This window comes from Pseudomonas sp. FSL R10-0056, from assembly GCF_009600105.1.
GTDB lineage: Bacteria > Pseudomonadota > Gammaproteobacteria > Pseudomonadales > Pseudomonadaceae > Aquipseudomonas > Aquipseudomonas bubulae.
On the sequence record NZ_WIWL01000011.1, the window covers coordinates 1 to 55,825 of the forward strand.

The following is a 55,825-nucleotide window of genomic DNA, read 5'->3' on the forward strand; positions in this document are numbered from 1 at the left end:
TGGCTCCACGACCTGGACTCGAACCAGGGACCCAATGATTAACAGTCATTTGCTCTACCAACTGAGCTATCGCGGAACTACATATTTCAATTTGTAACGTTGTTGCCTTACTGCTTAGCAACACTCTTCGAGTTCTTCGCATCGCTGCGTTGGCGTCTCTGAGGTCGGCTATTCTACAAGCTTTAAAAGCCTTGTCAACCCTTATTTTTCGTTAGAAGACAATTACTTAGCTCTTCCAGCGGGCTTCTCGGTTTGGGCCAAGTCGCTATTACGGGTTGCTTGCTGCGGGGCGCATATTACAAGCGTTTTCCTTACAGATCAACACCCTAGAAAAAAAAGGCCTCGCAAAGCGAGGCCTCTGTTAAAACACCGCTTTCAAACCTTATGCGAAGACGATTTCGTCGTCCTTCACGCTGGCTGTCACGGTGGTGCCAGGCAAGAACTGACCGGACAGGATCAGTTGTGCCAGCGGGTTTTCGATCCAGCGCTGGATCGCACGTTTCAGAGGGCGTGCGCCATAAACCGGGTCGTAACCAACCGCAATCAGCTTGTCCAGAGCATCCTGGTTCAGCTCAAGGCTCAAGTCACGCTCAGCCAGACGACTGCGCAGACGACCCAACTGGATTTCGGCGATGCCAGCAATCTGATCACGGGCCAGAGGCTCGAAGATCACCACTTCGTCGATCCGGTTCACGAACTCCGGACGGAAGTGGGTGCTGACCGCATCCATCACCGCTGCACGCTGTGCCTCGCGATCGCCCACCAGCTCCTGGATCTGTGCAGAGCCCAGGTTGGAGGTCATCACGATCACCGTGTTGCGGAAGTCCACGGTACGGCCGTGGCTGTCAGTCAGGCGACCGTCTTCCAGCACTTGCAGCAACACGTTGAACACGTCCGGGTGAGCCTTCTCGACTTCATCCAGCAGGATCACCGAGTAAGGCTTGCGCCGTACCGCTTCGGTCAGATAACCGCCTTCTTCGTAGCCCACATAGCCTGGTGGTGCACCGATCAGTCGAGCCACGGAATGTTTCTCCATGAACTCGGACATATCGATCCGCACCATCGCCTCTTCAGTATCAAAGAGGAACTCGGCCAGCGCCTTGCACAACTCGGTTTTACCCACACCGGTCGGGCCGAGGAACATGAACGAGCCGCTAGGACGGTTCGGGTCACTCAGGCCGGCACGGGAACGCCGCACGGCGTTGGACACAGCCACTACGGCCTCGTCCTGGCCAATCACGCGCTCATGCAACAGGCTTTCCATTTTCATCAGCTTGTCGCGTTCGCCTTCGAGCATCTTGGAGACCGGGATACCCGTCCACTTCGATACCACTTCCGCGATTTCCTCTTCAGTCACTTTGCTGCGCAACAACTGGTTTTCAGTTTTGCCGCTGTGCTCGTCGACCATCTGCAGGCTGCGTTCCAGATCAGGGATGATCCCGTACTGCAACTCGGCCATGCGGTTGAGGTTGCCGCTGCGGCGGGCCACTTCAAGCTCCTGGCGCGCCTGCTCGATTTTCTGCTGGATCTGGGCAGAACCCTGCACTTCGGCTTTTTCCGAGGTCCAGATCTCTTCGAGGTCCGAATATTCGCGCTCGTGACGCTCGATTTCTTCCTGCAATTTCTCGAGGCGTTTTTTCGCGGCCTCGTCTTCTTCTTTCTTCAACGCCTGGGCTTCAACCTTCAGTTGAATCAAGCGACGTTCAAGACGGTCCAGTACCTCAGGCTTGGAGTCGATCTCCATGCGGATACGGCTGGCAGCCTCGTCCATCAGGTCAATCGCCTTGTCCGGCAACTGCCGGTCGGTGATGTAACGATGGCTGAGTTTGACCGCCGCAATGATCGCACCGTCGGTAATCGCTACCTTGTGGTGAACTTCATAACGCTCTTTGAGGCCACGCAGGATCGCAATGGTGTCTTCTTCGCTCGGCTCGTCCACCAGTACTTTCTGGAAGCGGCGCTCAAGTGCTGCGTCCTTCTCGATGTATTGGCGGTACTCGTTGAGCGTGGTCGCACCCACGCAGTGCAACTCACCGCGAGCCAGTGCAGGCTTGAGCATATTGCCCGCATCCATGGCACCCTCGCCTTTACCGGCGCCAACCATGACATGCAATTCGTCGATAAACAGGATGACTTGCCCTTCCTGCTTCGACAGCTCGTTAAGCACTGCTTTCAGGCGCTCCTCGAACTCACCGCGGAACTTGGCACCGGCAATCAGCGCACCGATGTCCAGGGACAGCAGACGTTTGCCCTTGAGGCCGTCAGGCACTTCGCCATTGATGATCCGTTGTGCCAGACCTTCGGCAATCGCGGTTTTACCCACGCCAGGCTCACCGATCAGTACCGGGTTGTTCTTGGTACGGCGCTGCAAGACCTGAATGGTGCGACGAATTTCATCGTCACGACCGATCACCGGGTCGAGCTTGCCCTCTTCGGCGCGCTTGGTCAGGTCAATGGTGTACTTGTCCAGCGCCTGGCGTGACTCTTCAACGTTCGGGTCATTGACCGCTTCGCCGCCACGCAGGTTGTTGATGGCATTTTCCAGGGCTTTCTTGCTCACGCCCTGACCCAGCAACAACTTGCCCAGCTTGCTGTTGTCGTCCATCGCCGCCAGCAATACAACTTCGCTGGTGATGTACTGGTCGCCTTTTTGCTGCGCCAGACGATCCGCCTGGTTCAACAGACGTGCCAAATCCTGCGACATGTTTACGTCGCCAGTCGGATTCTGAATTTTTGGCAGCTGATCGAGCTCTTTGGTCAGCTCTTTACGCAGGCTGTTTACATCGAAACCGACTTGCATCAGCAACGGCTTGATCGAACCGCCCTGCTGTTCCAGCAATGCCTGCATCAAGTGCGCAGGCTCGATGGCCGGATGATCGAGGCCAACGGCCAATGACTGAGCATCGGACAACGCCAATTGCAACTTGCTGGTTAATCTATCTATACGCATTCGTCACCTTCCTTATGAGCAGGCCGGAGGGATGGAAACTCCTGAATGAAGAAACCTGCCAGATACCATAGTAGATGCGGGCGATTACGAGAGTTTCAAGCGTTTGGAAAATGACGCAGATCAGCTGGACGGTCTTTCGATCCAAACCAGTGATGCGAAGCGGCCAGTATTGGGACTGCGCCGATAGGAGAAGAAACGCGGGTCGGTCACGGTGCAAAAACCCCCGCCGTACACAGCCGTGATACCGAAGCGGGCCAGACGCAAACGCGCCAGCTCATAGATATCGGCCATAAAACGCCCGGCATTGATGCTGGGCACAAAGGCGGCTTCGGCCTGGGGCATGTCTTTTACAAAGACCTCCCGCACCTCGGCCCCGACCTCAAATGCCTTGGGGCCAATGGCCGGCCCCAGCCACACAAGCAGCTCCTGTGGCGCAACATTGAGGCTTAGTGCGGCGGCTTCAAGCACCCCGGCCGCCAGCCCGCGCCAACCGGCATGGGCTGCCGCAACACGAGTGCCAGCACGATCGCAGAACAATGCAGGCAAACAATCCGCCGTCATTGCCGTACAGGCAATACCGGGGGTGGCCGTCCAGCTGGCATCGGCCTCAACAATCAGTTCGGGATTGGCAGGTGCGACCACAACCCCGTGAACCTGGCTAAGCCAGGCGGGCTGTACGTCAAAAATATGGGTAAGGCGATGGCGGTTATGCGCAACGGCAACAGGGTCGTCGCCTACATGGTCGCCCAGGTTGAAGCTGTCGAACGGCGCCACACTGACGCCGCCCGCACGGGTGGTCACACAGGCCCGGATGCCTGCCGGCGCTGGCCAGTCAGGAATCAGGAAGGTGTTCACCCGATAAATGCCTCACGGTCTTGCTTGAGCAACGTCAACAGCCAGACAAAGTCGTCAGGCAGTGCTGATTCCCAGCTCATGCGCTTACCGGTCGTCGGATGATCCAGCTCGAGGAAACGGGCATGGAGCGCCTGACGCGGGAAGTTTTTCAGGGACTCGACCATCGTCACGCTGGCAGACGGCGGAATACGGAAGCGACCGCCGTAAGCAGGGTCTCCGACCAACGGGAAGTTGATATGAGACATATGCACACGAATCTGGTGCGTACGACCGGTTTCCAGCTTTACCCGCACATGGGTGTGGGAACGGAAACGCTCAAGCACACGGTAATGACTGACCGCCTGCTTGCCGCCTTCCATTACCGCCATGCGCTGACGCTGCTGGCCGTGACGGCCGATAGGCGCGTCGATCTTGCCCCCGGCGGTCACGACACCGATTACGATGCACTCATAGATACGACTGACACTGCGGCTCTGCAACTGTGTAACCAGTTGTGTCTGCGCCTGAATGGTCTTGGCGACCACCATCAGACCGGTGGTGTCCTTGTCCAGGCGATGCACGATCCCCGCACGCGGCACATTGATAATGTCCGGTACGTGATGCAGCAAGGCATTGAGCAAAGTACCACTGGCATGCCCCGCAGCCGGGTGCACCACAAGGCCCGCAGGCTTGTTGATGACCAGGATGTCATCGTCTTCGTAGACGATATCCAGGGGGATGTCTTCAGCGATCCACTCACCCTGGGCTTCCTGCTCTGCAGTCAGCTCCAGGATGGCACCGCCGTGTACGATGTCACGGGGGCGTATGACGGCTCCGTCCACAGTAAGGCGGCCGTCTTTGATCCAGGCGGAAAGGCGCGAGCGCGAGTGCTCAGCGAATAATTGTGCGGCGACTTGATCGAGGCGTTGGCCACCCAGTTCGGACGGCACCTCTTCGCGAAGTTGAATTTTCTCGGACATGCTCATCAGGACCGCGCCAAGCCTTTGGTTTCGGCTGCGCGCTTGTGGTTAAATACGGCGTCTTTTGCCCCGAGGCTTTTCACGGGGCACTCATCATAACAGGACGGACCCGCCCAAGACAGCGGCCGTCATAGGGACGCAAGCCGCCATGCAAGTGAGACACCTGCTGCTGATCGCCATCCTCGCACTGACCGCCGCTTGCTCGTCGACTAAAGAAGTCGTTGACGAAAACCTCAGCGAAGTGGAGCTGTACCAGCAGGCACAGGCCGACCTGGACAACCACAGCTATACCAGTGCTACCGCCAAACTCAAGGCCCTTGAGTCACGCTACCCGTTCGGTCGCTACGCCGACCAGGCCCAGCTTGAACTTATTTACGCCTACTACAAGAACTCCGAGCCCGAAGCGGCCAAGTCGGCTGCCGAACGGTTTATCCGCCTGCATCCACAGCATCCGAACGTTGACTACGCCTACTACCTCAAGGGCCTGACCTCCTTTGACCAGGACGTTGGCCTGCTGGCGCGCTTCCTGCCGCTGGACATGAGCAAGCGTGACCCGGGCGCTGCACGCGACTCCTACAACGAGTTCGCCCAGCTCACCAGCCGCTTCCCCAACAGCCGCTACGCACCCGACGCCAAGCAGCGCATGATCTACCTGCGCAACCTGTTGGCAGCGTATGAAATCCACGTAGCCGATTACTACCTGACTCGTCAGGCTTATGTAGCCGCTGCCAACCGTGGCCGCTATGTGGTCGAAAACTTCCAGGAAACTCCTTCGGTCGGCGACGGCCTGGCGGTAATGGTTGAGTCCTACCAGCGCATGCATCTCGACCAGCTGGCCAACACCAGCCTTGAAGTGCTCAAGACCAACTACCCGGACCACCCGAGCCTGGTAGACGGCCAGTTTGTGCCGCAGGTTTCCGAGTCGGACAACCGTTCATGGCTGAGCAAGGCCACATTGGGCCTGATCGAATCCAGCACACCGCTGCCACCGGGTGAAACCCGTGCAAACATGGATATCCAGAAGCAGTACCAGGATGCCAAGGATGCAATCCCGGCAGAACTGAAGCCAAAGGATGCCGATGGCGACATCATCGAAGAACCGCAAGCTGAAGGTAAAAGCCGCTCCTGGTTCAGCTACATGACCCTGGGCCTGTTCGACTGATCGTTCAGCACATAAAAAAAGAGCTCTTCGGAGCTCTTTTTTTATGTTTGATTTACCGCTGTGCGCCTGCCAGGTCCTTGGCTAAACTGGTGCATCTTTTCTCGAATAGCGAATTACCATGCTTCGTTTACTGATCTGGGCAGCGCTGATTGCTGCAGGCGTTTGGCTGTGGCGCAAATACAAGACCGGTATGGCCGCGACCAAAAAACCGGTCGACCCGAGCGCTCAGCCAATGGTGCGCTGCGCCCACTGTGGCGTACACCTGCCCCGTGACCGCGCCCTGAGCCAGCAACAAGAGTGGTATTGCACCCAGCAGCATCTGGAGCAAGGGCCAAAACCAAGGGGTTAAGCCACCTGTGATCGCTGCCGCAGGCTACGACAGGAAAACGGCAACTGTGGGAGCGAGCCTGCTCGCGAAGGTCGTTCGCGAGCAGGCTCGCTCCCACAATAGGGCTTGATCTACAACAGAGTATCGACAGAAATCCCTCTGTGTTTGTAGCCGCTTAAATCCGCCCCTCTGGCGCATAAGGCGTCGGGTCGATAATCGGCTCACGCCCCAGCAGCAAGTCCGCGAATAATTGGCAGGACGCCGGTGCCAATACCAGACCGTTGCGATAGTGCCCGCAGTTGAGCCACAGACCATCAAAACCTGACACCCGCCCAATATACGGAATGCCCTCGGGCGAACCTGGCCGCAGCCCGGCCCAGTGCCCCACCACTTCAGCATCGGCCAGGGCCGGGATCAATTCGACTGCCGAGGCCTTGAGGCTCTCAAGGGCCGTAAGGGTCGGGGTTTTATCAAAGCCTTCATGCTCCAGCGTGCTACCGATCAGGATATGACCGTCGCGGCGGGGAATGGCATAACGCCCTTTTGCCAGCACCATGCACGACAAAAAGTCAGATGCGCATTTGTACAGGATCATCTGCCCCTTGACCGGCTCCACAGGCAACTCCAGCCCCAGCCCGCTCAACAACTCACCGCTCCAGGCCCCGGCCGACAACACCACCTCGTCGCCGCGAATCTCACCCCGGGCCGTATTGACCCCGCAAACTCTTTCGCCTTCGCGAACAAAGCCGAGCACCTCGCACTGCTCATGCACAGTGACATTCGGCATCGCCTGCAGTGCAGCCTTCAGCGATTTCACCAACCGCGGATTCCGCACATTGGCCACATTAGCCATATAAATTGCGTGTGCATAACCACCGCCCAGCACGGGCACGGCATCATGGACTGCCGACATATCGACCGCCCCCAGAGGTCGCCCTTCGCGCCCGGCCCACTCCAGCGCCTGAGCCTCATCATCCAGGTCCAGCCAGTACAGCCCGGTGGTGTGTACTTCAGGATCAATACCCGTCGAAGCAAACAGACGCTCGGCCAATTGCGGATAAAAGTCCTGAGACCAGTGCGCCAGGGCCGTTACAGCACAGTTATAGCGCCACGGATAAAGCGGCGAAACAATACCGCCGCCGGCCCAGGAGGACTCCTGGCCCGCCCCGCCACGCTCCAGCACAATCACCTGCTCTACATCAGCCGCCAGATTAAACGCAGTCAGCAGGCCTATGACACCGCCCCCGACAATCACCACCCGTTGCTGCCTAGCCATCTGTTAATCCAGCCCGTCATTCAAAATCAATCGTTAGCGCCCCCAACACTGCTGCATTGTCAGGCCAGGGGCGGCCTGGGTTATCGTTGCCATACCGGTGTGAGCCAGCGTAAAGCTCCCGCACGAATCCCCCGCCATTGCCGAACCTTGTTTGGGCGTCGCCTTCAGCCAGTAGCCGTGGTCGACGAGATCGGCACTGATGTCGTAGTGCTGATTGCCTGAACTAAGGTCTTTCATACCGCTATATACCGCGTTCTTTGTGTAAAAGCGCTCAAGACTTTGGGCTTGCTCCGTCAACAGGACAACAACTTGAGAGCGGTAAGCCCGCTTTACATAATCGCCGTACAACGGATAAACGAATGCGCCAAGGATACCGGTGATAACCACGACGATCATCAGTTCGATCAGGGTAAAACCTGCTACATACCTGTACATTTCGTGCGTCCTATTGCAGCTGTCGCCACATGACCCGGTGAAAACCCCTGGCAACACGCTCTTGCGAAGCGTTATCCGGCCCTTGATAACGCGCATAAATACTCTCCAGTACGGTGCGCGACTGCCCGTGCCAGCCAATACCGGTAACTCGATACAAACGGGTAGTGGTGGTCACTGGCAAATGGGCTGGCGTAATGCTTGGCCCAAGGTTCTGAACACCATACAGCCCGTTCGCAACGCTTATCCAACGTACCCCGGAGGCCGGATCGATGCCTGGCACAGCCTGAGTACGCACCTCTGGGGGCGGGTTACAGCTTGCTGGCGAAGTGCAAGGCATTACCCTGCCCCATTGGATCTGAAGCCAGGCCTCCCCGCTGCCAAGCGCCGCTTCTGCGGCCTGAAATGAGTGGTTGGCATGTTGAACGCCTGCAGACATTTTTTCCTGAAGGGTCGCACTGATCAATGCAGCCATCCCGATCAGGCTCAGCAACAGCATGAAAACCAGGCTGACCAGCAGTGCCATGCCGCGCTGACAAATCAATGGCAAAGGCATGATGCGCGCCCTAAGCCAGCCGGTTACGCAAAGCGACTTCCAACTGATAGACCTGGTCCTTGACCCGCCCGGCGCGGTCTCGCAATGTCAGGCCGATACGGATGCTGCGCAGACTGGAACCTTTGACCAGACGACTCTCATAACGCAGCACGGAGTGCGAACCTGCCGTCCCGGCCACGCCAAAACTCACGTCTAAGGCAGCCACATTATCGAGCAGGACCGCTTTATTGGGCCCGATCTTTAACTGCCCGTGCTCATGACGGTAAAACAATTCACGCACGGGAAATGCCGTTTCACCGGGAGCCAAAAACGACCTTGCCCCGGGATAGGCCCGGGCGAAACTTGTGCAGTCCGAGACCACAGTCCAGTCAGGCTTGGCAGCCTGAAGCGCCACGTCCGAACTGATCATGCGCAACACCCCCCTCTGCCAGGAGACCGGTGTTTTAAAAACAGAGGGCGCATCAACAATACGATCGACTGACAGGCAGCCAAACATGCCCGCCATGCGAATCTCCCGAGCCAGTTTACTCAGCACATAACGCGCATCCTCCTGCAGCCTTGCCGACGACCGCTGGCTTAAGTAAGCCTCGCGGCTGCTTGAGAAAATCTGCGTCATGCCCAGCACTACCAGCATTCCCAGCGCCAGAGCCACCATCAGCTCGATCAGGCCAAAACCTGAACGGGGATTGCTCATGATGACCCGGCCCCGGCATGACCGCTCGACAAGGGGTGGACGACCTCCGCGCGCATCTGATCCAGCCTGCTGTAGGCAATAAAACTGTCCTGGGTGCTTATCAGCGCGCTTGCCGTATGTTTCAAGGCATTGAGTTGCATAGCAGCAGAGCCCATCAGGCTGATAAACAGAATCAACAGCGCGATAAGCACTTCGATCAAGCTCATCCCGTCTTGTCGACTTTTAACTAATCGAGGCATCCGAATCGTCCATATCAGAGGGTTCGACGGCACGCCCTGTGCCGCCCAGACAAAAGCCTAGCCTCCCCCGCTGCTCTGCACGGCAGGACGAAGCCAAGCAAACCAGCCGGATTTTTCGCCTGACTTCGTAAGCTGTTAACGGTGAGAAAACATGATGAAACCATTGCCGTGAACCTGTAGTGCCAGAGTTCGCTATACAGAGAAAACACACTTGAACCGTCCAGGGAGGACGCTATGCATCAACGTGGCATGAGTCTGATCCAGCTGCTACTGACGCTGACGATCGTGGCGCTTACGGCCCGTTTTGCCAGCCCGGCCTATAGCGCCCTTGTCGAGCATCATCAGCGTCAGATCACTGCCGAACAACTGGCCAGCAGCCTGCGCAATGCACGCGCACAAGCACTGCTACGCCAACAATTTGTGGTGGTTTATCCGTACGAAGAAGATTGGAGCCGAGGCTGGAGGACGATTCTGGACTTGAGCGGCCAAGGCCATCTGGACAAGGGCAACCCGGTGCTGGTCGAGTCACAGGGCAGTGGGCGCATACCAATTGCGGGCAATACACCGGTTAAACGGTATGTGCGCTTCAACCCGCTGGGCGAGCCACAACTGATTGGAGGCGCCTTTCAAGCCGGGACACTGCATGTTTGTCAGGCAAGGACTGCACAGAGCCACTATCAAGTGGTGCTGGCCAAGAGCGGGCGCATCAGCCTGCGCAGCGATAAAACTGCACAGGCCTTATGCAGGCACGCTTAGGTAATGGCGCGAACGCGCAACTCTTTGGGCATGGAGAACGTAACATTCTCTTCACGGCCGGCCAGCTCGTCGGCACCGGTTGCGCCCCAGGCATGCAGCTGTTGAATCACGCCACGTACCAGTACCTCTGGGGCCGATGCACCGGCGGTGATACCGATGCTGTTTACGCCGTCGAACCAGCTTTTTTGCAGGTCTTCAGCACCGTCGATCAGGTAGGCGGGGGTCTGCATACGCTCCGCCAGTTCGCGCAGGCGGTTGGAGTTGGAGCTGTTCGGGCTGCCAACTACCAACACGACATCGCACTCATCAGCCAGTTGCTTGACCGCATCCTGACGGTTTTGCGTGGCATAGCAGATATCGTCCTTGCGCGGTCCGCCAATGGCCGGGAAGCGCGAACGCAGGGCGTCGATCACACGACTGGTGTCGTCCATCGACAAGGTTGTCTGGGTTACAAAGGCCAGTTTTTCCGGGTCTTTGACCTGCAGGTTCGCAACATCCTTTTCATCTTCGACCAGGTAGATCGCGCCACCATTACTGGCGTCGTACTGGCCCATGGTGCCTTCGACTTCCGGATGACCGGCATGACCAATCAAAATGCACTCACGGCCATCACGGCTATAGCGCGCGACCTCAATATGCACCTTTGTCACCAGCGGGCAGGTCGCGTCGAACACCTTGAGACCACGCCCGGCAGCCTCTGTACGCACGGCCTGGGAAACGCCGTGGGCACTGAATATCACAATGACGTCGTCCGGCACCTGATCCAGCTCTTCGACGAAAATAGCGCCACGGGAACGCAGGTCTTCAACGACAAATTTGTTGTGCACCACTTCGTGGCGAACATAGATAGGCGGACCGAAAACTTCCAGAGCACGATTGACGATTTCAATCGCACGGTCCACCCCGGCGCAGAAGCCACGGGGGTTGGCGAGTTTGATATGCATGCTGGGCCTCGTGGGACGCGCAGAAAAATAATGCCAATCAGGCCCGGCCGCAGCCGGGCACTGGATTACAGCGCTTGAACGTCTTTGATTTCCACGTCGAAGGTCAGGGTTTTGCCTGCCAGCGGATGGTTGAAATCAATGGTGACTTGCTCGTCATCGAACTCTTTGACCACACCCGGAAGCTCGGTGTTGGCCGCATCATTGAAGATCACCAGCAAACCTTGCGACAACTCCATGTCCTTGAACTGCGAACGCGGAATGATCTGCACGTTTTGCGGGTTAGGCTGGCCAAAGGCGTTTTCCGGAAGAATCTCCAGTGTGCGCTTGTCACCCGCCTTGAAACCGAACAACGCCGCTTCAAACCCTGGCAGCAAGCTGCCATCACCCACCTTGAAAGTGGCCGGGGATTTGTCGAAGGTGCTGTCAACGGTGTCGCCATTTTCCAGACGCAAAGCAAAATGCAGAGTGACCTGCGTGTTCTGACCAATACGCTGCTCAGTCATGAGCGGGTTCCTCGGGCTTTTTACTTTTGAACATATCCAGTGCCAGCATCACGGCACCTACGCAAATCGCACTGTCGGCGAAGTTGAACGCAGGGAAGTACCAGCGATTTTGCCAATGCACCAGAATGAAATCGACCACATGACCGTAGACAATACGGTCATACAGGTTACCCAGTGCGCCGCCCAGAATCAGGGCAAGGGCAATGGCCAACCAGGTGTCATTGCGCCCCAGACGCTTGAGCCAGACCACCAGCACGGCACTGACCACGACCGCGATCAGGGCAAACAGCCAGCGCTGCCAGCCGGCACTGTCCGCCAGGAAGCTGAAGGCCGCACCGGTGTTGTAAGCCAGGGTCCAGCTGAACAGGTCGGGAATCACCACAATCTGCTGGTACATCTGCAGCGAATTGTCGAAGTAGACCTTGCTGGTCAGGTCAATGACCAGGACCAGCACAGTCAACCAGAGCCAGCCCAGGCGCCCGAAGCGCCCGGTAGTGCTGGTATTAGGCATAGTGACGTACCTCACCAGCGCCGCTGATATTGTCTACACAACGACCGCAGATTTCAGGGTGCTCGGAGTTAACGCCGACGTCTTCACGGCAGTGCCAGCAACGGGCGCACTTGGCATGGGCCGACTTGACCACCTTGAGTTTGAGGCCAGCCACTTCGGTAACCACGGCATCTGCTGGAGCCTGCGCAAAAGGCGCAACGCTGGCAGTGGAGGTGATCAACACGAAACGCAGCTCGTTGCTCAACTTGGACAAATCAGCAGCCAGCTGATCTTCGGCGAACAGGGTCACTTCTGCTTGCAAGTTACCGCCAATGGCCTTGGCTGCGCGCAAGTTTTCCATTTCCTTGTTGACCGCAACCTTGACCGCCATGATTCGCTCCCAGTAGGCGCGATCCAGTTCGGTGCCTTCCGGCAGTTCAGTCAGGCCTTCGTACCAGGTGTTGAGCATCACCGATTCGTTGCGCTCGCCCGGCAGGTACTGCCACAACTCATCAGCGGTGAACGCCAGGATCGGAGCGATCCAGCGCACCAGCGCTTCAGAGATGTGGAACAGCGCGGTCTGGCACGAACGGCGAGCCTTGCTGTTGGCGCCGGTGGTGTACTGGCGGTCCTTGATGATGTCGAGATAGAAACCGCCCAGCTCCTGAACGCAGAAGTTGTGCACCTTGGAGTACACGTTCCAGAAACGGTATTCGCCGTAATGCAGCTCCAGCTCACGTTGCAGCAGCAACGCACGATCCACCGCCCAACGGTCCAGTGCCAGCATTTCTTCGGCAGGCAGGATGTCGGTGGCTGGATTGAAACCGGTCAGGTTCGACAGCAGGAAGCGTGCGGTATTGCGGATACGTCGGTAGGCGTCCGCACTGCGCTGCAGGATCTGGTCGGAAACCGCGATTTCGCCCGAGTAGTCGGTCGAGGCAACCCACAGACGCATGATGTCGGCGCCCAGGGTGTCGTTGACCTTTTGCGGTGCAATCACGTTGCCCAGCGACTTGGACATCTTGCGGCCCGCTTCGTCCACGGTAAAACCGTGGGTCAGCAGCTCGCGGTACGGCGCGTGGTTGTCGATGGCGCAACCCGTCAGCAACGACGAGTGGAACCAGCCACGGTGCTGGTCGGAGCCTTCAAGGTAGAGATCAGCGCGTGGGCCGGTTTCATGACCCATCGGGTGCGAACCGCGAAGGACATGCCAGTGCGTGGTGCCCGAATCGAACCAGACGTCGAGGGTATCGCTGATCTTGTCGTACAGCGGCGCTTCGTCGCCCAGCAGCTCGGCAGCATCCAGCTTGAACCACGCCTCGATGCCTTCGACTTCAACGCGCTTGGCCACTTCTTCCATCATTTCGACGGTGCGCGGGTGCAGCTCGCCGCTTTCCTTGTTCAGGAAAAACGGGATCGGCACGCCCCAGTTGCGTTGACGCGAGATGCACCAGTCCGGGCGGTTGGCGATCATCGAGTGCAGGCGCGCCTGACCCCAGGCCGGAACGAACTGGGTGTCTTCGATCGCTTGCAGCGCACGGGTGCGCAAGGTATCGCCATCAGTCGGCTGCTTGTCCATACCGATAAACCACTGGGCGGTGGCACGGTAGATCAGCGGCGTCTTGTGGCGCCAGCAGTGCATATAGCTGTGGCTGATGGTCTCGGTGAACATCAACGAACCGACTTCGATCAGCTTGTCGATGATGTTCTGGTTGGCCTTCCAGATGAACTGGCCACCGAAGAACTCCAGCGACGGCACGTAAACGCCATTGCTTTGCACCGGGTTGATGATGTCGTCGTTGACCATGCCATAGGCTTTGCAGGTCACGAAGTCGTCTACGCCGTAGGCTGGAGCCGAGTGAACCACACCAGTGCCAGCACCCAGCTCAACGTAGTCGGCCAGATAAACAGGCGACAGACGGTCATAGAACGGGTGACGGAAGTTGATCAGTTCAAGCGCTGAGCCAGTGGTGGTCGCGATGACCGAACCCTGCAGGTTGTAACGCGCCAGACTCGATTCGACCAGTTCTTCAGCCAGTACCAGCAACTTGTCGCCCACGTCGACCAGCGCGTAGGTGAATTCCGGGTGTACGTTAAGCGCCTGGTTGGCCGGAATGGTCCACGGGGTGGTGGTCCAGATCACGATCGAAGCAGGTTTGCTCAATGCCGCCAGACCAAAGGCCTCTGCCAGCCTGGCTTCGTCGGCAACCGGGAAGGCAACGTCGATGGCCGCAGACTTCTTGTCCTGGTATTCAACTTCAGCTTCAGCCAGGGCCGAACCGCAATCGAAGCACCAGTTCACCGGCTTGAGGCCCTTGAACACAAAACCGCCCTTGACGATCTCAGCCAAAGCACGGATTTCACCGGCTTCGTTTTTGAAGTCCATGGTCTTGTACGGGTTGGCGAAATCACCCAGCACACCCAGACGGATGAACTCGGATTTCTGCCCCTCGATCTGCTCGGTGGCGTAGGCACGGCACAGCTCGCGGGTTTTATCCGCGCTCAGGTTTTTACCGTGGGTCACTTCGACCTTGTGTTCAATCGGCAAACCATGGCAATCCCAGCCCGGCACATACGGCGCGTCAAAACCCGACAGGGTCTTGGAGCGGATGATCATGTCTTTCAGAATCTTGTTCAGCGCATGACCGATATGGATAGTGCCGTTGGCGTACGGAGGACCGTCGTGAAGTACGAACTTCGGGCGATCCTTGCCAATCTCGCGCAACTTCCCGTACAGGCCAATGCTGTCCCAGCGCTGCAAAATTTGCGGTTCGCGCTGTGGCAGGCCGGCCTTCATTGGGAAGGCGGTGTCCGGGAGGTTTAGCGTGGCTTTGTAGTCGGTCATTTCAGGCTCTTTTTAAGCGGTTGACCCAGCCAAAAGGCTCGGGCGGCGGCGACGTCCGCATTGATCGCCGTCTTGAGCGCCTCCAGGGAGGCGAAACGCTGCTCATCACGCAGCTTGTGGTGGAATGCCACGTTCAAACGCCGACCATACAGATCGCCGGCGAAATCCAACAGATGTACTTCAAGATGGGCGCTGCCATCCCCTGCTACGGTTGGCCGCACGCCGATATTGGCGACGCCGGGCCAGGTTTTACCGTCGATCTCGACGCTGGCCAGGTACACCCCGGTCAACGGCACACGACGACGCTTGAGCTGAATATTGGCGGTCGGCGTGCCCAACTGGCGCGCCAGTTTTTGCCCGTGCAATACCCGGCCAGCGATTTGAAAAGGGCGCCCCAGCAAACGCTCTGCCAGGGAGAAGTCGGCACTGGCCAGAGCATCACGCACCTTGGTGCTGCTGATGCGTACGCCATCAAGCTCAACCGTTTGCGCCGCCTCGACGGTGAAACCCTGCATCTGGCCAGCCTGCTGCAAAAAGTCAAAATCGCCGACGCGATCGCAGCCAAAACGGAAGTCGTCACCGACCTCCAGATGCTGCACGCCCAGGCCGTCGACCAGAATGGTATCGACGAATTCGGCGGCGCTGAGCTTGCACAGACGTTGATTGAACGCCAGGCACAGCACCCGGTCGACTCCGGCGTCTGCCAGCAGTTGCAACTTGTCGCGCAACCGGGCCAGACGTGCAGGAGCCGTATCCGGGGCGAAGAATTCGCGCGGCTGCGGCTCGAAAATCACCACGCAGCTGGGCACGCCCAACTCCAGTGCACGCTCACGCAGCCGGCCCAGGATAGCCTGGTGACCACGGTGTACACCGTCAAAGTTGCCAATAGTGGCGACACAGCCCCGATGCTGGGGCCGCAGATTGTGAAGGCCTAGAACCAGCTGCATAACGCGCTTCTTGCTCATAAAGTGGTCGATTATAACCACACCCGGCCCAGTACGACAGGCAACAGCGCAAGGCAAATCGGGTCAATTCGACAAAATCGACGTCTGACCCGTCATTAGCTTACATAAGTGACTTGCGGGCGAAATCCTTCAAACGCAGCCCCAACAGCAGCAGCATACCGAAATACGCCAGCACGCCCGCGACAACCAAGCCGCCCAGACGAATAAAGCGCTCCAGCATATTGCCGTGATCCCAGGCCGGCATCAGGTGCATCAAGCCCAGCAATACCGCCGACATCACGGCTACGGCCAGCACCAGCTTGAACAGGTATTTGGTCCAGCCCGGCTGGGCGACAAACAGCTTTTGCCGGCGCAACTGCCAGAACAGCAGCCCGGCATTGATACAGGCGCCTACGCTGATGGCCAACGCCAGCCCCGCATGCTGCAACGGCACGATAAAGACCAAGTTGAGCAACTGCGTCACCACCAGGGTGAATACCGCTATTTTGACTGGCGTGCGAATGTTTTGCTGTGCATAAAAGCCTGGCGCCAACACCTTGATAATGATGATTCCGAGCAGGCCCAGCGAATAAGCGATCAATGCACGCTGGGTCATGGCCGCATCCAGCGCCGTGAACTGGCCGTACTGGAACAGTGAAACGGTAAGCGGCTCGGACAGGATGGCCAGCGCCAGGGAACATGGAAGCACCAGCACAAAACACAGGCGCAAGCCCCAGTCGAGAATACGCGAATACTCCTGACGGTCTTTGTTGGCGTAGGTCTTGGACAGGGTTGGCAGCAGGATGGTGCCCAGCGCCACCCCCAGCACTCCTGAAGGCAACTCCATTAGACGGTCCGCGTAGTACATCCATGACACCGATCCAGCCACAAGGAATGAGGCAAATATCGTATTGATGATCAGAGAGATCTGACTGACCGAGACCCCAAGGATGGCTGGCAGCATCTGTTTCATCACCCGCCACACGCCGGTATCGCGCAAATTGAGCCTTGGCAGCACCAGCATGCCGATCTTTTTCAGGTGTGGCAGTTGAAACAGCAACTGCGCCAGACCACCCACCAGCACGGCCCAGCCCAGAGCCATCACCGGCGGATCGAAATACGGCGTCAGGAACAACGCAAACACAATCATGCTGACGTTAAGCAGGGTCGGCACAAAGGCCGGCACCGCAAAACGGTTCCAGGTATTGAGGATCGCCCCCGCCAGGGATGACAGCGAGATCAGCAGGATATAAGGGAAGGTGACCCGCAGCATGTCGCTGGTGAGCTCGAATTTTTCAGGGGTCGTGGCGAACCCCGGGGCCGTTGCCCAGATGACCCAGGGGGCCGCCACCATGCCCAGCACGGTGACAATGGCCAGCACCAGGGTCAAAAGCCCGGCGACATAAGCGACAAAAGTGCGGGTCGCCTCCTCGCCCTGCTGGCTTTTGTACTCGGCCAGAATCGGCACAAAGGCCTGGGAAAAAGCGCCCTCGGCGAAGATCCTGCGCAGCAGGTTTGGCAGTTTGAAGGCAATAAAGAATGCATCCGTGGCCATTCCGGCACCGAAGGCACGGGCAATAATGGTGTCGCGAATGAAGCCCAGAACCCTGGAAATCATGGTGATTGAGCTGACGGCAGCCAACGACTTGAGCAAATTCATTGAAAGAGTTTTTGCCTATAGAGAAAGAGCAGGCGAACAAAGCGCCCACTTATGCGATACTGCGCGCCGCAACAGCACAGAGCCAAGCTCGCGAGTTTACAGGTCAAGCGCCGGAAATAAATATCCCGTCTGCCTCGATCCACCACTCAGCGGATCGCATCAAACGCCCTTGACAAGAGTTCTCGTCATCGGCATGATTCGCGGCCTATTTTGTTTGTTATTTCCCAAAAGTCTTTCGAGGAGCTCGACGGTGGCCAACACACCTTCCGCCAAAAAACGTGCAAAACAGGCTGAGAAGCGTCGCAGCCACAACGCCAGCCTGCGTTCCATGGTTCGTACCTACATCAAGAATGTAGTTAAAGCCATCGACGCAAAAGACGCTGCTAAAGCGCAAGCTGCTTATGTTCTGGCTGTTCCTGTTATCGACCGTATGGCCGATAAAGGTATCATCCACAAGAACAAAGCTGCTCGCCATAAGAGCCGCCTGAATGGCCACGTCAAGGCGTTGAACCTTGCGACTGCTGCTTAAGCGATAAGCTTTTTAAAAAACCGACCTTAGGGTCGGTTTTTTATTGCCTGCGATTTGATCAGCGTACGAAAAACCCTGTAGATACTCTGCGACAGACCTAGCCCACCTGCCAGCGGGCGCGACGACGCGACAATTCAGAGCCCAGCGCAATCAAAAGCCCCTCACCCCAACCCTCCCCCAAGGGAGAGGGAGCTGATCAACTGAGATCTTGAGGGTGCGCGCAGTCAGTCCCCTCTCCCTCCTGGAGAGGGACGAAGCAGCTACAAAGTGGCGAAAAAACGGCAAAAAAAAGCCGCGACAAGCGCGGCTTTTCTTGAGCAACGTTACTCGTGCGGCCACGGCAAAATCGGGATTGCCGTTACGGCATTCTGCGGACTGCCTTCGATCAAGCGGTCGCTGTACACCAGATACACCAGCGTATTACGCTTTTTATCCAGGAAACGCACCACCTGCATGGTCTTGAAGACCAGCGAAGTCCGCTCCTTGAACACCTCATCACCCTCTTTCAGGTCACCCTTGAAGCTGATCGGCCCGGTCTGACGGCAGGCAATCGACGCCTCGGCGCGATCTTCAGCCAAACCCAGACCACCTTTCATGCCACCCGTCTTGGCACGAGAAAGGTAGCAAGTCACGCCATCTACCTTGGGATCATCGAATGCTTCTACGACGATACGGTCATTAGGCCCGACAAATTTGAAGACCGTCGACACCGAGCCAATTTCTTCCGCCGAGGCCATTAGCGGCATCGCCAACATCAAACCCAATAAACCGCCAATCAAGCGCATACCACACCTCAAATTCAAACCAGAATCAGGTTATCGCGATGAACCAGCTCAGGTTCCGCCATATAACCCAACAAGCCGACAATCGCATCCGACGATTGCCCGATAATTTTTTGCGCCTCGGCAGCACTGTAGTTGGCCAGGCCACGAGCGATCTCCCGCCCGTCCGGCGCGACGCACACCACCATCTCGCCACGACGGAAACCGCCCTGAACCGCCTTGACCCCTACAGGCAACAGGCTTTTATTGCCCTTGGACAAGGCCGCCACAGCGCCTTCATCCAGCACCAGCGTGCCACGGGTCTGCAAGTGTCCGGCCAGCCACTGCTTGCGCGCAGCCAGCAGGCCACGCTCCGGGGACAGCAAGGTACCCAGTCGCTCGCCCGCCTTGAGACGATCCAGCACCCGCTCCAGACGCCCACCCACAATGATCGTGTGCGCACCGGAACGCGCCGCCAGGCGCGCCGCGCGCAACTTGGTCTGCATGCCGCCACGCCCCAACGCACCACCGGTACCGCCTGCCACTGCATCCAGCGCCGGATCATCGGCACGCGCCTCGTAGATCATCTTGGCATCAGGATTGTTGCGCGGATCAGCATCAAACATGCCGTCGCGATCAGTCAGGATCACCAGCAGATCAGCCTCGACCAGATTAGCCACCAACGCGGCCAGCGTATCGTTGTCACCGAAGCGGATTTCGTCCGTGACCACCGTGTCATTTTCATTGATGACCGGGATCACGCCCAATTCCACCAGCGCACGCAGGGTGCTGCGGGCATTGAGGTAGCGTTTGCGATCAGACAGATCGTCATGGGTCAGCAGGATCTGCGCGGTATGCCGGGAATGCTCGGCAAAGCTCGACTCCCAGGCCTGCACCAACCCCATCTGACCAATAGCCGCAGCAGCTTGCAGCTCGTGCATGGCACTCGGTCGCACCGTCCAGCCCAAGCGGCTCATTCCGGCCGCAACCGCACCCGAAGACACCAGCACCAGCTCTACGCCAGCCTCGTGCAACGCCACCATCTGTTCAACCCAAACGCCCATCGCCGCGCGATCCAGGCCCTTGCCATCCGCTGTCAGCAACGCGCTGCCGATCTTCACGACCCAGCGCTGCGCACCCGTCACCTTGCTCCGCATCATCATCCAACCTATGCCTGAGAGCAGCGCGACCGAGCGCCACCCATGGAATTATTTTTGATTACCAAATCGTAGATGCTAAAACGCCGCTCATTGAGCGGCGCTGTAGTTTACTGCAACGAATCAGTCGCGGACGTAAATGATTTCCGGACCATCTTCATCATCAACATCTTCTTCGTCCCAGTCATCTTCACCGATGTCATGGACGCTCTTCACGCCGCTGCGACGCAGGGCACGCTTGTCATCCAGCGCCTGCAACTGCGCACGCGCTTCATCTTCGATACGCTGATCCAGCTCGGCCAACTCTTGCTTGTAGGCAGGGTCAGCAGCCAGACGATCAGCACGATCTTCCAGATAACGCATGATGTCGTGGCACAGCTTTTCGGTACCGATCTTGGCAATGGCCGAGATCACGTAAACCGGGCCAGTCCACTCAAGGCGATCAACCACTTCCTTGACGCGCGCTTCGTGCTCGTCTTGTGGCAGCGAATCGCACTTGTTCAGCACCAGCCAACGATCACGCTCAGCCAGCGACGGGCTGAACTTGGTCAGTTCGTTAACGATGACTTCCGCGGTATCAGCAGCGCTCTCGCTACCCTCAACCGGTGCCATGTCAACGAGGTGCAACAACAGACGGGTACGCGCCAGGTGCTTGAGGAAACGGATCCCCAGGCCAGCACCATCGGAAGCCCCTTCGATCAGACCCGGAATATCGGCGATCACAAAGCTCTTCCAGCGATCCACGCTGACCACACCCAGGTTTGGCACCAGGGTGGTGAACGGATAATCCGCCACTTTTGGCTTGGCCGCAGACACCGAACGAATAAAGGTACTTTTACCGGCATTCGGCAAGCCCAACAGGCCAACGTCAGCCAACACCTTCAACTCCAGTTTCAGGTCACGCTGCTCACCCGGCTTACCCGGCGTGGTCTGGCGTGGCGCACGGTTGGTACTGGATTTGAATCGGGTATTACCCAGACCGTGCCAACCGCCATGCACCACCAGCAAACGCTGGCCGGCCTTGGTCAGGTCGCCGATGATTTCCTGGGTGCCAGCGTCGATCACGGTAGTGCCGACCGGAACACGCAGCTCCAGATCCTCACCCTTGCGACCGGTGCAATCCGTACTGCCGCCATTCGAGCCACGCTGGGCGTCAAAGTGACGGGTGTAACGGTAGTCAACCAGGGTGTTGAGGTTTTCGTCGGCGACCATGTAGATCGAGCCGCCATCACCGCCATCACCACCGTTTGGGCCACCGTTTTCGATGAACTTCTCACGACGGAAACTCATGCAACCGTTACCACCGTCGCCTGCTTTTACTTTGATCGATACTTCATCTACAAACTTCATAACAAAACGCGCCTCTCGTCATCAGGACGAGCCGATAAAAACCAATACATAAGACTCTTGCAAAAATGAGCGCAGCGACCTCAATCAACGACCGTTAAATCCAGCGCCAGCAGCCCATACAAACAGTTTTGCAAGAGACTCACCCCACAAACGAAAAAGCCCCGTCGCAAGACAGGGCTCTTCCAGCTACCAAGCTATTACGCCGCGACGACTGCAGTCTTCGGAACGATGCTTACATAGCGACGACCGAAGGCGCCTTTAACCTGGAACTTGATCACGCCTTCCACTTTCGCGAACAGGGTGTGATCTTTGCCCATACCAACGCCGTAGCCAGCGTGGAATTGGGTGCCGCGCTGACGCACGATGATGTTGCCCGGAATGATAGCCTGGCCGCCATACATCTTCACGCCAAGGCGTTTGGCTTCTGAGTCGCGACCGTTACGGGTACTACCACCAGCTTTTTTGTGTGCCATGAGTCAATTCTCCTAGTGAGGAATTAGGCTGAAATTAAGCCTGAATACCGGTGATTTTGATCTCGGTGTACCACTGGCGGTGGCCCATACGCTTCATGTGGTGCTTACGACGACGGAACTTGATGATGCGGACTTTATCGTGACGACCTTGGGAGATCACCTCAGCCACAACAGTGGCGCCAGGTACAACTGGAGCGCCGATGTTCACGTCATCGCCATTGGCGACCAACAGAACGCGATCAAAAGTTACGGATTCGCCGGTAGCGATTTCCAGTTTTTCGATCTTCAGGTATTCACCTGGAGCTACTTTGTATTGCTTGCCACCAGTAACGATTACTGCGTACGACATGGTATTTCTCCGATAATCCTGCTCACCCAGCGCTTTATAGGTAAAGGTATTGGCTGGCATGGCTGCATGGGGCTGGAACGGCCCAGATGCAATTGCGTAAGGCAGGTGCTGCCCAGGAAGTTCAGGGTGCGCGATTGTACGCAAGGCAAGTCAGGCTTGCAAGGGGCCGTCCATCCGCCTTGACAGGCCCAGCCCCCCGACCTAGCATGCCGCGCAACCCTTCTGGAGCACCTGTCGCTGATGCAACCCCAAGCTTTCTACCGCGCGGTGGCGGACGATTTTAGCGCCGTCGATGGCATCATCAAGAAGCAGCTGACTTCACGCGTACCGCTGGTCTCAAAAATCGGCGACTACATTACTTCGGCCGGCGGCAAGCGCCTGCGTCCTTTATTAGTGTTGCTGTGTGGCAAGGCCCTGGGTCGCGAAGGCGACGACTTGCGCCTGCTGGCCGCCACCATTGAGTTCCTGCACACCGCCACCCTGCTGCACGACGACGTGGTCGACATGTCGGGCATGCGCCGTGGCCGCAAGACTGCCAATGCTACCTGGGGCAATGCCCCCAGCGTACTGGTCGGCGACTTTTTGTACTCGCGCTCCTTCGAGATGATGGTTGAGCTGGGCTCGATGCCAGTGATGAAAATCCTGTCGCAAGCCACCCGCATCATCGCCGAAGGCGAAGTATTGCAGCTGTCCAAAGTGCGCGACGCCAGCACCACCGAAGAAACCTACATGGAAGTCATCCGCGGCAAGACCGCGATGCTGTTCGAGGCTTCGACCCACAGCGCTGCAGCGCTGGCCGGTGCCACGCCGGAACAGAGCGAAGCGCTGCGCACCTTTGGCGATCACCTGGGCGTGGCATTCCAGCTGGTGGACGACCTGCTCGACTACCGTGGCGATGCAGAAACCCTGGGCAAGAACGTCGGTGACGATCTGGCCGAAGGCAAACCGACCCTGCCGCTGATCTACACCATGCGTGAAGGCACGCCTGAACAGGCAGCCCTGGTGCGCAAAGCGATCCAGAAAGGCGGTATCGAGGACCTGGAGAGCATTCGCGAAGCCGTTGAGGCCTCTGGTTCCCTGGACTACACCGCCCAGCTGGCTCGCGACTTCGTGGCCCGCGCCATTGTGTGCCTCGAAGCCTTGCCGCCAAGCGAATACCGCGATGCGCTGGTTGAGCTGAGCGAGTTTGCTGTAGCACGCACGCACTGACTGCCTGTGGGAGCGGGCAAGCCCGCTCCCACAGGGTCAATCTGCCCCGCCATTACCCGCCTCGCACTAAAACCCTATACAATACGTGCCTTTTAGCCATCCTGACTCTTAAGGAGCTTTGAGTGAGCACGTTGCCACCCTGCCCAAAATGCAATTCCGAATACACCTACGAAGACGGCGCCCAGCTGATCTGCCCGGAATGCGCCCACGAGTGGTCTGCCAGTGGCGACGCTGAAACAGCCGATGACGTGAAAGTCTACAAAGACTCCGCAGGCACCGTACTGACCGACGGTGACACCATCACCGTGATCAAGGACCTGAAAATCAAGGGTACTTCCCTGGTGGTTAAAGTGGGCACCAAGGTCAAGAATATCCGCCTGTGCGACGGCGACCACGATATCGACTGCAAGATCGATGGCATTGGCCCGATGAAACTCAAATCCGAGTTCGTACGCAAGGTCTGATTCTGCTGCATGCCTTCCTGTGCCCTGCGCAGGAAGGTGCTACACCCTCCCCCGCCCAGCAACATCAAAAAGCCAGCAACCTTGATCCCCAGCAGTTCTAACGCAGAAAGATCAGAAATCCGCCAATAGGCACTTGCTATTAATTGAATAAGAATTATTCTCATTGGTATTCATCAAGGAGATGACGACCATGACTTATTTAATTGATGCCTGGCTGGACCGTCCACACCCTTATCTGCGAATCCTGCATCGGGAAACCGGGGAAGTCTGTGCGGTACTGGAAGAAGAAGCACTAAGCGAGCTACAGGATCAGGGCGACCTGGATTTCAACGGCCTCAATTCCAGCGAGCCGGTGGTGCTCAAGGAGTTGGTGCGCAATCTGTTTCTGTTCTGCTATGCCCGGGCATTGCGCCCTTGCGGCACGACTGACACTCACCCGCACCACGCCAAGATACAGATATGACGGCACCGGTGTAGCTGCGGGTTTGCCAGCAAACCCGCAGCCAACGTTAAAACGCGGGGTTCTTACAGAACGTCCAGCAGCTCTACGTCGAATACCAGCACGCTGTGCGGAGCAATGCTGCCAACGCCCTGGGCGCCGTAGGCCAGTTCGCTCGGCACGTAGATGCGCCATTTGCTACCGGCGTTCATCAGTTGCAGGGCTTCAGTCCAGCCAGCGATCACGCCGCCAACCGGGAATTCAGCCGGCTGACCACGATCGTAGGAGCTGTCGAACACAGTGCCATCAATCAGGGTGCCGTGGTAGTGAACACGTACGGTGTCTTCACGGGATGGCTTGGCGCCTTCACCCGCGGTTACCACTTCAAATTGCAGGCCGGAAGCCAGGGTGGTGATACCGTCTTTCTTGGCGTTTTCAGCCAGGAAAGCCTTGCCTTCGCCCGCAGCAGCTTCTGCCTTGGCAGCGGCTTCAGCTTGCATGATCTCGCGGATCACCTTAAAGCTAGCCGACATTTCTTCCTGGCCTACACGGCTTTCCTTGCCTGCGTAGGCGTCAGTCAGACCAGCCAGGATTGCATCCAGGCTGATGCCAGGCGGCGGGTTGTCGCGCAACTGGTCGCCCAACTGGCGGCCAATGCCGTAGCTGACGCGGGTTTCGTCGGTCGACAGATTTACTTCGGACATAACACTGCTCCGCTGTGGAGGGGCCGGAAAGAAGCCGCGTCAACCGCGACCCCGAACACCCTGAACCAAAAAAGGGCCAGCAGACTACCACAGCCCCCAAAGCCTTCGCAGCCCGGGGTTGGCTTCAGTGTTTGGTCAGCTTGTCCAGATAGCCCATTGCAAACGCCGACACCACAAAGGTCATGTGAATAATCACGTACCACATCAGGTACTCGGTCTCGATATTGCGCGCGTCCATAAACACCCGCAGCAGGTGGATCGACGAAATGGCCACAATCGATGCCGCGACTTTCATCTTCAGCGAGGTGGAGTCCATGGTGCCCAACCAGCTGAGCTTCTCCTTGTGCTCGTCGATATCCAGTTGCGAAACAAAGTTCTCATAACCGGAAATCATCACCATGACCAGCAAACCGCCTACCAGCGCCATGTCGATCAGCGACAGAATGACCAGGATCAAGTCAGACTCAGTTAGCGCAAACACGTTGGGGATTACGTGAAACACTTCCTGAAAGAACTTCAATGCCAAAGCCAGCAGGCCCAGTGAGAGCCCGAAGTAAATAGGCGCCAAAATCCAGCGCGAGGCGTACATTGCGTTTTCGATAAAGCGTTCCATTGAATCTCACAGGCTATTACAAAATGGGCGCGAGTATATCAGTGCGAAAAGCACTGTGTTAAAGGCTTGGAAACAGCCTGTAAAAACATTTTCTGCTAGTGTCCACCCTCTCAGCATTGTTTACGGACAGGAAAACCGAACCATGGATCTGCGATTCCCCCTGGCTTGTTTTGGGCTTTCGATGGCTTTGCTCGCTGTCGGCGGCTGCTCTCCTGACGACGAACATCAGCAGGCCAGCCTTGAGGAACGCAGCGCAGCGTTCGAACAGAGCCTGGACGGGATCAAGGATCAGCAGCTCAAGGATGCTGTGGCCGACCTCGGCGGCTCCTTGTTGTTGCTCGAACGGGCACGCCTCAAGCTGCAAGACAAGCCGATAGAAACCGAATACGGTGCCGACGACCTGGCGGTGCTCAAGCACTACCCGAGCAGCCAGGCGCTTACCGATACCTATATCAACGGTTTGTTTGTACTGCGCAAAAATACAAGTTCCGATTACCTGACGGACCTGGAGCCGGTCTTCCCGTTCCCGCTTAACAGTGCATCCGAGTTCCCGTTCCCCCATGCGCTGGAATGGCAGTCGGTGACCCTGAGCAACAAGCAAGAGGTGCCTTTTGCGCCAGAATGGTCCGAGAGCGATCCCGGCATCCAGCTGAGCCCCTCCAGCGCCAACCTGAGCAACCCTGACGACCTGACCGTCACTTACCCCTATATCGACGGGGTTGAAACCGCCAACACCCAACAACCTCAACCCCTGACACTGCACGGCAAAGTCGAAGTCATCGCGCCGGGCAAAGTGGTCAATTTCAACCTCACTGCCAAGGACGTGGGTAAAACCAGCACCGACGGCACGATCAGCGTAACCCTGCTGGCACTGGGCAAGAACTTTGCCGAAGTGGATATCGTCAACAGCGCTGCACTGGCCGAACAAGTGCGTGACACCCCGCTCAATCCGCTGATCATCCAGGCCCGCGACCGTACCGGGCAGTTCCTGACACGCTCAGGCTCAATCAACGAAAACGCCGAACAACTGGCGTTTTATCAGCAGCAATTGGCCGAAATGCTCAAGCAAACTGCCTGGAGTGACGCTTTCGAGCAACAACTGGATAACGAGCAAAAGGCCTTCGATCAGCAGCACCCGCATCACTACAGCAAGGTGTACTTCAACGGTACCGTGGAAAATGTCGACATCAACGTGCTCGATTTCTCCACCGCCAATGTCACCCGCAAGTCCCTCGACCTGCCTGTGCGTACACTGGACAAAAACGTGCTGGGCAAAGACATACAGCCCCTGCCGCTCAACGTTGTGGTGTATGACGATCAGGCCGCCAACTATTTGAAAGACGCCACGCTGGCACCCGAGCAACTGGAAAAAAGCGTGGTGATCAGCCAGTCGGTGGACGATGCCAGTGCCGCGTCCCTTGAGTTCAGCCACCCTGCCACTTTCAACGGTGAAATGCTCGGTACGCTCCCGGACAGGTCTGACGCGCCGGTGACCTTTTTTGCTGAAGACGACAACGGTAATCGCAGCGAGCCACTGGAACTGCCCGCCGAAGCCTTCGATGTGGACCCGCATGCAGGCGTTATCACCTACGACCTCAACCTGTTCCCCGAAACGCCAGCCTATGCGGTGGGCTCAATCCCCCTGTTTATTGCCGACATCGACAAGCAAGAGCTGGATATCACCCGCCTGCCCAAAGGCCTTGAGCTCAAAGGCAATGCCCTGATCGTTGATCAAAAAGTGTTCCCGGCCGAGGCCTGGCGCTTTTATGCCAAGGACGACACGGGTAATTATCTGAAGGAAGTGGCCGCAGTCAGCCATAGAAGCGAGCCCGATGGGGCGCCCGCATTTGACGTGCACTACTTTTATGGCCAGCCGACCCGACTGGAAAGCTATGCCCGCACCGCGCTGAACCCTGTCGAGTACGGATTTGAAGTCAAACTCGACAAAGCCCCTGAAGCCAGCACGCCACAATAAAACGCTGCCTAGCCGTGGCAACGCCCGCCATTGATCTGCCGCAACTGGGCCTGCACATGCAGGCACCAGATCTGCGGGTCGTTGGCGAGTTCATAGCCATGCAGGGTCAGGCTTTCAACGATTGATTCAAGAATGGTTTCGGCCACGAACGGCCCTGGGAACGGGCCCTGCGCCTTGATCGTTGAGGGTTGTTCGCCTGCCAGGCCGGCGGCGAAGAGCAGTGTCCACATCCCGTTGTTGCCTGCCAGCGGTCGAATGCTGCATTCAATACGGGTCACCAGGCCCAAGCATTGGCGAGTAAGGCAAAGGTTGCGCGACATGACGGCGACCCTCGGTAGAGTCTGTCTTCAGCCGCAGACTACGGGCTGCATCGATCCGGTGACGACAGTGGTGTCCATGACCTGAGAATAGAAGAAAATTTGCGTATGAAAAGTCACCAATGACCAACGGCTTTGTCGATTGGCATCGCAGATCTGTGGGAGCGGGCTTGCCCGCGATTGGATTGCCGCGGTGTAACCATTCCTCCGCGTCGTTCGCATCGCGAGCAAGCCCGCTCCCACAGGTTTCGCTTTAAGGGATCAGGCCGGTTTTTTCGCTGCCAGGGCTTCCGCCAGCAACTCCTTTTCGGCTTCCTTGAGGTCGTCGTCGTTGATCATTTCAGCAATCACCCGCAACCGCTCGACTACCCGGGCATTGACGCTGCCTTCCGGGAATTGTCCCTCTGCATCCGGCTCTCCCGCAGGCTCACCCACCAGCAAACTCAGGGCCTCATCGGCCTGACGCACGGCATAGACGTGGAACTTGCCATCACGCACTGCCTGCAGCACCTTCTCGTCCAGCATCAGGGTAGCCACGTTGGCCTGCGGAATGATCGCGCCCTGCTCGCCTGTCAGCCCGCGTGCTTCGCAGAGTCGGAAGAAGCCTTCGATTTTCTCGTTGACCCCACCCACGGCCTGCACTTCGCCGAACTGGTTGATCGAGCCGGTAATGGCAAAACACTGCTTGAGCGGGGTTTTTGACAGTGCCGAAATCAGCGTACAGGCCTCCCCCAGCGACGCACTGTCGCCATCGACATAACCGTAGGACTGCTCCAGCGCGATGCTGGCCGAAATCGCCAGCGGAAACTCCTGAGCATAACGGCTGCCCAGGTATCCGGTCAGAATCATCACGCCCTTGGAGTGGATCGGCTGCCCCAGGTTAACTTCGCGCTCGATATCGACAATACCGCTGCCGCCCGGATACACCGTGGCGGAAATCCGCGCAGGCACACCAAAGGCCGAGTCGCCGACTTCCAGCACCGTCAGGCCGTTGCACTTGCCCACGGCCGCGCCATCGGTATCGATCAGGATGATCCCCGCCAGCATGTCATCCAGGATACGCGCCGAGACTCGTCCGGTACGGGTTGCCTTGGCCTTGAGCGCACGCTCGATATGACCCGCATCGGTCATTTCATCGCCCGCCAGGTGACGGATGAAGTCCGCTTCGCTGACCAGTTGGAACAGATCGCCAATACGCGCCGACAAACGTCCCTGGTGCTCGGCCAGACGCGCGCTGTAGGTCGCCAGCCGCGCCACTGCACCGGCGGTCAGCGGTGCCATGCCTTCTTCCGAAGTGCGTGTAGTGAGCAACTGGGCAAACTGCTCAAGGCTCTCATCAACCATCGGGATATCTTCGTCGAAGTCCACCAGAACCCGGAACATTTCCTGGAAGTCCGGATCCAGGTCCTGCAGCGTGTAATACAGCTGGCGGGCACCGATGATGATGACCTTGACCTGCAGGGGGATGACCTGCGGGTTGAGCGTCACGGTGGCCAGGCGCCCCATTTCGCCCAGCGGCGACTCCATCTTCAGCTTGCGCGATTGCAGGGCACGCTTGAGAGCATCCCAGACAAAAGGCTCGCTGAGCATTTTCTCGGCTTCAAGAATCAAAAAGCCGCCATTGGCACGGTGCAAGGCGCCCGGGCGCAACTGTCGATAAGTGGTGTAGAGCGCGCCCTGGTCAGTGCTGTATTCGATACGGCCAAACAGGTTGTCGTAGGTCGGGTGCGGCTCGAACACTACCGGCGCACCGCCGCTTAGCGGCTGCCCTACCACCAGGCTCGGCAGGTACTGCTCTTCAAGCAGCTTGCGCGCCTGGGCGTCGGTCTTGCTGTCGTCGACCAGTTGCTCGACCACGGTTTTCAGCAAGTAAACCTGCATCGCCTGCAGATAACCGCAAACCGCGGCATTTTCGGCGTATTTTTGCGACAACGGCGACAGCAACGGCTGCAGGGCCAGGGTGATGGTTTCTTCGTTCAGTTGGCGCAGCTGATTGTTCGACTCACGCTTCCACTGCGGCAGACTGGCCAGCTCTTCGTTCAGTCGCTCCTCCAGCTCGGAAATATCTTCATGGAAGCGTTCACGATCAGCCTCAGGCAATTGCGAAAACTCGGCCTCATCCAGCGCCTTGCCATCACTCATCGGCGTAAATGCCACGTTGCTGCTGTCGCGATAGAGCGCCACGCCTTTTTCCAGGGCCAGACGCTCGATCACATCCAGCGCACGGTCGTAACGCTGATTGAAGCCGCGGTCGATCGCGCTTTTGCGTTGTTGATACGTCGGGTGTTCAAACACTGCCGGGAAGGTCGCCAGCAGGTTGTCGATCAAGTGATTGATATCGCCAATAAAGGCACCAGCGCTACTGGACGGCAGCTCCAGGGCTCGCGGCTCACGGGGCTCATCGAAGTTGTTGACGTAGACCCAGTCGCTCGGCGACTTCAGGCGCTTGCCCTCGGCCTTGAGGTAGCGTTTGACGAACGAGAAACGACCGGTTCCCGGCTCGCCCATGACAAAAACGTTGTAACCCGGACGTGGCATGGCCACGCCGAACTGCAAGGCCTCGACCGCACGTTCCTGGCCGAGAATGCCGCGAAAAGGCTCCAGATCATTGGTGTTCGAGAAGCTGAACTGTTCAGCAGAAAAAGGACGGGTTAGCGCATCAGGCGCTAGACGCAAGCTGGTGGCAACAGAATCAGGCATCGGGCTTCCTTACATCGGGCGGGGCAGATGGCAGCATTCTGGCGCTGGCTGCACATCACTGGCAAGGCGAACAACACGGGAAAGCACGCCCCCCAATGTTTAGGGGCCAAAAATGTGCAGCAACAGCGATTGTTTTACAAAAAGCCACGGAACCCCCCGAACGTGCCTAGACTCCAAGCTGTTACGCGGCTGGACGGTATAACCGGCCCGTACTGGCGCTTCAGGGCCAGAAACCCTTGTCCATTGGTTGCATACCTATAGAGAACAAAGCTTATGAAACGGATTCTTCTTGGTACTCTCTTTACAGTTGTTTCCCTCAACGCCATGGCCCAGGCACCGGGCGGCCCTAACTGCGGTTGGGGCAACATGCTGTTTGAAGGCCAGCGCGGCACTCCTGCCCACTTCCTGGCATCCACCACAAACGGCACGTCCGGCAACGCCACCTTCGGCATGACCTCCGGCACCAACGGCTGTACCACCAAGGACGCCCTGACTTACGGCGGCAAATCGTGGATTGCCATGAATGGCATGATGAACGAGCTGTCCGAAGACATGGCCAAAGGCAATGGCGAAGCACTGACCACCTACGCGGTGGTACTGGGCGTCGCCCCTGAAGACCGCGAGCATTTCGCCGCCGTCACCCACGAGCACTTCCAGCAAATCTTCAGCAAAGCCGATGTCACGGCTGAAGACGTACACAGCAATACTCTGGTCATCCTCAAGGGCGATGCACGCCTGGCCAAATACGCCACCGCGGCGTAAGTAAATGAGACCCGCCCGCTCCTCTCGGAGCGGGTATTCTCCTGCTTCACTTCTCTTCGTCTGACAACAGTTGCCGAACATGCTCAAACGCCTTGCCTATCTGGCGCTCTGTGCCTGCGCCCCGCTGTATGCCGCACCCCATATCGACGATCAACGTGTGCAGCAGTTGGCCAACGACCCTTTCTGGATTTCGCTGGGGCACTACGAAGCCGGCAAGCTGAGCGGCTGGCGAAGCTATGTCAGCGACGACAAATTCTTTCTCGCCGCCCAGGGCGCCCATCACCCTGATGCCGAACTGCGTGCCACGGTTGAGGCGTTGTATGCGCCCTTGAGCCTGGGCGACAAACACCCGCAGTGCGTGTACCCGGCCCGTACCCGCTGGCTCAAGGCCCAACTGAATCTGACCGACCTGCCCAAGGCCGAATGCGCAGAGTTCAGCCAATGGTTCAAGGACGTGGCACCCCACAGCACGGTGATGATTTTCCCGGCGGCCTACCTCAACAGCCCGTCCTCCATGTTCGGCCATACCCTGTTACGCATCGACCAGGCCGATGTGCAGGACAACAAGACCGCCCTGCTCAGCTACGCGATCAACTTCGGCGCCTATATCGAGGGTTCCGACAACAGTATCCTGTACGCCTGGAAGGGCTTGGCCGGTGGCTATCCGGGCCTGTTCGCCCTGGTGCCCTATCAGGAGAAACTCTCGGAGTACCGGAGCCTTGAAAACCGCGACCTGTGGGAATACCGCCTTAATCTGACACCCGAAGAAACCCAACGCATGGTTGAACATGTGTGGGAACTCAAACAGATCCAGTTCGACTATTTCTTCTTTGACGAAAACTGCTCCTACCGCCTGCTGGAGCTGCTGCAAGTGGCCCGCCCGGGCCTGCAACTGACCACCCAGTTTCCGCTGACCGCGATCCCCACCGACACCGTGAAAGCGGTCAAGGAAGCCGGACTGGTTGAAAGTATCGAGTACCGCCCGTCCCGCGAACGGGAGCTGCTGGACCGGGCCAAGGCCCTCGATCCAGAAGAGCAGCAATGGGTATTGCAGGTCAGCGCCGATCAAGCCCAATTGCAAACCCCGGCCTTCAAGGCGCTACCCAAAGCGCGCCAGGCGTTGATTATCGACGCGGCTTACCGGCTTGAGCGGTACCGGGCCAATGGCCTTGAGCGCGATCCTGCACGCTCGCAGCGCAGTTTCGAACTGCTACGGGCGATCAATCAGAACCCCGCGCCAGAACTGCAAGTCGACAAACCCGAACTGCCTGAAAACGGCCACGAGTCGCGCACCTGGCAGCTGGGCGCCGGTAGCCGTGACGACAAGGCCTTTGCCGAATATGGCCTGCGCATGGCTTACCACGACCTCAACGACAACGCACCGGGCTTTCCCCTGGGCGCGCAGATTGAAATTCTGCAACTGAAACTGCGCCAGTACGAAGGCAACAAGTGGCAAGTGCAACAACTGGACCTGGCCAATATCCGCTCCCTGACCCCGCGCAATGACCTGCTGCAACCCTGGTCATGGCAAGTGGGCGGCGGGCTGGAACGGGTACTCGGCAAGCATGGCGACGAAAACCTGGTCAGTCATGTCAATGGCGGTGCAGGCGGCACCTGGCAATTGGCGGACAATATGCTCGGTTTCGCTCTCGGTACGGTACGCATCGAGCACAACAACGACTTCGCGGCGTTTGTGTCACCGGCAGCGGGCTTCAATACCGGGCTTCTTTGGCGTAACCCGGTGGGCAACCTGAGCCTGGAAGCCAAGGGCGACTACTTCACCAACGGTGAAGTCCGTCGTAGCCTGAGCCTTAATCAGCAATGGGAAGTTTCGCGAAATCTTGGTCTGCGCCTGAGCGCACAGCGTGAGTTCAGCAAACTGACCACCCCTATCAACGAAGTGATGCTGGAGCTGAAGTGGTATCACTACTAAGGAGTTTTCAAGACATGGTTGTTAATTGTGATTCCCTCGAGCAGGTGCGCGAGAAAATCGATGGGCTGGATCGCCAGATTGTCGGCCTGATCGCCGAGCGCGGGGCTTACGTATCGCAAGCGGCGCGGTTTAAAAAAGACAGCGATGCGGTCAGGGCGCCGCAGCGGGTTGAGCAGCTGATTGGCAAGGTGCGGACGTTGGCCGATGAGCTGGGCGCCAACCCGGACGTCACTGAAAGCGTCTACCGCGCCATGATCGCGGCCTTTATCGAACAGGAACTGGCTGAACACAAGACGCTTGCAAAATAGACAGCCCCAATGTGGGAGCGGGCTTGCCCGCTCCCACAGGATGGGGTTACACCACGCCTTGGGCCAGCATTGCGTCGGCAACTTTGACGAAACCGGCAATGTTCGCGCCTTTTACGTAGTTGATCCGCCCGTTTTCCTCGCCGTAGTGCACGCAAGCGTGGTGGATCGACTGCATGATGTTGTGCAACTTGCTGTCCACTTCGCCGGCCGTCCACAGCAGACGCATGGCGTTTTGCGACATTTCCAGCCCGCTCACCGCCACGCCACCGGCGTTGGATGCCTTGCCCGGTGCAAACAAAATACCTGCTTCGATAAACAGATCGACCGCTTCCAGGGTGGTCGGCATGTTCGCACCTTCAGCCACGCACACGCAGCCATTGGCCAGCAACGTACGGGCCGCTTCAGCGTCCAGCTCATTCTGGGTAGCGCATGGCAGCGCGATATCACACGCCAGGCTCCACGGGTGCTGCCCTGCCAGGAATTCAACCCCGAACTGCCCCGCCAACTCGCTGATACGGCCGCGCTTGACGTTTTTCAGTTCCATGAGCGCTTCCCACTGCTCTTCGCTCAAACCGGCTTCGCAATACAGCGTGCCTTCGGAATCCGACAGCGAAATAACCTTGCCGCCCAGGTCCATGACCTTGCGCGCGGCGTATTGCGCCACGTTACCCGAGCCCGAAATCGCCACGCGCTTGCCGTCGATGCGCTGGCCGCTGCGCTTGAGCATTTCCTGGGCGAAGTACACACAACCAAAGCCGGTAGCTTCAGGACGGATCAGACTGCCACCGTAGCTCATGCCTTTGCCGGTCAATACGGAGGTGAACTGGTTGCTCAGGCGCTTGTACTGACCAAACATAAAGCCGATTTCGCGGGCGCCGACACCGATGTCGCCTGCTGGCACATCAACATCCGAACCGATATGGCGATACAGCTCGCTCATAAAGGCCTGGCAGAAACGCATGACTTCGGCGTCGCTCTTGCCCTTGGGGTTGAAGTCCGAACCGCCCTTGCCGCCGCCCATGGGCAAGGAGGTCAGGGAGTTCTTGAAGGTTTGCTCAAAGGCCAGAAACTTGAGGACGCCCAGATTCACCGACGGATGAAAACGCAGACCGCCCTTGTACGGACCAATGGCGCTGTTCATCTGGATACGGAAGCCGCGGTTAACCCGCACTTTGCCTTCGTCATCTACCCACGAAACGCGGAACACGATCGCACGCTCTGGTTCGCAAATGCGCTCAAGAATCCCTGAAGTCAGATAATGCGGATTGGCTTCAAGAAACGGCCACAGACTGCGAAGGACCTCTTCCACTGCCTGGTGGAATTCTGGTTGGTCCGGGTCACGTTTTTTCAGGCGGGCAAGGAACTGGTCGACGGATTCGATCATGGTAAGTCTCGGCAAATTTATTGTCGTTAAACGGAGATTGACCGGAACTTTATCAATTCATGTGGCACCGCGACAGCGCAAAATGTCGCAGTTATGAATTTAAATGGTGCATTTATATAAATAGCACCGATTTATCGGGCTTTTGCGCACCAAAAAAATACTTCTTGTACCCAGTTTCGCACCAACTTATAAACGCCAAAATCCCATTGTGGGAGGGGGAAAAGGTTTGTGATGCGCAAAAAAAACGGCGCCCGAAGGCGCCGTTCTGTTATGCAAACTGCCCTTACTGGGCCAGTTTTTTGTGACGCACACGGTGCGGCAGGGTAGCCGCTTCGCCGAGGCGCTTTTTACGGTCAGCTTCGTACTCGGTGTAGTTACCTTCGAAGAAGATCGCCTGCGAGTCGTCTTCGTACGCCAGGATGTGAGTCGCGACGCGGTCAAGGAACCACCGATCGTGAGAGATCACAATGGCGGCGCCAGGGAAGTCCAGCAGTGCTTCTTCAAGCGAACGCAATGTCTCAACGTCAAGGTCGTTGGACGGTTCGTCGAGCAGCAGCACGTTGGCGCCCTCTTTCAAGGTCAGGGCCAGGTGCAGGCGACCACGCTCACCACCGGACAGATCCTTGACGAACTTCTGCTGATCGCCACCTTTGAAGTTGAAACGACCTACATAGGTACGCGACGGGATTTCATAGTTACCAATACGGATCACATCGGAACCGTCAGAAATCGCCTGGAACACCGTCTTGCTGCCATCCAGGTCGTCACGGCTCTGGTCAACGCACGCCAGTTGCACGGTTTCACCGATTTCGATGCTGCCCGAATCCGGCTGTTCCTTGCCCATCAGCATGCGGAACAGGGTCGATTTACCGGCACCGTTACCACCGATCACGCCAACAATGGCGCCTTTGGGCATGGCGAACGACAGGTTGTCGATCAGCACGCGATCGCCGTAACCCTTGGAGACGTTCTTGAACTCGATAACCTTGTCACCCAGGCGCGGACCGGCCGGGATGTAGATTTCGTTGGTTTCGCTGCGCTTCTGGAATTCCTGCGACTGCAGTTCTTCGAAACGTTGCAGACGGGCCTTGGACTTGGACTGACGCGCCTTGGCACCTTTGCGAACCCATTCCAGCTCGTCTTTCATGGCCTTTTCATGGGCCGACTGCTGCTTGGATTCCTGGGCCAGACGATCGGACTTGGCTTCCAGCCAGCCCGAATAGTTGCCCTCGTAAGGAATGCCCGCACCGCGGTCAAGCTCCAGAATCCAGCCCGCTACGTTATCCAGGAAGTAACGGTCGTGCGTAATCGCAACCACGGTACCCGGGAAGTCGTGCAGGAAGTGCTCCAGCCAGGCGACCGAATCGGCATCCAGGTGGTTGGTCGGTTCATCGAGCAGCAGCATGTCCGGGGCCGACAGCAGCAGGCGACAAAGGGCAACACGGCGCTTCTCACCACCCGACAGGTGCTCTACCTTGGCATCCCAGGCCGGCAGGCGCAGCGCATCGGCTGCAACTTCCAGCTGGCGCTCAAGGTTGTGCCCGTCGCTTGCTTGCAGGATCGCTTCGAGCTTGGCCTGTTCTGCGGCCAGCTTGTCGAAGTCGGCATCAGGGTCGGCATATTCGGCATACACTTGATCAAGACGCGCCTGAGCGTCCTTGATCACGCTAACGGCTTCTTCAACCACTTCGCGTACGGTTTTGCTCGGATCCAGCTGCGGTTCCTGCGGCAGGTAACCGATGTTCAGGTCCGGCATCGGACGGGCTTCGCCGTCGAACTCGGTGTCAACGCCTGCCATGATTTTCAACAGGGTGGATTTACCCGAACCGTTCAAGCCGAGTACGCCGATTTTGGCCCCCGGGAAAAACGACAGGGAGATGTTTTTCAGGATTTCCCGCTTCGGCGGAACAACTTTGCTCAGCCGATGCATGGTGAAAACGTAAGAGCCTGTTTTGCCTGCTTTGTCACTTTTTGACATGGTTTGATTCGCCTTTAATCCTGTGTTTTCAGTGCTTTAATGGTAGCGAAAACGCTTAAATTCTGGAAAGCAAAACGTTAGGTTCTGCATTGACCTTACCCTGTTCCTGACTATACTTAGAAAAGTTATGTTTTATGAGGGAGCAACATGGATTTCCAGGTCATAGAGCAGATTGTGAATGGTGCTCGTAGAAAGCTGCTGGTGCAAGACTGCATCCCGGTTTACTACCCCAATCTTTACATCACCATGGAGCACTCCGGCAGAGCACTGGAAACAACAAAGAAGTACCTTGAGCATCTGATTGTGCTTGAACAGTTTCTGTCCTTTTCCTCCATTGATCTGATTTCTCGCCTCGAACAGCGCCCTCACAGCCAATACCTGACAGACAGTGAGCTTTCTAGATTTGTGTCGGACGCGGGGTTTCGCAAGGAAACCTTGGCCATGAAGTATGCGGGGATACGTTTACATCCGACTGCATACAGATCCGTTGGCAAAGCCCATGCGCAGCAGCGAATCGAAGCGGTACGCGACTATCTGGGCTTCCTCTATGACAAGTTGGGTGATCACTCAACACGATATGAGGCGGTTGACGATCTGAAGAAGCGCATCAACCGCAAGATCAAAGCAGCCAGACCTGCGTGGAAAAAAAAGCGAACGGAAGAGATGAAGGGCCTAACGAGTCAGGAGCGAACTCGATTGCTGGAAATCATGCATCCGAATAGCGCCGAGAACCCCTTTTCAGATGGCGCAATCAGGCTGCGTAACTACATCATTTTGCTGTTGGGACTCGACATGGGGCTGCGACGCTCCGAGATGCTGCTGATCAAGACCAGCGATATTCACTGGCACAGTCGTCAACTGGCGGTGGTCAACCTGGAGGATGAGAGCCTCGATCCGCGAACGATGGCTCCGCAATTCAAAACCCACGAGCGCATGTTGGTGATGACCGATGAACTCTATGACGCGATTACTGAGTACGAATCGAAATATCGCCAAAGAAGGCCCCGTAGCGGCACATCGCAAGCGAGGAAGCATCCGTTTTTGCTGGTGGCGCACAAGCGAAATGAGGGCGGGCCTCTGACCATCAAGGCAATCGATGGCGTTCTGTCCAGGGTTCGAGAAATAGCGCCGGAAATGGCTCATGTGCACCCGCATATTCTCAGGCATGACGCGGTCTACACGATGCTGGAAAGCATGCGTGAGGAGCTGGCAGCGTTCACGCCGGAGGATCGCACCACGCAAGTTCAAAAGACCCTCACATGGATGTTCGGCTGGAGTCCCGAATCGAACATGCCCGGCCTCTACGGCGCGAAGTTCTGGAAGGAGGAGGCAGACAAAGCGATACAGAAACGGGCCGAGCGGTTTAAGGCCAATCGTCAGAAAGCCGGCACGACACCAGGAGGTTCAGCGTGAACATCGCCGTCGAAGCACTTCAGGCACCCACGAAGGACAGCCTCGATGCATGGCTGAGCGCGCCTCGCTTGGCGAAATGTGGGGAGGTGTTCACACCCGCAGAACCAATGTGGAAACCGGATAAATCGGCCAGAATCTCAGTCAACTGGGAAGCGGCCCTTGCCTGCGTCTCGCCGGATTGGCAGCCCTGGTTGCACGCCGCCCTGGCGTATCGAATGGCCGATCAGGTAGCGGACTCGGTTGCTCAGCTCGCCAGTGTGTTGTCGCGGGCTGCTCAGGCCGGGCTTGACCCGCTCAACGAGAATCACCTGATCGCTCTGCGGGAGCGCTTTAACGGGAACGAATCCAGTACTCTCGGCGCTTTCATGGCCTTTTGGCACGACTGCGAATCCCTCGAACAACGTCCGCCGCGAACCCTGATCGAGGCCTACCAGGCACTGCCCAGGAAAAAGGGTTCCAGCAAGGATGTGGTCCTCAGCCTGGCCCCCGAAGAAGGCCCGCTCACGCAGGTGGAGCAGGACGCGCTGCACCAATGGATACATGAGCAGTTCTGTCACGGTCAGCTAGATCCCGAGCAGTACCTGTATCTGCGCCTGTTGATGATTTACGGGCAGCGTGGCGCTCAGGTACGCATGATGGTTTTTGGTGATTTCACGAAAACCGACCAGGGCTGCAAGGTCAGGTTTCATTGGGCAAAGCAAAAAGACGACGAGGCGGGTTGGCGAACAAAGTCCGAAACCTTCAGTCTGGATGAGGACCTCTACAACACCGTGCAGGCTTACAAGGACATGGTTCTGGCGCAACTCTGGCAAACCTATCCAGACGGTGCCGACTGGAATGCAGCCATTGAGAATGTGCCGCTCTTTCGTCGGAAGCTGGATGATGAGGCAGAATTTTCGGAGCGGTTTGATCCCCCTGTTTTGCTGGATAGCCCCCTGCAAAAAGCCCTCGAAGAGGCACCGCAGCCGATCTTTCATGTTGGATCAACCACGGTTCGGAGATGGCTTAAGCGAATCGAGCGGATGGAGGGCTTTCCGATTTCGCCTCGCACCCATCAGCCGCTGAAAGTGACACGGGGACACCGGTTCAGGCACACCCTCGGCACGGACCTGTCCAATGCGGGGCTGGACGAGTGGTCGATGGCCCGCGCATTGATGCACAAAAATACTCAGACAGTGCGAAAGTACCGCCAGGTGTCGGCTGAACTGCTGGCGTTGATCGACGCGAAGATGAGCGACCATCTGGCCTTGGTTGTGAATGCGTTCACCGGGATCATCGTCACGGATCGCACCTCAGCAAAGAACGGGGATCGAGCGGATCGACAAATCGAGGATGTGGCAGTGTGCGGTGCCATTGCCACCTGCCATCTCGATGCCCCCTTCACTTGTTATCCCTGCGGAAAATTCCAACCCCTGCTGGACGCCGATCACGGCGCGGTTCTGGAGCGGTTGGAGCGTCGTCGGGCGCAAACCCTTGCCACGGATAAAACGACCGGCGTGCTCTGGGATCGGGCCATTCTGGCGTGCCGCAAGGTGATTCTGGATTGTGAGGCCATGCGCCAATCAGGGAGGAAAGGCGAGTGACCGATGCGTTTGATTCTGAGCCGACGAACAATATTGTCGATTTTAAGCCCAGGAGCCAACTGGCTGCGGAGGCTCAGCTCGCGGCGGTTATCCAATGGGCAAAACAGACCCTGCCCAAAGGCATTCCCAATCGCGTGCACGAGAGTATTTGCTGGGAAGACGGCAGTTGGCACGAGCATGGCCTCAAAAGCTGCAGCTTCACGGCACTGGGATCGACCAGAGTTGCCCCGAAGGCGATACAGGCACCCTTCACGGAGTTTGCCAAGGCCATCATGGTGTACCGGCGGGTGTATTTGCAGAAAAAGGCTGTTGGAGAGTGGCTGGATGCCCTGAAGGTGCTGGAAGCCGCCCTGTTCGAGTTGACCGGCACGCGGGATGTGACGCAGGTGTCCGCCGCGGTCTGTAATAAAGCGTGCGAGCACCTGAACCGTCACTGGGCAAAAGGCGACACCGCATACCGTTCCGGGCTGGCACTTGCGGCCCTCATCCCCCTGATGCGGGCCAAAAAACTGCTCAAGACCGATTTTCGGTGGACCTCTCCGCTGACGCTGAAGCCCCGTGGCACACTCAAGCAACAAAAAGAGGATCGGGAACAGAAGCTGCCCAGGCCCGAAGCGATCAAAGCGCTCGGGGAGATGTTCAATAACGAATTGACACGCCCGCTCGATATCGTTGTGACATCCGCCTGTGCGCTGTTGCTGAGCGCCCCGAGTCGTGTGGGTGAATTGGCGGATATTGAATTGGATTGCCTAGTGTTCAAAGAGGACACCCAGGGTAAGGGGCGCCTGTTCCTGCGCTGGTATGCGGAAAAGATAAACCAGGTCACGCTGAAGCCCGTCGTTAAGCCCGAGATGGAGCCGGTCGTCGAGCGTGTCATCACCTTACTGCAACCGATCACCGATGAGGCGCGGGCTTACGCCGCCTGGCTGGAAGACCATCCCGATGAGTTCCCGCCCCATGAAGGGCTGCCCCCCAAGGGACCTGATGAACCGCTCACCTGTGCCGAAGCCTGTGCCGCGCTGAAACTCTCCAGTCGTGAGAACGCTTGGCGATCCCAATTCAATGCCAACTTCCTCAAACCCCTGGAGCAGAAAAAGGCGCTCAGCCCCGCCGCCCGAGACCTGTTGGCCGAAATCCGTGAAGGATGGGATACCAGCACAGGGAAGCAGATCCGCGCCAAGGGCAAGCTCCAGGGTGTTGAGTTTGACGACCGGTGTGTGATCACGCTGCGCAAGCTCAATGTGCTGTTGCGGGAGAAGTATCTCCCGAAGGATTTTCCATACACCACGTCGTACACGCAGGGTAAAGCACGGGTGAAGTACCGTGATGCCTTGTTCACCGTGCGCACGGGAGCGCTGGCTGAAGACTCAAGCCACATTGCTGTGACACACGGGTTTGGTGTAGAGATCGCGGTGAGCACTATCCGAATGGCTGTGGAATTAGGCGGTTCGAACAACCCGGTAAGGAAAAGTCTGTTCGAGCGCCATGGATACCCCGGTGTCAAGGTCAACACGCACGCGTTTCGGCACGAATTGAACACGCGGATGCACCAGGCCGGTCTGTCGCAGCTGCTGATTGACGCCTTCTCCGGGCGCACGACGATGGGATCGGTCTACAACCACGAGACCATCGAGGAGCGCACTCAAGGGGTTGCGGCGTACCACCCCAAAACCAAGCAGAGCACAGCGACTCAGCGTCTGGAGAAGGTCAAAACCAATCAGCCACTGAGCCTGATTGAGGTGATGGAACTGCGCGAGGGTGAGCAGGACCGCATTATCCATCAAACCCATCTCGGCGTTTGTGTGCACAACTTCGCGTCCGAGCCCTGCCCGAAAATGGGCGCTTGTCTGGACTGCGGGCGGCTTGGCTGCGTCAAGGGGGATGAGGTGAAGTTGGCCAACCTCAAGGAAGAAAGCGACGACCTCAAACGCCGCCTCGATAAAGCCCTGGATGCACGGTCTCGGGGTGTGTTTGGGGCATCGGAGTCGGCCAAAAAACTGGGTGAGAAGCTCTTTAAGTGCGAGGCGCTAATCCAAATGCTGGAAAACTCCGAACTCGAAAACGGTGACATTGTGTGGAACGCCGATAACGGTTGGACGCTGACCAAAAATGCCGCCGCAATGTCGGGGCTGATCGAGGTCAAAGTCATTGAAGAGAACCAGACGCAAGAGGCGTTGTCATCGTTGGATGACGTCTTAGCTTTGCTTGATGAGATCGAGGGTTAACGATGGGGCATTTAACGCCAAAGGATGAGAAACGCATCATTAAGCTGATTGAGGAATGGTCAGAGCCGAAGCTGACCTGGCCTTTGCTCGTTGAGGCCTGCAAAGAAAAACTGGGTATCAGTCGTGCTCGCCAGTCCCTGATGAATCTACCTGCCGTGGATTTAGCGATGAAGAATTGCAAGGCGGCATTGAAGGCTCAGAAGCTGAAACCGGGCTGGATTAGCGATATTCAGGCAGCCAACGAGCACATTGAGAAACTGACAGCGAACAATCAGAAGCTGTTAGCTGCTGTTCGAGATATGCATAGCCGTTTTTTGATCTGGCAAGCCAATGCCGATATGCATGGGCTAACGCAATCAATGTTGGAGCGGCCGGTTTCACAGCTTCAAAAGAAGACATGATTGCGCAATAGCGCGTACTGACCAGCCGTTCGCATTCCAGCTGACTTGGAGTTGACCATCTTCACATCTGTCGTTTGGTCAACGACCTCGTAGTGTCGACCAACAGTTACCGTCACGATGTCTCCTGCCCAAGAAACTTTATAGCAATCAGCCCCCTCCCAAGAGTTTCCTGATTCGTGGCCGGCTGCTAAGGACTGTTACCCTCCATAAGCTCGCAAATCGCGATCTGCGGAGAAAATTATCTCAGTCACTTTTAGGTTGCTGTGATCGCGTGAGTGGTGGGTGCTGTAACTGACTCCTCCCGCAACCTTGAACAGATACCCTTCGACCTCACCTTTATTGTCTTGAGCAACACCTACCTCAATCAGTGGCTCCATTTTCCAGTTGTCACCTCCTCGTAGATGGCCAGGAGACATCAGGTGTGCTTGGCCGAACCATGAGCGTTCATCCAACTCCGAAAGCATCTGTTGAAGTATCGGCACCGTTGGGACCATCAACATGCTGCCCACGATGTCGTCGCCATAATCCCTCACCAATTCGATGTAGAACCAGGGATGGTGTACCTCCAGCTCAACGAACTGCCAGTAGCTGGCGACGCCACCACCGAAAACGGCTGCAGGGCTGAGCTCTGCATGTCTATACGTTTTGAACATTGAAAAAACTCCCAAAATATTAAAAATAGTTAATGGATGTCTGACGTTCAAGACGGCTTCATCATTCCTTTTATGGGAATGAAAAAAATGGAGCTGAAACAGGCATTTGGTAAGGCGTTGAGACAGATGAGGAAGTCTCGTCATCTCAGCCAGGAAGACTTCGCGGGGCATAGCAGCCAGACTTACCTGAGCCAATTGGAAGGCGGCGGAAAGGGCCCTACGCTTGAAATGGTTCAAGCGCTGGCCGCTGCCATGGGTGTACATCCTTTGACGATTTTGACGCAGTGTTACCTTTTTATGGACGAAACCGTCACGCTGGACTCAATGATGGATCGAATTCGAACGGAAATTATTGGGCCTTCACCCCGATAAGCTGTCTTGGTGTGGGCGCTTCCGGCCCTACCATCATTCGCATGGGCCGCAGCAAGGGCTGAGCTATCCTGTGCGGTGTGACTATGGTGCGCGGTGCGTAATTCGGCGGCTGCTGATAGTAATGATTACTGACATTGAGGAGATGGAATGAAAGGCCGGCGCAAAATCAAAACCCGTAAATGGCATGATGCCGCTCAAATGGAAGCGGAAGCCCGAGAGCTGCTACAGAAGAGGTCTGAAAAACGAGGGAGGCTACTCGAAATCGCCGTGCAGAAAGGTAGGGAAATAGAACCGATTGGCAGGCTGTGCGGTTAAACGGTGACATCTTCGAGATGTAATCTATGAATGATTTGCAGATAGTTGCGTTAAGCCCTAGCGCCCCAATTGCGTGCTGGAGCATGGTTCACAGGTGCTTCGTGGGGCGGTCCGAGCAGGTTCTGATGATAGCAACGCGGGTATTTGGAACGCGCAAGCATGCCGAACGCTGGTTGCGTGATCCGGCCTACGGGCTAGGATGGCAAGTCCCATGCGATATGTTGTCGACGCGTTTAGGTTATGAAGATGTGGATAGGTTCTTGAATCAGATTGAACATGGCGTTTACGTCTAACATCCTTATGATTGGCGTTGCCCTGTGGAGGTGTTGTCGAATCCTGAACCCGGCTTGTCTATGATGGCCGACTGTGGCAGCCGGCAAACGCATAGCCCTAACATTTATTTCAAAGTCCTATGGGATTCTCCAACCCTTCGTCATTGCCGAGTCCTTATCGCATTCACCAGAGCAACGCTCGCCCGATGGTCAGTCCTAATCAAACCTCTCCCCCAAGCGTTGATAGCGTCGCTCGAACGCCTCCGCGCCTCCCTCCATCACTTGGCAAACCTCTTGTCGCATGTCCTGCTCCTGCAGTGAACCTGTCTGCTTTACATGGCACTGGTTGTTGAAATCCAATACATGAATCAGCTCGGCATCGCCATTTACAACGATGTTGGGGTTATTCGCAAGCGGAGGGAGTTAGAGCGCGGATTCTCTTAAAAAGTGGGGGTGTAGAGCCCTGCAGATTCGTCAGATTTCAACGTAGCGCGGGGTATCCCTGGTGCGGTGGCCACCGCACCAGGTGATTATTGTGTGTCGTCGCCTTCGAGATCCGACAAGCTATCTGCAAGGTCGATTTCCACCGGAAAGTTATCCGAACCAGCCACGGTAAACGAGCAGGCGCTACCGTGCTCCCCTGCGGCGATACGCTCTTGAAAATAAAGGTCAGCTACGACCTGTGCAGCGTCTTTGTGGTCGCCCATTACTTCGACGTCCACCGTCCAGGTTACGGTGTATTGGTTGCTCATCGCGTCCTTCCCTTAACTGGTGGTCCGGCAACCAAGTCGGTTGCCGGGGCGGTGGGGTTGGGATCATGCCGCCTGGCGGATGCCAGCGGTGAAGGCGCGGAAGTCGCTCATGGTGAGCCAATCCAAAGAGGCCAATACGAATTCACGATCTTCGTCCTCTCGCTCTGCCTTGCCCTTGCCCTTGCCCTTGCCCTTGCCCGCTGGGCATTGAACTTCGTCGTGTTTGTCGTCGAGATCCATGCCGCCAGGTTCTACACCAGGTCCAAATAGGGGTCGATAGAGAAATCGGAAAAAATCGTACGCTAAGCATTCGGCCTGTCAGGTTGAGGCCATAGAGATTGACGCCTTGGCGTCAGAAAATGCAGAAAGCGGCCCTAGTCTGACGCGGTGCCAGTGAACCGCCTGACGCCGAGTTGAAGCCGTAAACTCAGCAACCTTCGATCAACTCGCCGAACAGCTCCTTAACCTTTGCACGTGCCTCGACCAGCGCAACTTGGCCTTGCTCAGTGATCTCATAGACACGCCGTTCACGTCGCCCGGTGCGTTCGTGGCGTGAGGTCAAATAGCCCTTCTTTTCCAGCCCGTGCAGCATTGGGTATACCGTCCCGGCGCTCAGCTCGTAGCCGTGTCGTTGCAGTTCTTCGATGATTCCCAGTCCGAAGACGGGCTTCTCGGCTGCATGGTGAAGTATGTGCAGGCGGATCAACCCGCCGTACAGGTCTTTATCTGTCATTTTTCGTGCCTCACAGCGCGATACTCAACAGCCAACCCGCTGCACCGCTGCCGACGACAACTAGCCACGGCGGTAGCTTCCAGAACATCAGTGCGACAAGGGCGACCAGGGCCAAGACAAAGTCTTGCGGCTGAAATATGGCGCTAGTCCATACAGGGTGATAGAACGCGGCCAGCAGCAGGCCAACCACCGCCGCATTGACCCCAGCCAGCGCGGCTTGCATGCCTGTATTGCGACGCAGGCGCTCCCAAAATGGCATGGCTCCCACAACCAGCAGAAAAGAGGGTGCGAAGATAGCCAGTAGGCACACAATACCGCCGACCCAGCCAGAGGGAGCGGTGCTCATCGAAGCACCAAGGAACGCGGCGAATGTGAACAATGGGCCGGGCACCGCTTGAGCCGCCCCGTACCCCGCGAGGAAGGATTCATTACTGACCCAGCCGGAGGACACCACTTCGGCTTGCAGCAGCGGCAACACAACGTGGCCACCACCGAACACTAGTGACCCCACACGATAGAAGGCGTCCACTACCACCATCGTTGGACTTGGCAGCAATTTTGCCAAGATCGGTAGGCCAATCAGCAGGGCAAAAAATAACGATAGCCAAAGTGCGCCGGCCCGGTGACTGACCGTGATAGGTAGTGGGTCGTGCTCAACAGTATGTGCTGGCTTGAACAATAGTCGGCCTATGATGCCTGCGGCAGCAATCACACCAACCTGCCCCCACGCGGACGGTACGAGCAGGACAGCACAGGCGGCAATCGCCATTATTGTGACTCTCAGCCCATCCGTACACAGGTTGCGCGCCATGCCCCATACCGCTTGGGCGACTACGGCAACGGCCACCACTTTTAGGCCATGCAACGCGCCCGGCGAAACGGAATCCCCATAGTTGGAAATGCCCAGCGCGAACAGGATTAAAGCTACGGCCGAAGGCAGCGTAAAGCCTGTCCAAGCAGCCAGCGCCCCGCTATATCCAGCCCGTGATAGCCCCAACGCTATGCCGACTTGGCTGCTTGCTGGGCCTGGAAGAAATTGGCACAGCGCCACTAAATCAGCATAGCTGCGTTCAGACAACCAGCGCCGTCGCGTGACGAACTCGTCGCGAAAATATCCCAAGTGTGCGATGGGGCCGCCGAAGGAGGTCAATCCAAGGCGTAGAAAAATAAGAAAAACCGACCATGGGCTGCGGTCATCGGTGGAGGTATTAGTCATGCGTTGGCCTACCTGATTTTCCACAGATTAATCCATAATAATCGAACTTCGATAACGAAATTCGATTTTATAGCTGCCCAAAACGACTGGAGTACCGTGCAATTCGTACTGGGTGTCGCAATGCAAGTAATCGATGTTGTGCTAGCCGCTGGTTTTGTCTGCTAGCACAGTTCATTAGCAAAACACGCTTGGCCTTAGCGTACGATTTTTTCCGTTTTCTCTATTGCCCCCCTCCTGGTCACTCCGAATGCAAATAACTGGTCAAGAATGCAGCCGGCTGGTCAATAACGGCGCCAATGGGTGGTCAAGTTGCGCAATGGTTTTATCGAGTCGGATGCCTGGGAAGAGGGCTCTGAACGGAGCTAGTCGGGCTTACGTTGGTTTTTGGTTCCATTGCTCCCCAAACCCCAATCTTCCGGCCTTGTTGAGCGCTGGCACCACTCTCATGTCTTCGATGAGGGTAATCCGCTGGCCGAAAGAAATACCCGCTGGGCCGTGTTTCTGACAGCAGCGATGATGCTTGTCGAGATAGTCGGCGGCTGGTTGTACAATTCGATGGCGCTCTTGGCCGATGGCTGGCACATGAGCTCACACGCTTTGGCTCTCGGCCTATCGGTGCTGGCTTATTCAGCAGCCCGGCGCTTCGCCCACGATGCGCGATTCGCCTTTGGCACATGGAAGATCGAGGTGCTGGGCGGCTACACCAGTGCAATCTTCCTCATTGGTGTTGCCGGGTTAATGCTCTACCAGTCGGTTGAGCGGCTGATCTCACCGACACCGATCCACTACGATCAAACCATCGCGATTGCTGGGGTCGGTCTGCTGGTCAACCTTGCCTGTGCGTGGCTACTTAAGGATGGCCATGCCCACCACCACGAACACGGCCATCACCATGAGCATGGCGGTCATGACCATCATCACGACCTAAATCTGCGTTCCGCCTATTTGCACGTAGTGGCCGACGCCGCGACGTCGGTGCTCGCCATCCTGGCGCTGATAGGGGGTAAATTCTGGGGCGCGAGTTGGCTCGACCCGGTGATGGGGATCGTCGGCGCCGGGCTGGTCGCGATCTGGGCCTCTGGATTGCTGCGTGACACCGGGCGCGTACTGCTCGATGCCGAGATGGATGTCCCGGTGATCGCGGAAATCCGGGAGGTCATCGAGGCCAGCCCCATCCGGGCTACCATCACCGACCTACACGTCTGGCGTGTGGGCAAGGGGAAGTACGCCTGCATCCTTTCGCTCGCCGTCATGGATGCCGCCGAGCCGGATTACTTCCGGCAACAGCTGAGTATTCATGAAGAGCTGGTGCATATCACAGTCGAGGTGAACCAGCGTAGATGGCAAGTAAGCGCGTGACGCGCTGACAGGCAGCACGCTCAGTTCTTCGGGGGCTGGGCGCGGGTGACCGCGTCTGGCTACCCAACAAACGAACGCTAAGCCGACTTGGCTTAGTGCATTTCCTGTTCCGCTGCTCTCTTCATGGCTTTGGGGAGCAGTGGAACCAAAACCCAACCTAGGCCGTTGCGAGCGTCCAGTTGAAGTAGGGGTAATGCCGAGATAAAGGGAAATTCACTCATTTTGCTCGGTAATTACTGGTCAAAATTGAAAACTCCAGAGGCAACGCCAACTGTAGGGTCGGATTAGCCGAGATCTTGGCCAGCCTTCAGGAAAACTTATAAGTTACACGATCCCTTATAAATCAATTACTTGCATTGTAAATGCCCTATTTTTTGCCTTATCTCGGCATGACCCCTTATTCGCACTGGCAGGGGGGACTTCAACCGAAGTCACCAGTGTCAGATAATGGTTGCAGCTGAGAACCATGGCTTAGCGTACAAACATCTCAGTGCTCTGTGATTTCCCTTTATTTCGCATGACCCGTTAGTCACGCATTATGGCATAATGCCATTATTGCTCATGGAGACTCATCTTGCGCTCGAACCTGCCTGTCACAACCGTTGAACAAATATTTCCAGTCCAGCAGCGATTGATCTCTGCTACAGATACGAATGGGAATATTTCCTATGTGAATGACGAGTTTATGAGAATAAGTGGCTATTCTCGTGAAGAGTTGTTGGGCAGTCCGCACAATTTGGTTCGTCATCCCGACATGCCTCCAGCTGTTTTCGGGCTGATGTGGGGCTATCTGAAGGCTGGCAAAAGCTGGATGGGTATCATCAAGAATCGCTGCAAGAATGGTGACTTCTATTGGGTCAGTGCGTATGTGACACCTATTCTCGAAGATGGCCGCTTAACAGGCTACGAGTCCGTTAGAGTCAAGCCGACTCGGGAGCAAATTGATCGCGCACAAAAGCTGTATGACCGGTTGCGTGCAGGTAAAAATTCCATTCCCCAAAATCGTCATTATGCGGCATTCATGAGGAGGATGGTCTTACCTGCAACTGCGGCTGCGTTGGCAATAGGTGCGGCTAGCGTGCTGCCAAGCCTGGCAGCACAAGCGGTAACTGCCGTGCTCTTTCTCGTTACAGGATGGTGGTCCTATACGCGGCTGGAACATCAGTTGAGTCATATCATGAAATGCGCCCCTGACGCTTTTTCAGATCCGATTAGCGCCATCACTTACAGCGATACGTATGGCCCTTCAGCGCAGTTGGAAATGATACTGATTAGTGAGGATGCACGCCTTAAAACCGCACTGACTCGGCTAAGCGATCTGGCCAGCCAAGTGGCTGAAGCCGCTGCGCATTCCTCCTTACTCTCGAACCAAACTGAAAATGCCTTGCTGGAGCAGCGAGCGGAAACGGACATGACGGCAGCCGCCATGACGGAGATGGCGGCCTCAATCAACGAAGTGGCAGGGCATGTTCAAAAAACCGCCATGGAAGCGCAAGCAGCAAATGAACTGGCTGAACAAGGTGATAAAGTCGCCGGTACTTCCCGTGAGGCCATTCAGTTGCTGGCCAGTACCGTCACGAATATCAGCACTGCTGTGGATTACCTTGCCAATGAAACCCAGCAAATTATGGCTGCTGCGGGGGTGATTCAAGCCATTGCTGATCAAACCAACCTACTCGCTCTCAACGCTGCAATTGAAGCGGCTAGGGCTGGTGAGCAGGGTCGAGGTTTTGCGGTAGTAGCTGATGAAGTCCGGGCCTTGGCTGCTAAAACCCGCGTATCGACTCAACAAATTCAAAACGTCATTGAAACCCTTAAAAAAGGCGCAGATGAGGCTGTGAGCATTGCCAAACTCGGTATTCGCGAGGCCGACCACGGTGTACAGCAAGTTATAGAGGCGCAGTGTGCTCTCCAAGGCATTCGCAATGCTGTTGAACGGATCAGTGGTATGAGCCAGCAAATGGCAGCCGCTTCAGAAGAGCAGGCTAGTGTCGCTGAAGATATTGCTCGGCAGATTAATAACGTAGCGGGAACGGTTGAGAGAACAGCGAAGAATGCTAACTCCGCCGTGATTCGTGGCCGGGAACTTGAAAGTACATCCCGTGGTTTAAACTCGTTGGTTGAACGGTTCAACAGGTAGTGACCTTATAATTATTTTGGTGAACTAGGTTTATATATGAGTGCAAGATACCGTGCAGCGGTGGATGCGGCAGCTATTTTCTCGGAAACCGATAAATCCGGAATAATCACCTATGTCAATGAACAGTTCTGTGATATTTCTGGCTATAGCGCACAGGAGTTGATTGGGCAAAACCACCGCATACTAAACTCAGGGCAGCATCCCCCTGAGTTCTTTATTGATATGTGGAAAAAAGTTTCACGTGGGCAGGTATGGAAAGGTGAAATTTGCAACCGTAAAAAGGATGGCAGCCTGTATTGGGTAGAGAGCACCATTGTACCCATGTACGATGATGCCAGCCAGCGGGGGCAGAAATACGTTTCCATTCGTTTCGATGTGACCGAAAAGCGGAAGTTTCTGGAAACCTTGCAATGGCAGGCTGAGCACGACGAGCTGACGGGTCTTCCAAATCGTTTTTTGCTGTCCAAAGCGCTTGATCAGGCTATTGTCAAAGCAAAGAGCCAGCCCAGCACGGTTGCCGTGGGCGTGCTTGATCTCGATGGGTTTAAGCAGATTAACGACCGCTATGGCCACGAGATAGGTGATCGTCTGTTAGTGGCGGTGGCTGATCGCCTGAAACATCGTATGCGTATCGAAGATACCGTAGCCCGTTTGGGAGGCGATGAGTTCGTGCTGATTTTGGGTGTGCGGGATCCCAAGGTGTTGGAAAGCGCCCTGCAGAGGCTTTTAGCTGCCCTTTCCGCCGTCTACATCATCGATGGCATAGGCATTAATATTTCCGCCAGTATCGGTGTGACGCTCTATCCAAACGATAATGAGAATGCCGATACACTGCTACGTCATGCCGATCAGGCTATGTATAAGGCCAAACAAAGTGGCCGTAACTGTTTCCATTTGTTTGATGTATCAAAAGATAAGATGGATAAATCAGCTTTTGATACCGTAATACGGGTTCGCCAAGCGTTACATGATGGTGAGTTATGCTTGCATTATCAACCAAAAATAAGTTTGAGCAGTGGGGCAGTGATTGGTTTTGAAGCACTATTGCGTTGGCAGCATCCGCGAGATGGACTTATATTACCGCAGTATTTTATACCGTTGATTGAGCAGAGCGATCTGATCGTGGAGATCGGCGAGTGGGTCATAGATCAGGCGCTCAGTCAAATAGAACAATGGGCGGACTTGGGTCATTTGTGGTCTGTGAGTGTAAACATTGCAGCATTACATTTGAAAAAAGAAAACTTTGTAAAGTCCCTAAAGTTTTTGCTGGACAGCCACCCTAATGTTTTGCCGCAGATGTTGGATATTGAGATTACCGAATCAGTGGTGATAGAAAACTTACCACATGTCACTCAGTGCCTCATTGCTTGCCAGGATCTGGGTGTGACATTTTCGTTGGACGACTTTGGAACCGGGTATTCATCGCTGAGCTACCTTAAACAACTGCCCACGCAGTCAATCAAGATAGACAAATCTTTTATACGCGACATACTCATCGATAAAGACAGCTTGGGGCTGACTAAGGCGATCATCGGCCTAGCGAAATCGTTTAACCGCGAGGTTATTGCTGAAGGGGTGGAAACGGTTGAGCAGGAAGTGTTGCTGATGAACCTAGGTTGTGATGTAGCGCAAGGCTATGGTATTGCGAAACCCATGCCGGTAGAAAAAGTGCTATCTTGGGTGGCGAAGTTTGTCCCTGCTCATTTATCTAGAGGGGGTAATAGATAAACCGCACCGTCCACGAACTGATTGCGTCGTCGCAACCTAGTGGATTGAGCGGTTAATTCATTTATCCACCGGTAACGATATACTGTGCGTCCAATGCCATGGATTGGTTATGCGCATGGCTCGACCGACTTTCCCCATTCGCTCGAAATATATTTTTTATAATACACTATCCCAGCTGTTATTTTCTGGAACAATGAAATAATTAATATTATCATAAACAACAAATCGATAATAATAAAGAGGATCATATATGTCGAATCAAGAGTTAATACTAGAGCAACTCCGTAACGTGAATTATGATAAGTTAAGCAAACAAGATATCGTAACAATGCTAGATGCAGGGGAACAGACTCTAGAAAATATGGCAGCATCAAGAAAAACTGCCATTGATATAATAGCAGAGGCAATGAACCAAACAAAGAATACGCTTGAGGCACTTGATTATTCTGGAAAGGTAGAAGTTGAAATCAGGAAAAATCTCAGCATACTGAGAGAGCTACTGATGACTGGCGATCTATAGTCCCCTAGACTGGGCGAATTAGCACAGGAGGTTGGCCTTGGATTAGGGGAGCCTACAGAATTCGGAAAAAATCGTACGCTAAGGTTTTCTGATCAGTCGTAGGCTCGCCAGTTTGATGTATTCCGTTCCTGGCCCAGCCAAACCTATCGGTCTTCGCGGGTGTGCCACAGGCGCAGTAGGTAGATAGTGGAATCCACTATCTCGTAACGCATCTCGTAATGGCCGATCTGAATTCGGCGCACATCCCGTGGATCGAATTCTTCCAGGCGTTCGCCAATGCGCGGGTTGGCCAGCAGCGTGGAAGGTGCGGCTGTGAGTTGCTGCACTGTTCGTGCGGCGGCAGGCTGATTCACCGACGCCAGAAACTCATACAACCGGGCAATGTCGGAAAGCGCCTTGCTTGTCCACTTCAACTCCATCAGCGCGGTACCGGCAACGGAGTGTCAGTGCTGAGGCTTTCAGCCCAGGCCTGGACAGCTTGATGATCGATCACGCGACCAGCATCCACATCGGCCAATGCCTCACGGGTCAGGCGACTACGTTCTTCTTCCTGGTCTATCCAGGCGGCCAGAGCCTGCTTGACGATCCAGTTCTTGGAGCGTTCCAGGCGCTCAGCCATCAAATCGACCTTTTCGGCCAGTTGCACAGGGACGTGAGCCGTGACGGATCGGGTTTTCGCGGTGGTTGCCATGATGGGGTTACTCCTAATCAATGGTAGGTACAAGGTGCATGCTCTGCCGGCGTTCAGTAATCGCCGCTTCCGATGCCATCCGGCGCAGAGTGACGGCATGTTCGCTGGCCTGGCGGGCACCGGCCTCATCGCCATTAGTTTTGAGCTTGTTGGCCTGCCATTCAGACGCTTCAGCGCCGGCAAGTAACGACGTGGCCAGCGTTACTTTTGGACGAGACTTTTCACGCTGCTCCTGCGCGCCTCGCTGACGTTCGACAACCTGCGCGGCCTCGTTGGCCGTGATACGCAAGTTGGTGCGAGCAATGTCAAAGCTGCCATCGGCGTTTGTGGCCTCGGGCGCTTCGAGGCAGGTTTGCATCGAATCCACTGCCGTCAACAGCTTGTCGATCTGCTGCAACAGCTCGGTTCGTTCTTGGTCATTCTTCATGGAGCGTCACTTCTTCTTGAACTTGATGTCGCCTGAGCCGGCAACGGAATGGTCGCGGGTCGGCGGGTTACCGCGCACCACGATGTCACCGGAACCCGCCACGCGTGCCTTCACTGAGTCGCTGACATAGGCGTCGATATCACCGGAGCCGACTACCGACAGTTTGGCGGACGTAGCGACCAGCTCGCTGGCGTCCACGTCGCCCGAACCGGCTATCTCGGCGTCCAGAAGACCCACGCGACCAAAGGCCGTGATATCGCCCGAACCTTGGATGCCTAGATCGAGGACGGTCTGCTGAAGGTCGTACAGGGTCACGTCGCCACTGCCCTTGATGCGGATACTGGGGGCTTCAGGCAATGCGATTCCAACGATGCTTCGCCCCTTGGACTGCATAGTGACGCCGCCGTGGCGTCCACCGACATTGATCGTTCCGCCCACGAAAATGTTGCCGGTACCAGAAACGTGAATATTGCCCCCATAGCCGCTAATGGAAATGCCCTCCTGCTCGATGATCAGCTTGTCACCCTCGAAGCGGGTCTTGATGTTACGAATGGCTTCCACGTTTTCCCCTGCCACGACCAGGTGCGCTGATGACGAGCGAAAGAACACAACATCAACCGCCCCCTTGATCACAATTTTGCTAACTGGGTGGATGGGGCGCTCTTCCTTCTCGTAGTTGGCAGCACGCTCCCATGCGGAATCGCGATGGTTGGCATCCTGGTGCGTCAAAGGGCTGGATTGGCTCATCATCTATCCTTTGTGATTTATTTTGAGTGGCTTTGCCATAGCTCGACTCAGGGTTAATCATAGTGAATAATAATGAGCTGTCAATCGATCCGTCAGGTTGGGCTATACCCTAACCTGATGTCAGGCTGCCAAGACCCTCAGCGTCAGGTTAGAGTTGAAAGTACATTTTATTGACACTTGCTAACGAATATCATAGATTTCAGCCTGACACAATTGACGTGCTGAACGTCATTGACATCAAAAAGGAATGAATATGCCATCGATCAAATCGACACTTGTCGCCGGAGCCAAGCCTGAGGCTGGAACTCTATTGCAGGTGCAGGAAAAAATGGGGACTCGCCCAGGACAGTCGCTGGAATTTATGGTTTTTTAGGTCGAGTACGACCGAAAAAAATATTACTGCTGCTGGGCGGGTGGAGAGATAAAGGGTGGTGAACCGCATATGACTTTGGTTGGTCAGGCAGCTGTTGAGGCACTGTCCAATCTTCCGCAGGGCCGTAATGACTCGCTGATTTTCCAGGAGCTGAAGCTCGGATCTACACCACTTCGGAACAAGGTTAAAGCAACGCTTAAACGTGCACCGGCCAATTCAAAAATCTGTTTCATCGGCGATATGCAAGGTGAGTTGGATGGACACCTGGCCCAGGTATTCAACTTACAAAAAGGGTCTATCAGCGTCTCTCATTGAGAGTACCCGTATTGCAAGCAGGGTAAGAGGCAGCGAAGCTGCCTCTGATCATTAAGCATTAGCGAAGCCTACGGAGGCAGCTTGCAGGGACAACGTATCGGTTATGTCCGGGTCAGCAGCTACGACCAGAACCCGGAACGCCAACTAGAACAGACTCAGGTAGGCAAGCTGTTCACCGACAAGGCATCTGGTAAGGATACCCAGCGTCCGCAACTGGAGGCCATGCTCGGCTTTGTCCGCGAGGGTGACACCGTTGTGGTGCACAGTATGGATCGCTTGGCCCGCAACCTGGACGACCTGCGGCGTCTGGTGCAAAAGCTGACCAAGCGCGGCGTGCGTATCGAGTTTCTGAAGGAAGGCTTGGTGTTCACTGGTGACGACTCCCCCATGGCCAACCTGATGCTGTCGGTAATGGGGGCTTTCGCGGAGTTCGAGCGAGCCCTCATTCGCGAGCGACAGCGCGAGGGCATTGCCCTGGCCAAACAGCGTGGTGCTTACCGGGGCCGCAAGAAGGCCCTGTCCGATGAACAGGCCATCATAGTCAGGCAACGCGCCGCTGCCGGCGAAGCGAAGGCCCAGTTAGCCCGTGAGT

The 55,825-nt window shown here is 56.5% G+C and carries 57 protein-coding genes, 1 tRNA gene and 2 pseudogenes (1 of these 60 cut by a window edge); 24 read left to right on the top strand and 36 right to left on the bottom strand.

What is annotated here, in order from left to right; genetic code table 11:
- From GHO42_RS00485 to rluD, 4 genes are all read right to left on the bottom strand, one after another.
- A tRNA-Asn gene (locus tag GHO42_RS00485) sits at positions 1-76 on the bottom strand.
- A 306-nt stretch (positions 77-382) separates the two neighbouring features.
- A complete protein-coding gene (gene clpB, locus GHO42_RS00490; RefSeq protein WP_094999335.1) occupies positions 383-2,950 on the bottom strand; it encodes an ATP-dependent chaperone ClpB in 2,568 nt (855 codons plus the stop codon).
- A 120-nt stretch (positions 2,951-3,070) separates the two neighbouring features.
- Positions 3,071-3,805 carry a peptidoglycan editing factor PgeF gene (pgeF, locus tag GHO42_RS00495; protein ID WP_094999336.1) on the bottom strand — a complete coding sequence of 245 codons (735 nt, stop codon included), beginning with the start codon at positions 3,803-3,805 and terminating at the stop codon, positions 3,071-3,073.
- A complete protein-coding gene (rluD, locus tag GHO42_RS00500; protein ID WP_094999964.1) occupies positions 3,802-4,764 on the bottom strand; it encodes a 23S rRNA pseudouridine(1911/1915/1917) synthase RluD in 963 nt (320 codons plus the stop codon). The genes pgeF and rluD overlap by 4 nt, the downstream gene beginning before the upstream one ends.
- 148 nt (positions 4,765-4,912) lie before the next feature.
- On the opposite strand from rluD, the gene GHO42_RS00505 reads away from it, so the two are divergent.
- Both GHO42_RS00505 and GHO42_RS00510 read left to right on the top strand, forming a co-directional pair.
- The gene (locus tag GHO42_RS00505; RefSeq protein ID WP_094999337.1) at positions 4,913-5,926 is read left to right on the top strand and encodes an outer membrane protein assembly factor BamD; all 1,014 of its coding nucleotides are present in this window, start codon (positions 4,913-4,915) and stop codon (positions 5,924-5,926) included.
- A 118-nt stretch (positions 5,927-6,044) separates the two neighbouring features.
- Entirely contained in the window at positions 6,045-6,275 is a 231-nt protein-coding gene (locus tag GHO42_RS00510; RefSeq protein ID WP_094999338.1) for a PP0621 family protein, read from the top strand.
- A gap of 154 nt (positions 6,276-6,429) precedes the next feature.
- Here the strand turns inward: GHO42_RS00510 and thiO are convergent, their stop codons facing one another.
- From thiO to pilV, 5 genes are read right to left on the bottom strand one after another with little or no spacing between them, the layout of a single operon-like run.
- Positions 6,430-7,530 (bottom strand): glycine oxidase ThiO, encoded by a 1,101-nt coding sequence (gene thiO / locus GHO42_RS00515; protein ID WP_095018372.1) that lies wholly within the window; start codon positions 7,528-7,530, stop codon positions 6,430-6,432.
- A gap of 33 nt (positions 7,531-7,563) precedes the next feature.
- Positions 7,564-7,965: a type IV pilin protein gene (locus tag GHO42_RS00520; RefSeq protein ID WP_095023416.1), complete on the bottom strand. Its 402-nt coding sequence runs from the start codon at positions 7,963-7,965 to the stop codon at positions 7,564-7,566.
- Positions 7,966-7,975: 10 nt separating this feature from the next.
- The gene (locus GHO42_RS00525) at positions 7,976-8,518 is read right to left on the bottom strand and encodes a PilX N-terminal domain-containing pilus assembly protein (protein WP_095031754.1); all 543 of its coding nucleotides are present in this window, start codon (positions 8,516-8,518) and stop codon (positions 7,976-7,978) included.
- 10 nt (positions 8,519-8,528) lie between these two features.
- On the bottom strand, positions 8,529-9,212 hold the full coding sequence (locus GHO42_RS00530; protein ID WP_153327051.1) for a PilW family protein: 684 nt from the start codon (positions 9,210-9,212) through the stop codon (positions 8,529-8,531).
- A complete protein-coding gene (gene pilV, locus GHO42_RS00535; protein WP_094999343.1) occupies positions 9,209-9,451 on the bottom strand; it encodes a type IV pilus modification protein PilV in 243 nt (80 codons plus the stop codon). Before pilV ends, GHO42_RS00530 begins: the two co-directional genes overlap by 4 nt.
- A gap of 234 nt (positions 9,452-9,685) precedes the next feature.
- Here pilV and GHO42_RS00540 point away from each other — a divergent pair, with 234 nt between their 5' ends.
- Positions 9,686-10,207 carry a GspH/FimT family protein gene (locus GHO42_RS00540; RefSeq protein ID WP_240043139.1) on the top strand — a complete coding sequence of 174 codons (522 nt, stop codon included), beginning with the start codon at positions 9,686-9,688 and terminating at the stop codon, positions 10,205-10,207.
- Here GHO42_RS00540 and ispH read toward each other — a convergent pair.
- The 6 genes from ispH to murJ form a co-directional block, all read right to left on the bottom strand.
- The gene (ispH, locus tag GHO42_RS00545; RefSeq protein WP_094999344.1) at positions 10,204-11,151 is read right to left on the bottom strand and encodes a 4-hydroxy-3-methylbut-2-enyl diphosphate reductase; all 948 of its coding nucleotides are present in this window, start codon (positions 11,149-11,151) and stop codon (positions 10,204-10,206) included. The genes GHO42_RS00540 and ispH overlap by 4 nt on opposite strands.
- A gap of 65 nt (positions 11,152-11,216) precedes the next feature.
- Positions 11,217-11,654 (bottom strand): FKBP-type peptidyl-prolyl cis-trans isomerase, encoded by a 438-nt coding sequence (fkpB, locus tag GHO42_RS00550; protein ID WP_086795845.1) that lies wholly within the window; start codon positions 11,652-11,654, stop codon positions 11,217-11,219.
- Positions 11,647-12,165, bottom strand: a complete 519-nt coding sequence (gene lspA, locus GHO42_RS00555) for a signal peptidase II (RefSeq protein ID WP_094999345.1) — start codon at positions 12,163-12,165, stop codon at positions 11,647-11,649. Before lspA ends, fkpB begins: the two co-directional genes overlap by 8 nt.
- On the bottom strand, positions 12,158-14,989 hold the full coding sequence (gene ileS, locus GHO42_RS00560) for an isoleucine--tRNA ligase (RefSeq protein WP_153327049.1): 2,832 nt from the start codon (positions 14,987-14,989) through the stop codon (positions 12,158-12,160). The genes lspA and ileS overlap by 8 nt, the downstream gene beginning before the upstream one ends.
- On the bottom strand, positions 14,986-15,936 hold the full coding sequence (gene ribF / locus GHO42_RS00565) for a bifunctional riboflavin kinase/FAD synthetase (protein ID WP_094999347.1): 951 nt from the start codon (positions 15,934-15,936) through the stop codon (positions 14,986-14,988). Before ribF ends, ileS begins: the two co-directional genes overlap by 4 nt.
- A 118-nt stretch (positions 15,937-16,054) precedes the next feature.
- Entirely contained in the window at positions 16,055-17,593 is a 1,539-nt protein-coding gene (murJ, locus tag GHO42_RS00570; protein WP_095018378.1) for a murein biosynthesis integral membrane protein MurJ, read from the bottom strand.
- Positions 17,594-17,843: 250 nt separating this feature from the next.
- Here murJ and rpsT point away from each other — a divergent pair, with 250 nt between their 5' ends.
- Positions 17,844-18,122, top strand: coding sequence for a 30S ribosomal protein S20 (gene rpsT / locus GHO42_RS00575; protein ID WP_003443902.1), 279 nt, complete (start codon positions 17,844-17,846; stop codon positions 18,120-18,122).
- Between the two features lie 323 nt (positions 18,123-18,445).
- Here rpsT and GHO42_RS00580 read toward each other — a convergent pair whose 3' ends face one another.
- The 5 genes from GHO42_RS00580 to rplU all read right to left on the bottom strand — a co-directional run bounded on the left by GHO42_RS00580 (position 18,446) and on the right by rplU (position 22,212).
- Positions 18,446-18,907, bottom strand: a complete 462-nt coding sequence (locus GHO42_RS00580) for a CreA family protein (RefSeq protein WP_094999349.1) — start codon at positions 18,905-18,907, stop codon at positions 18,446-18,448.
- A 14-nt stretch (positions 18,908-18,921) separates the two neighbouring features.
- The gene (proB, locus tag GHO42_RS00585) at positions 18,922-20,040 is read right to left on the bottom strand and encodes a glutamate 5-kinase (protein WP_019824017.1); all 1,119 of its coding nucleotides are present in this window, start codon (positions 20,038-20,040) and stop codon (positions 18,922-18,924) included.
- A 123-nt stretch (positions 20,041-20,163) separates the two neighbouring features.
- Positions 20,164-21,390 (bottom strand): Obg family GTPase CgtA, encoded by a 1,227-nt coding sequence (gene cgtA / locus GHO42_RS00590; RefSeq protein ID WP_094999350.1) that lies wholly within the window; start codon positions 21,388-21,390, stop codon positions 20,164-20,166.
- 197 nt (positions 21,391-21,587) lie between these two features.
- A complete protein-coding gene (gene rpmA, locus GHO42_RS00595) occupies positions 21,588-21,863 on the bottom strand; it encodes a 50S ribosomal protein L27 (protein WP_003443913.1) in 276 nt (91 codons plus the stop codon).
- Positions 21,864-21,897: 34 nt separating this feature from the next.
- Entirely contained in the window at positions 21,898-22,212 is a 315-nt protein-coding gene (gene rplU / locus GHO42_RS00600) for a 50S ribosomal protein L21 (RefSeq protein ID WP_007901869.1), read from the bottom strand.
- A gap of 240 nt (positions 22,213-22,452) precedes the next feature.
- On the opposite strand from rplU, the gene GHO42_RS00605 reads away from it, so the two are divergent.
- From GHO42_RS00605 to GHO42_RS00615, 3 genes are all read left to right on the top strand, one after another.
- Entirely contained in the window at positions 22,453-23,421 is a 969-nt protein-coding gene (locus tag GHO42_RS00605) for a polyprenyl synthetase family protein (protein ID WP_094999351.1), read from the top strand.
- A gap of 122 nt (positions 23,422-23,543) precedes the next feature.
- Positions 23,544-23,885, top strand: coding sequence for a zinc ribbon domain-containing protein YjdM (locus GHO42_RS00610; RefSeq protein WP_094999352.1), 342 nt, complete (start codon positions 23,544-23,546; stop codon positions 23,883-23,885).
- Positions 23,886-24,075: 190 nt separating this feature from the next.
- The gene (locus GHO42_RS00615; RefSeq protein ID WP_094999353.1) at positions 24,076-24,348 is read left to right on the top strand and encodes a hypothetical protein; all 273 of its coding nucleotides are present in this window, start codon (positions 24,076-24,078) and stop codon (positions 24,346-24,348) included.
- 62 nt (positions 24,349-24,410) lie between these two features.
- Here the strand turns inward: GHO42_RS00615 and GHO42_RS00620 are convergent, their stop codons facing one another.
- Complete coding sequence (locus tag GHO42_RS00620; protein WP_016779413.1) at positions 24,411-25,028, bottom strand: FKBP-type peptidyl-prolyl cis-trans isomerase; 618 nt, start codon at positions 25,026-25,028, stop codon at positions 24,411-24,413.
- 124 nt (positions 25,029-25,152) lie between these two features.
- Positions 25,153-25,641 carry a TIGR00645 family protein gene (locus tag GHO42_RS00625; protein ID WP_016779412.1) on the bottom strand — a complete coding sequence of 163 codons (489 nt, stop codon included), beginning with the start codon at positions 25,639-25,641 and terminating at the stop codon, positions 25,153-25,155.
- Between the two features lie 142 nt (positions 25,642-25,783).
- Between GHO42_RS00625 and GHO42_RS00630 the strand changes: the two genes are divergently transcribed.
- Positions 25,784-27,616 carry a hypothetical protein gene (locus tag GHO42_RS00630; protein ID WP_133143774.1) on the top strand — a complete coding sequence of 611 codons (1,833 nt, stop codon included), beginning with the start codon at positions 25,784-25,786 and terminating at the stop codon, positions 27,614-27,616.
- 8 nt (positions 27,617-27,624) lie between these two features.
- On the opposite strand, the gene GHO42_RS00635 is transcribed toward GHO42_RS00630, so the two are convergent.
- Both GHO42_RS00635 and GHO42_RS00640 read right to left on the bottom strand, forming a co-directional pair.
- The gene (locus tag GHO42_RS00635) at positions 27,625-27,936 is read right to left on the bottom strand and encodes a hypothetical protein (protein WP_094999355.1); all 312 of its coding nucleotides are present in this window, start codon (positions 27,934-27,936) and stop codon (positions 27,625-27,627) included.
- A gap of 258 nt (positions 27,937-28,194) precedes the next feature.
- Positions 28,195-30,633, bottom strand: a complete 2,439-nt coding sequence (locus GHO42_RS00640) for a Lon protease family protein (protein ID WP_094999356.1) — start codon at positions 30,631-30,633, stop codon at positions 28,195-28,197.
- A 273-nt stretch (positions 30,634-30,906) separates the two neighbouring features.
- On the opposite strand from GHO42_RS00640, the gene GHO42_RS00645 reads away from it, so the two are divergent.
- The 3 genes from GHO42_RS00645 to GHO42_RS00655 all read left to right on the top strand — a co-directional run bounded on the left by GHO42_RS00645 (position 30,907) and on the right by GHO42_RS00655 (position 33,636).
- Complete coding sequence (locus tag GHO42_RS00645; protein ID WP_153327047.1) at positions 30,907-31,395, top strand: DUF3015 domain-containing protein; 489 nt, start codon at positions 30,907-30,909, stop codon at positions 31,393-31,395.
- 79 nt (positions 31,396-31,474) lie between these two features.
- Positions 31,475-33,328, top strand: coding sequence for a DUF4105 domain-containing protein (locus GHO42_RS00650; protein WP_095021254.1), 1,854 nt, complete (start codon positions 31,475-31,477; stop codon positions 33,326-33,328).
- Between the two features lie 14 nt (positions 33,329-33,342).
- Positions 33,343-33,636, top strand: a complete 294-nt coding sequence (locus tag GHO42_RS00655) for a chorismate mutase (protein ID WP_133143776.1) — start codon at positions 33,343-33,345, stop codon at positions 33,634-33,636.
- Positions 33,637-33,682: 46 nt separating this feature from the next.
- On the opposite strand, the gene gdhA is transcribed toward GHO42_RS00655, so the two are convergent.
- Entirely contained in the window at positions 33,683-35,020 is a 1,338-nt protein-coding gene (gene gdhA, locus GHO42_RS00660) for an NADP-specific glutamate dehydrogenase (RefSeq protein ID WP_094999359.1), read from the bottom strand.
- Between the two features lie 283 nt (positions 35,021-35,303).
- Positions 35,304-36,998 carry an energy-dependent translational throttle protein EttA gene (ettA, locus tag GHO42_RS00665; RefSeq protein WP_133143777.1) on the bottom strand — a complete coding sequence of 565 codons (1,695 nt, stop codon included), beginning with the start codon at positions 36,996-36,998 and terminating at the stop codon, positions 35,304-35,306.
- Between the two features lie 147 nt (positions 36,999-37,145).
- Between ettA and GHO42_RS00670 the strand changes: the two genes are divergently transcribed.
- From GHO42_RS00670 to GHO42_RS00685, 4 genes are read left to right on the top strand one after another with little or no spacing between them, the layout of a single operon-like run.
- The gene (locus tag GHO42_RS00670; RefSeq protein ID WP_048388104.1) at positions 37,146-38,411 is read left to right on the top strand and encodes a site-specific integrase; all 1,266 of its coding nucleotides are present in this window, start codon (positions 37,146-37,148) and stop codon (positions 38,409-38,411) included.
- Positions 38,408-39,994: a site-specific integrase gene (locus GHO42_RS00675; RefSeq protein WP_133143778.1), complete on the top strand. Its 1,587-nt coding sequence runs from the start codon at positions 38,408-38,410 to the stop codon at positions 39,992-39,994. Before GHO42_RS00670 ends, GHO42_RS00675 begins: the two co-directional genes overlap by 4 nt.
- Positions 39,991-42,219: a hypothetical protein gene (locus GHO42_RS00680; protein ID WP_178126951.1), complete on the top strand. Its 2,229-nt coding sequence runs from the start codon at positions 39,991-39,993 to the stop codon at positions 42,217-42,219. Before GHO42_RS00675 ends, GHO42_RS00680 begins: the two co-directional genes overlap by 4 nt.
- Before the next feature lie 2 nt (positions 42,220-42,221).
- The gene (locus GHO42_RS00685) at positions 42,222-42,620 is read left to right on the top strand and encodes a hypothetical protein (protein WP_016779401.1); all 399 of its coding nucleotides are present in this window, start codon (positions 42,222-42,224) and stop codon (positions 42,618-42,620) included.
- Positions 42,621-42,817: 197 nt separating this feature from the next.
- Here GHO42_RS00685 and GHO42_RS00690 read toward each other — a convergent pair whose 3' ends face one another.
- The gene (locus GHO42_RS00690; protein ID WP_228393550.1) at positions 42,818-43,324 is read right to left on the bottom strand and encodes a hypothetical protein; all 507 of its coding nucleotides are present in this window, start codon (positions 43,322-43,324) and stop codon (positions 42,818-42,820) included.
- Between GHO42_RS00690 and GHO42_RS00695 the strand changes: the two genes are divergently transcribed.
- Entirely contained in the window at positions 43,310-43,645 is a 336-nt protein-coding gene (locus GHO42_RS00695) for a helix-turn-helix domain-containing protein (protein WP_082158071.1), read from the top strand. The genes GHO42_RS00690 and GHO42_RS00695 overlap by 15 nt on opposite strands.
- Before the next feature lie 440 nt (positions 43,646-44,085).
- Positions 44,086-44,253, top strand: coding sequence for an MbcA/ParS/Xre antitoxin family protein (locus GHO42_RS26345; RefSeq protein WP_178114873.1), 168 nt, complete (start codon positions 44,086-44,088; stop codon positions 44,251-44,253).
- A gap of 195 nt (positions 44,254-44,448) precedes the next feature.
- On the opposite strand, the pseudogene GHO42_RS26350 reads toward GHO42_RS26345, so the two are convergent.
- The 5 genes and pseudogenes from GHO42_RS26350 to chrA all read right to left on the bottom strand — a co-directional run.
- Positions 44,449-44,646 (bottom strand): annotated as a pseudogene (locus GHO42_RS26350) (hypothetical protein); the annotation flags it as partial.
- A 116-nt stretch (positions 44,647-44,762) separates the two neighbouring features.
- The gene (locus GHO42_RS00705; RefSeq protein WP_153327045.1) at positions 44,763-44,984 is read right to left on the bottom strand and encodes a hypothetical protein; all 222 of its coding nucleotides are present in this window, start codon (positions 44,982-44,984) and stop codon (positions 44,763-44,765) included.
- A 63-nt stretch (positions 44,985-45,047) separates the two neighbouring features.
- Positions 45,048-45,224: a hypothetical protein gene (locus tag GHO42_RS00710; protein WP_153327043.1), complete on the bottom strand. Its 177-nt coding sequence runs from the start codon at positions 45,222-45,224 to the stop codon at positions 45,048-45,050.
- Positions 45,225-45,411: 187 nt separating this feature from the next.
- Positions 45,412-45,717 (bottom strand): PadR family transcriptional regulator, encoded by a 306-nt coding sequence (locus tag GHO42_RS00715; protein WP_017335982.1) that lies wholly within the window; start codon positions 45,715-45,717, stop codon positions 45,412-45,414.
- 10 nt (positions 45,718-45,727) lie between these two features.
- A complete protein-coding gene (gene chrA / locus GHO42_RS00720; RefSeq protein ID WP_031318243.1) occupies positions 45,728-46,933 on the bottom strand; it encodes a chromate efflux transporter in 1,206 nt (401 codons plus the stop codon).
- 393 nt (positions 46,934-47,326) lie between these two features.
- On the opposite strand from chrA, the gene dmeF reads away from it, so the two are divergent.
- The 5 genes and pseudogenes from dmeF to GHO42_RS00740 all read left to right on the top strand — a co-directional run bounded on the left by dmeF (position 47,327) and on the right by GHO42_RS00740 (position 52,680).
- Complete coding sequence (gene dmeF, locus GHO42_RS00725; protein WP_133143781.1) at positions 47,327-48,292, top strand: CDF family Co(II)/Ni(II) efflux transporter DmeF; 966 nt, start codon at positions 47,327-47,329, stop codon at positions 48,290-48,292.
- 685 nt (positions 48,293-48,977) lie between these two features.
- A pseudogene (locus GHO42_RS26355) lies at positions 48,978-49,145 on the top strand (PAS domain-containing protein); the annotation flags it as partial.
- Between the two features lie 177 nt (positions 49,146-49,322).
- A complete protein-coding gene (locus tag GHO42_RS00730) occupies positions 49,323-50,432 on the top strand; it encodes a methyl-accepting chemotaxis protein (RefSeq protein WP_371928108.1) in 1,110 nt (369 codons plus the stop codon).
- A gap of 36 nt (positions 50,433-50,468) precedes the next feature.
- Positions 50,469-52,160, top strand: coding sequence for a bifunctional diguanylate cyclase/phosphodiesterase (locus GHO42_RS00735; RefSeq protein WP_153327041.1), 1,692 nt, complete (start codon positions 50,469-50,471; stop codon positions 52,158-52,160).
- A gap of 250 nt (positions 52,161-52,410) precedes the next feature.
- Positions 52,411-52,680 (top strand): hypothetical protein, encoded by a 270-nt coding sequence (locus GHO42_RS00740; RefSeq protein WP_146427462.1) that lies wholly within the window; start codon positions 52,411-52,413, stop codon positions 52,678-52,680.
- A 143-nt stretch (positions 52,681-52,823) separates the two neighbouring features.
- Here GHO42_RS00740 and GHO42_RS00745 read toward each other — a convergent pair whose 3' ends face one another.
- Genes GHO42_RS00745 through GHO42_RS00760 form a run of 4 tightly spaced genes read right to left on the bottom strand, consistent with a single transcriptional unit; the run spans position 52,824 to position 54,545 of the window.
- Positions 52,824-53,099, bottom strand: a complete 276-nt coding sequence (locus GHO42_RS00745; protein ID WP_016502317.1) for a type II toxin-antitoxin system RelE/ParE family toxin — start codon at positions 53,097-53,099, stop codon at positions 52,824-52,826.
- A complete protein-coding gene (locus GHO42_RS00750) occupies positions 53,099-53,371 on the bottom strand; it encodes a CopG family ribbon-helix-helix protein (RefSeq protein ID WP_016502318.1) in 273 nt (90 codons plus the stop codon). The genes GHO42_RS00745 and GHO42_RS00750 overlap by 1 nt, the downstream gene beginning before the upstream one ends.
- A gap of 13 nt (positions 53,372-53,384) precedes the next feature.
- The gene (locus GHO42_RS00755) at positions 53,385-53,798 is read right to left on the bottom strand and encodes a hypothetical protein (protein WP_048388134.1); all 414 of its coding nucleotides are present in this window, start codon (positions 53,796-53,798) and stop codon (positions 53,385-53,387) included.
- A 6-nt stretch (positions 53,799-53,804) separates the two neighbouring features.
- Positions 53,805-54,545 carry a GIN domain-containing protein gene (locus GHO42_RS00760; protein ID WP_019334897.1) on the bottom strand — a complete coding sequence of 247 codons (741 nt, stop codon included), beginning with the start codon at positions 54,543-54,545 and terminating at the stop codon, positions 53,805-53,807.
- A 442-nt stretch (positions 54,546-54,987) separates the two neighbouring features.
- Between GHO42_RS00760 and GHO42_RS00765 the strand changes: the two genes are divergently transcribed.
- Both GHO42_RS00765 and GHO42_RS00770 read left to right on the top strand, forming a co-directional pair.
- On the top strand, positions 54,988-55,233 hold the full coding sequence (locus GHO42_RS00765; protein WP_053225442.1) for a hypothetical protein: 246 nt from the start codon (positions 54,988-54,990) through the stop codon (positions 55,231-55,233).
- 81 nt (positions 55,234-55,314) lie between these two features.
- Positions 55,315-55,825, top strand: the 5' portion of a protein-coding gene (locus tag GHO42_RS00770) for a recombinase family protein (RefSeq protein WP_048388137.1). Its footprint extends 50 nt past the window's final position; the window shows 511 of its 561 coding nt (coding positions 1-511); the start codon lies at positions 55,315-55,317; its stop codon lies off the right edge, out of view.

What these genes read in the sequence shown, in the direction of transcription:
- GHO42_RS00615 (WP_094999353.1), top strand. Translation starts at nt 24,076, where the DNA reads ATGACTTATTTAATTGATGCCTGGCTGGACCGTCCACACCCTTATCTG.
- GHO42_RS00525 (WP_095031754.1), bottom strand. Translation starts at nt 8,518, where the DNA reads ATGCCTTTGCCATTGATTTGTCAGCGCGGCATGGCACTGCTGGTCAGC.
- GHO42_RS00580 (WP_094999349.1), bottom strand. Translation starts at nt 18,907, where the DNA reads ATGCGCTTGATTGGCGGTTTATTGGGTTTGATGTTGGCGATGCCGCTA.
- GHO42_RS00510 (WP_094999338.1), top strand. Translation starts at nt 6,045, where the DNA reads ATGCTTCGTTTACTGATCTGGGCAGCGCTGATTGCTGCAGGCGTTTGG.
- GHO42_RS00745 (WP_016502317.1), bottom strand. Translation starts at nt 53,099, where the DNA reads ATGGAGTTGAAGTGGACAAGCAAGGCGCTTTCCGACATTGCCCGGTTG.
- clpB (WP_094999335.1), bottom strand. Translation starts at nt 2,950, where the DNA reads ATGCGTATAGATAGATTAACCAGCAAGTTGCAATTGGCGTTGTCCGAT.
- GHO42_RS00625 (WP_016779412.1), bottom strand. Translation starts at nt 25,641, where the DNA reads ATGGAACGCTTTATCGAAAACGCAATGTACGCCTCGCGCTGGATTTTG.
- GHO42_RS00640 (WP_094999356.1), bottom strand. Translation starts at nt 30,633, where the DNA reads ATGCCTGATTCTGTTGCCACCAGCTTGCGTCTAGCGCCTGATGCGCTA.
- thiO (WP_095018372.1), bottom strand. Translation starts at nt 7,530, where the DNA reads ATGGCTAGGCAGCAACGGGTGGTGATTGTCGGGGGCGGTGTCATAGGC.
- GHO42_RS00760 (WP_019334897.1), bottom strand. Translation starts at nt 54,545, where the DNA reads ATGAGCCAATCCAGCCCTTTGACGCACCAGGATGCCAACCATCGCGAT.
- GHO42_RS00505 (WP_094999337.1), top strand. Translation starts at nt 4,913, where the DNA reads ATGCAAGTGAGACACCTGCTGCTGATCGCCATCCTCGCACTGACCGCC.
- proB (WP_019824017.1), bottom strand. Translation starts at nt 20,040, where the DNA reads ATGCGGAGCAAGGTGACGGGTGCGCAGCGCTGGGTCGTGAAGATCGGC.
- GHO42_RS00715 (WP_017335982.1), bottom strand. Translation starts at nt 45,717, where the DNA reads ATGACAGATAAAGACCTGTACGGCGGGTTGATCCGCCTGCACATACTT.
- GHO42_RS00635 (WP_094999355.1), bottom strand. Translation starts at nt 27,936, where the DNA reads ATGTCGCGCAACCTTTGCCTTACTCGCCAATGCTTGGGCCTGGTGACC.
- rplU (WP_007901869.1), bottom strand. Translation starts at nt 22,212, where the DNA reads ATGTCGTACGCAGTAATCGTTACTGGTGGCAAGCAATACAAAGTAGCT.
- GHO42_RS00655 (WP_133143776.1), top strand. Translation starts at nt 33,343, where the DNA reads ATGGTTGTTAATTGTGATTCCCTCGAGCAGGTGCGCGAGAAAATCGAT.
- GHO42_RS00520 (WP_095023416.1), bottom strand. Translation starts at nt 7,965, where the DNA reads ATGTACAGGTATGTAGCAGGTTTTACCCTGATCGAACTGATGATCGTC.
- gdhA (WP_094999359.1), bottom strand. Translation starts at nt 35,020, where the DNA reads ATGATCGAATCCGTCGACCAGTTCCTTGCCCGCCTGAAAAAACGTGAC.
- GHO42_RS00705 (WP_153327045.1), bottom strand. Translation starts at nt 44,984, where the DNA reads ATGAGCAACCAATACACCGTAACCTGGACGGTGGACGTCGAAGTAATG.
- GHO42_RS00695 (WP_082158071.1), top strand. Translation starts at nt 43,310, where the DNA reads ATGTCTGACGTTCAAGACGGCTTCATCATTCCTTTTATGGGAATGAAA.
- GHO42_RS00730 (WP_371928108.1), top strand. Translation starts at nt 49,323, where the DNA reads ATGGTCTTACCTGCAACTGCGGCTGCGTTGGCAATAGGTGCGGCTAGC.
- GHO42_RS00670 (WP_048388104.1), top strand. Translation starts at nt 37,146, where the DNA reads ATGGATTTCCAGGTCATAGAGCAGATTGTGAATGGTGCTCGTAGAAAG.
- ileS (WP_153327049.1), bottom strand. Translation starts at nt 14,989, where the DNA reads ATGACCGACTACAAAGCCACGCTAAACCTCCCGGACACCGCCTTCCCA.
- fkpB (WP_086795845.1), bottom strand. Translation starts at nt 11,654, where the DNA reads ATGACTGAGCAGCGTATTGGTCAGAACACGCAGGTCACTCTGCATTTT.
- GHO42_RS00540 (WP_240043139.1), top strand. Translation starts at nt 9,686, where the DNA reads ATGCATCAACGTGGCATGAGTCTGATCCAGCTGCTACTGACGCTGACG.
- ispH (WP_094999344.1), bottom strand. Translation starts at nt 11,151, where the DNA reads ATGCATATCAAACTCGCCAACCCCCGTGGCTTCTGCGCCGGGGTGGAC.
- pilV (WP_094999343.1), bottom strand. Translation starts at nt 9,451, where the DNA reads ATGCCTCGATTAGTTAAAAGTCGACAAGACGGGATGAGCTTGATCGAA.
- GHO42_RS00645 (WP_153327047.1), top strand. Translation starts at nt 30,907, where the DNA reads ATGAAACGGATTCTTCTTGGTACTCTCTTTACAGTTGTTTCCCTCAAC.
- cgtA (WP_094999350.1), bottom strand. Translation starts at nt 21,390, where the DNA reads ATGAAGTTTGTAGATGAAGTATCGATCAAAGTAAAAGCAGGCGACGGT.
- GHO42_RS00740 (WP_146427462.1), top strand. Translation starts at nt 52,411, where the DNA reads ATGTCGAATCAAGAGTTAATACTAGAGCAACTCCGTAACGTGAATTAT.
- ettA (WP_133143777.1), bottom strand. Translation starts at nt 36,998, where the DNA reads ATGTCAAAAAGTGACAAAGCAGGCAAAACAGGCTCTTACGTTTTCACC.
- GHO42_RS00630 (WP_133143774.1), top strand. Translation starts at nt 25,784, where the DNA reads ATGGATCTGCGATTCCCCCTGGCTTGTTTTGGGCTTTCGATGGCTTTG.
- rpmA (WP_003443913.1), bottom strand. Translation starts at nt 21,863, where the DNA reads ATGGCACACAAAAAAGCTGGTGGTAGTACCCGTAACGGTCGCGACTCA.
- chrA (WP_031318243.1), bottom strand. Translation starts at nt 46,933, where the DNA reads ATGACTAATACCTCCACCGATGACCGCAGCCCATGGTCGGTTTTTCTT.
- GHO42_RS00750 (WP_016502318.1), bottom strand. Translation starts at nt 53,371, where the DNA reads ATGGCAACCACCGCGAAAACCCGATCCGTCACGGCTCACGTCCCTGTG.
- GHO42_RS00685 (WP_016779401.1), top strand. Translation starts at nt 42,222, where the DNA reads ATGGGGCATTTAACGCCAAAGGATGAGAAACGCATCATTAAGCTGATT.
- GHO42_RS00620 (WP_016779413.1), bottom strand. Translation starts at nt 25,028, where the DNA reads ATGTCCGAAGTAAATCTGTCGACCGACGAAACCCGCGTCAGCTACGGC.
- GHO42_RS00710 (WP_153327043.1), bottom strand. Translation starts at nt 45,224, where the DNA reads ATGGATCTCGACGACAAACACGACGAAGTTCAATGCCCAGCGGGCAAG.
- murJ (WP_095018378.1), bottom strand. Translation starts at nt 17,593, where the DNA reads ATGAATTTGCTCAAGTCGTTGGCTGCCGTCAGCTCAATCACCATGATT.
- ribF (WP_094999347.1), bottom strand. Translation starts at nt 15,936, where the DNA reads ATGCAGCTGGTTCTAGGCCTTCACAATCTGCGGCCCCAGCATCGGGGC.
- rluD (WP_094999964.1), bottom strand. Translation starts at nt 4,764, where the DNA reads ATGTCCGAGAAAATTCAACTTCGCGAAGAGGTGCCGTCCGAACTGGGT.
- lspA (WP_094999345.1), bottom strand. Translation starts at nt 12,165, where the DNA reads ATGCCTAATACCAGCACTACCGGGCGCTTCGGGCGCCTGGGCTGGCTC.
- GHO42_RS00650 (WP_095021254.1), top strand. Translation starts at nt 31,475, where the DNA reads ATGCTCAAACGCCTTGCCTATCTGGCGCTCTGTGCCTGCGCCCCGCTG.
- GHO42_RS26345 (WP_178114873.1), top strand. Translation starts at nt 44,086, where the DNA reads ATGATAGCAACGCGGGTATTTGGAACGCGCAAGCATGCCGAACGCTGG.
- GHO42_RS00530 (WP_153327051.1), bottom strand. Translation starts at nt 9,212, where the DNA reads ATGAGCAATCCCCGTTCAGGTTTTGGCCTGATCGAGCTGATGGTGGCT.
- GHO42_RS00605 (WP_094999351.1), top strand. Translation starts at nt 22,453, where the DNA reads ATGCAACCCCAAGCTTTCTACCGCGCGGTGGCGGACGATTTTAGCGCC.
- GHO42_RS00735 (WP_153327041.1), top strand. Translation starts at nt 50,469, where the DNA reads ATGAGTGCAAGATACCGTGCAGCGGTGGATGCGGCAGCTATTTTCTCG.
- GHO42_RS00755 (WP_048388134.1), bottom strand. Translation starts at nt 53,798, where the DNA reads ATGAAGAATGACCAAGAACGAACCGAGCTGTTGCAGCAGATCGACAAG.
- GHO42_RS00765 (WP_053225442.1), top strand. Translation starts at nt 54,988, where the DNA reads ATGACTTTGGTTGGTCAGGCAGCTGTTGAGGCACTGTCCAATCTTCCG.